At 68.0% G+C, this 51,146-nt stretch carries 57 protein-coding genes and 1 tRNA gene (1 of these 58 running past the window's edge); 25 read left to right on the top strand and 33 right to left on the bottom strand.

Translation table 11 applies throughout. The features are described 5' to 3' along the window. Nucleotides 1–327 precede the first annotated feature (327 nt). The 3 genes from FHS98_RS14930 to FHS98_RS14920 are packed head-to-tail and all read left to right on the top strand — an operon-like array spanning nucleotide 328 to nucleotide 2,599. Nucleotides 328–999, top strand: a complete 672-nt coding sequence (locus FHS98_RS14930; RefSeq protein WP_167106768.1) for a pyrimidine 5'-nucleotidase — start codon at nucleotides 328–330, stop codon at nucleotides 997–999. Further along, nucleotides 996–1,835, top strand: coding sequence for a 2,3,4,5-tetrahydropyridine-2,6-dicarboxylate N-succinyltransferase (gene dapD, locus FHS98_RS14925; protein ID WP_167106765.1), 840 nt, complete (start codon nucleotides 996–998; stop codon nucleotides 1,833–1,835). The genes FHS98_RS14930 and dapD overlap by 4 nt, the downstream gene beginning before the upstream one ends. Then, entirely contained in the window at nucleotides 1,835–2,599 is a 765-nt protein-coding gene (locus FHS98_RS14920; protein WP_167106763.1) for a glutaminyl-peptide cyclotransferase, read from the top strand. Before dapD ends, FHS98_RS14920 begins: the two co-directional genes overlap by 1 nt. A 4-nt stretch (nucleotides 2,600–2,603) precedes the next feature. Here FHS98_RS14920 and FHS98_RS14915 read toward each other — a convergent pair whose 3' ends face one another. Both FHS98_RS14915 and FHS98_RS14910 read right to left on the bottom strand, forming a co-directional pair. Further along, nucleotides 2,604–3,098, bottom strand: a complete 495-nt coding sequence (locus FHS98_RS14915) for a hypothetical protein (protein WP_167106760.1) — start codon at nucleotides 3,096–3,098, stop codon at nucleotides 2,604–2,606. A gap of 68 nt (nucleotides 3,099–3,166) precedes the next feature. Beyond that, the gene (locus FHS98_RS14910) at nucleotides 3,167–3,715 is read right to left on the bottom strand and encodes a TlpA family protein disulfide reductase (RefSeq protein WP_243848040.1); all 549 of its coding nucleotides are present in this window, start codon (nucleotides 3,713–3,715) and stop codon (nucleotides 3,167–3,169) included. A gap of 61 nt (nucleotides 3,716–3,776) precedes the next feature. Here FHS98_RS14910 and argH point away from each other — a divergent pair, with 61 nt between their 5' ends. The 7 genes from argH (at nucleotide 3,777) to FHS98_RS14875 (ending at nucleotide 11,100) form a co-directional block, all read left to right on the top strand. Further along, nucleotides 3,777–5,153, top strand: coding sequence for an argininosuccinate lyase (gene argH / locus FHS98_RS14905; RefSeq protein ID WP_167106832.1), 1,377 nt, complete (start codon nucleotides 3,777–3,779; stop codon nucleotides 5,151–5,153). Continuing rightward, nucleotides 5,150–5,395 (top strand): hypothetical protein, encoded by a 246-nt coding sequence (locus FHS98_RS14900; protein WP_167106754.1) that lies wholly within the window; start codon nucleotides 5,150–5,152, stop codon nucleotides 5,393–5,395. Before argH ends, FHS98_RS14900 begins: the two co-directional genes overlap by 4 nt. A gap of 11 nt (nucleotides 5,396–5,406) precedes the next feature. Beyond that, on the top strand, nucleotides 5,407–6,699 hold the full coding sequence (gene lysA, locus FHS98_RS14895) for a diaminopimelate decarboxylase (protein ID WP_167106751.1): 1,293 nt from the start codon (nucleotides 5,407–5,409) through the stop codon (nucleotides 6,697–6,699). Then, entirely contained in the window at nucleotides 6,699–7,559 is an 861-nt protein-coding gene (gene galU / locus FHS98_RS14890; protein ID WP_425057348.1) for a UTP--glucose-1-phosphate uridylyltransferase GalU, read from the top strand. The genes lysA and galU overlap by 1 nt, the downstream gene beginning before the upstream one ends. A gap of 62 nt (nucleotides 7,560–7,621) precedes the next feature. Next, nucleotides 7,622–8,389 carry a precorrin-2 dehydrogenase/sirohydrochlorin ferrochelatase family protein gene (locus FHS98_RS14885; RefSeq protein ID WP_167106746.1) on the top strand — a complete coding sequence of 256 codons (768 nt, stop codon included), beginning with the start codon at nucleotides 7,622–7,624 and terminating at the stop codon, nucleotides 8,387–8,389. Nucleotides 8,390–8,438: 49 nt separating this feature from the next. Further along, nucleotides 8,439–8,840 carry a peptide-methionine (R)-S-oxide reductase MsrB gene (gene msrB, locus FHS98_RS14880; protein ID WP_167106743.1) on the top strand — a complete coding sequence of 134 codons (402 nt, stop codon included), beginning with the start codon at nucleotides 8,439–8,441 and terminating at the stop codon, nucleotides 8,838–8,840. A gap of 52 nt (nucleotides 8,841–8,892) precedes the next feature. Further along, nucleotides 8,893–11,100 carry a transglycosylase domain-containing protein gene (locus FHS98_RS14875; protein ID WP_425057347.1) on the top strand — a complete coding sequence of 736 codons (2,208 nt, stop codon included), beginning with the start codon at nucleotides 8,893–8,895 and terminating at the stop codon, nucleotides 11,098–11,100. Here the strand turns inward: FHS98_RS14875 and FHS98_RS14870 are convergent. Genes FHS98_RS14870 through FHS98_RS14860 form a run of 3 tightly spaced genes read right to left on the bottom strand, consistent with a single transcriptional unit; the run spans nucleotide 11,076 to nucleotide 12,825 of the window. Next, a complete protein-coding gene (locus FHS98_RS14870; RefSeq protein WP_167106740.1) occupies nucleotides 11,076–11,783 on the bottom strand; it encodes a YgjP-like metallopeptidase domain-containing protein in 708 nt (235 codons plus the stop codon). The two genes, FHS98_RS14875 and FHS98_RS14870, sit on opposite strands and share 25 nt — an antisense overlap. Further along, nucleotides 11,773–12,216 carry a YcgN family cysteine cluster protein gene (locus FHS98_RS14865; RefSeq protein ID WP_167106737.1) on the bottom strand — a complete coding sequence of 148 codons (444 nt, stop codon included), beginning with the start codon at nucleotides 12,214–12,216 and terminating at the stop codon, nucleotides 11,773–11,775. Before FHS98_RS14865 ends, FHS98_RS14870 begins: the two co-directional genes overlap by 11 nt. Before the next feature lie 3 nt (nucleotides 12,217–12,219). Beyond that, a complete protein-coding gene (locus tag FHS98_RS14860) occupies nucleotides 12,220–12,825 on the bottom strand; it encodes an SCO family protein (protein WP_167106734.1) in 606 nt (201 codons plus the stop codon). Nucleotides 12,826–12,902: 77 nt separating this feature from the next. Here FHS98_RS14860 and FHS98_RS14855 point away from each other — a divergent pair, with 77 nt between their 5' ends. Then, a complete protein-coding gene (locus tag FHS98_RS14855; RefSeq protein WP_167106731.1) occupies nucleotides 12,903–13,523 on the top strand; it encodes an ankyrin repeat domain-containing protein in 621 nt (206 codons plus the stop codon). Nucleotides 13,524–13,542: 19 nt separating this feature from the next. On the opposite strand, the gene FHS98_RS14850 is transcribed toward FHS98_RS14855, so the two are convergent. The 11 genes from FHS98_RS14850 to FHS98_RS14800 all read right to left on the bottom strand — a co-directional run bounded on the left by FHS98_RS14850 (nucleotide 13,543) and on the right by FHS98_RS14800 (nucleotide 20,424). Then, a complete protein-coding gene (locus tag FHS98_RS14850) occupies nucleotides 13,543–14,034 on the bottom strand; it encodes an MmcB family DNA repair protein (RefSeq protein WP_167106728.1) in 492 nt (163 codons plus the stop codon). A 41-nt stretch (nucleotides 14,035–14,075) separates the two neighbouring features. After that, nucleotides 14,076–14,636, bottom strand: a complete 561-nt coding sequence (locus tag FHS98_RS14845; protein WP_167106724.1) for a cell wall hydrolase — start codon at nucleotides 14,634–14,636, stop codon at nucleotides 14,076–14,078. Nucleotides 14,637–14,912: 276 nt separating this feature from the next. Then, nucleotides 14,913–15,254: a DUF1491 family protein gene (locus tag FHS98_RS14840; protein ID WP_167106721.1), complete on the bottom strand. Its 342-nt coding sequence runs from the start codon at nucleotides 15,252–15,254 to the stop codon at nucleotides 14,913–14,915. Further along, nucleotides 15,251–15,733, bottom strand: a complete 483-nt coding sequence (locus tag FHS98_RS14835) for a hotdog domain-containing protein (RefSeq protein WP_167106718.1) — start codon at nucleotides 15,731–15,733, stop codon at nucleotides 15,251–15,253. Before FHS98_RS14835 ends, FHS98_RS14840 begins: the two co-directional genes overlap by 4 nt. Beyond that, nucleotides 15,730–16,197, bottom strand: coding sequence for a PTS sugar transporter subunit IIA (locus tag FHS98_RS14830; protein ID WP_167106715.1), 468 nt, complete (start codon nucleotides 16,195–16,197; stop codon nucleotides 15,730–15,732). The genes FHS98_RS14835 and FHS98_RS14830 overlap by 4 nt, the downstream gene beginning before the upstream one ends. Before the next feature lie 17 nt (nucleotides 16,198–16,214). Then, nucleotides 16,215–16,796, bottom strand: coding sequence for a ribosome hibernation-promoting factor, HPF/YfiA family (hpf, locus tag FHS98_RS14825; RefSeq protein WP_167106713.1), 582 nt, complete (start codon nucleotides 16,794–16,796; stop codon nucleotides 16,215–16,217). A gap of 29 nt (nucleotides 16,797–16,825) precedes the next feature. Beyond that, entirely contained in the window at nucleotides 16,826–17,557 is a 732-nt protein-coding gene (gene dnaQ / locus FHS98_RS14820; protein ID WP_167106710.1) for a DNA polymerase III subunit epsilon, read from the bottom strand. Further along, nucleotides 17,545–18,159 (bottom strand): dephospho-CoA kinase, encoded by a 615-nt coding sequence (gene coaE / locus FHS98_RS14815; protein WP_167106707.1) that lies wholly within the window; start codon nucleotides 18,157–18,159, stop codon nucleotides 17,545–17,547. The genes dnaQ and coaE overlap by 13 nt, the downstream gene beginning before the upstream one ends. Continuing rightward, the gene (locus tag FHS98_RS14810; RefSeq protein ID WP_167106704.1) at nucleotides 18,156–19,010 is read right to left on the bottom strand and encodes a shikimate dehydrogenase family protein; all 855 of its coding nucleotides are present in this window, start codon (nucleotides 19,008–19,010) and stop codon (nucleotides 18,156–18,158) included. Before FHS98_RS14810 ends, coaE begins: the two co-directional genes overlap by 4 nt. Continuing rightward, nucleotides 19,007–19,603 (bottom strand): Maf family protein, encoded by a 597-nt coding sequence (locus FHS98_RS14805; RefSeq protein ID WP_167106701.1) that lies wholly within the window; start codon nucleotides 19,601–19,603, stop codon nucleotides 19,007–19,009. The genes FHS98_RS14810 and FHS98_RS14805 overlap by 4 nt, the downstream gene beginning before the upstream one ends. Further along, the gene (locus FHS98_RS14800; RefSeq protein ID WP_167106698.1) at nucleotides 19,600–20,424 is read right to left on the bottom strand and encodes a pyruvate, water dikinase regulatory protein; all 825 of its coding nucleotides are present in this window, start codon (nucleotides 20,422–20,424) and stop codon (nucleotides 19,600–19,602) included. Before FHS98_RS14800 ends, FHS98_RS14805 begins: the two co-directional genes overlap by 4 nt. A 319-nt stretch (nucleotides 20,425–20,743) precedes the next feature. Here FHS98_RS14800 and hemE point away from each other — a divergent pair, with 319 nt between their 5' ends. From hemE to FHS98_RS14780, 4 genes are all read left to right on the top strand, one after another. Continuing rightward, nucleotides 20,744–21,784, top strand: coding sequence for a uroporphyrinogen decarboxylase (gene hemE / locus FHS98_RS14795; protein WP_167106695.1), 1,041 nt, complete (start codon nucleotides 20,744–20,746; stop codon nucleotides 21,782–21,784). Continuing rightward, nucleotides 21,784–22,230: a CopD family protein gene (locus FHS98_RS14790; protein ID WP_425057351.1), complete on the top strand. Its 447-nt coding sequence runs from the start codon at nucleotides 21,784–21,786 to the stop codon at nucleotides 22,228–22,230. The genes hemE and FHS98_RS14790 overlap by 1 nt, the downstream gene beginning before the upstream one ends. A gap of 191 nt (nucleotides 22,231–22,421) precedes the next feature. Then, entirely contained in the window at nucleotides 22,422–23,678 is a 1,257-nt protein-coding gene (gene rho, locus FHS98_RS14785; protein ID WP_019834204.1) for a transcription termination factor Rho, read from the top strand. A 21-nt stretch (nucleotides 23,679–23,699) separates the two neighbouring features. Next, complete coding sequence (locus FHS98_RS14780) at nucleotides 23,700–24,323, top strand: YjbE family putative metal transport protein (RefSeq protein WP_167106689.1); 624 nt, start codon at nucleotides 23,700–23,702, stop codon at nucleotides 24,321–24,323. A 3-nt stretch (nucleotides 24,324–24,326) separates the two neighbouring features. Here FHS98_RS14780 and FHS98_RS14775 read toward each other — a convergent pair whose 3' ends face one another. Then, entirely contained in the window at nucleotides 24,327–24,986 is a 660-nt protein-coding gene (locus tag FHS98_RS14775; protein WP_167106686.1) for a YggS family pyridoxal phosphate-dependent enzyme, read from the bottom strand. A 21-nt stretch (nucleotides 24,987–25,007) separates the two neighbouring features. Here FHS98_RS14775 and FHS98_RS14770 point away from each other — a divergent pair, with 21 nt between their 5' ends. Then, nucleotides 25,008–25,562: a thiamine phosphate synthase gene (locus FHS98_RS14770; protein WP_167106682.1), complete on the top strand. Its 555-nt coding sequence runs from the start codon at nucleotides 25,008–25,010 to the stop codon at nucleotides 25,560–25,562. A gap of 43 nt (nucleotides 25,563–25,605) precedes the next feature. On the opposite strand, the gene FHS98_RS14765 is transcribed toward FHS98_RS14770, so the two are convergent. Continuing rightward, nucleotides 25,606–26,313: a porin gene (locus FHS98_RS14765; protein ID WP_167106679.1), complete on the bottom strand. Its 708-nt coding sequence runs from the start codon at nucleotides 26,311–26,313 to the stop codon at nucleotides 25,606–25,608. Nucleotides 26,314–26,541: 228 nt separating this feature from the next. Between FHS98_RS14765 and FHS98_RS14760 the strand changes: the two genes are divergently transcribed. Genes FHS98_RS14760 through holA form a run of 4 tightly spaced genes read left to right on the top strand, consistent with a single transcriptional unit; the run spans nucleotide 26,542 to nucleotide 31,077 of the window. Next, entirely contained in the window at nucleotides 26,542–27,000 is a 459-nt protein-coding gene (locus FHS98_RS14760; RefSeq protein ID WP_208402281.1) for a DUF3576 domain-containing protein, read from the top strand. 38 nt (nucleotides 27,001–27,038) lie between these two features. Beyond that, a complete protein-coding gene (gene leuS, locus FHS98_RS14755) occupies nucleotides 27,039–29,546 on the top strand; it encodes a leucine--tRNA ligase (protein WP_167106675.1) in 2,508 nt (835 codons plus the stop codon). Then, nucleotides 29,543–30,052: an LPS assembly lipoprotein LptE gene (gene lptE, locus FHS98_RS14750; RefSeq protein WP_167106657.1), complete on the top strand. Its 510-nt coding sequence runs from the start codon at nucleotides 29,543–29,545 to the stop codon at nucleotides 30,050–30,052. The genes leuS and lptE overlap by 4 nt, the downstream gene beginning before the upstream one ends. 2 nt (nucleotides 30,053–30,054) lie before the next feature. Next, entirely contained in the window at nucleotides 30,055–31,077 is a 1,023-nt protein-coding gene (gene holA, locus FHS98_RS14745) for a DNA polymerase III subunit delta (protein ID WP_167106652.1), read from the top strand. On the opposite strand, the gene FHS98_RS14740 is transcribed toward holA, so the two are convergent. The 12 genes from FHS98_RS14740 to FHS98_RS14685 all read right to left on the bottom strand — a co-directional run bounded on the left by FHS98_RS14740 (nucleotide 31,074) and on the right by FHS98_RS14685 (nucleotide 43,140). Continuing rightward, the gene (locus FHS98_RS14740) at nucleotides 31,074–31,736 is read right to left on the bottom strand and encodes a GNAT family N-acetyltransferase (protein WP_167106824.1); all 663 of its coding nucleotides are present in this window, start codon (nucleotides 31,734–31,736) and stop codon (nucleotides 31,074–31,076) included. The two genes, holA and FHS98_RS14740, sit on opposite strands and share 4 nt — an antisense overlap. A 20-nt stretch (nucleotides 31,737–31,756) precedes the next feature. After that, nucleotides 31,757–32,659 (bottom strand): ParB/RepB/Spo0J family partition protein, encoded by a 903-nt coding sequence (locus FHS98_RS14735; protein WP_167106650.1) that lies wholly within the window; start codon nucleotides 32,657–32,659, stop codon nucleotides 31,757–31,759. Next, a complete protein-coding gene (locus FHS98_RS14730) occupies nucleotides 32,656–33,441 on the bottom strand; it encodes a ParA family protein (protein ID WP_167106646.1) in 786 nt (261 codons plus the stop codon). The genes FHS98_RS14735 and FHS98_RS14730 overlap by 4 nt, the downstream gene beginning before the upstream one ends. Beyond that, a complete protein-coding gene (gene rsmG, locus FHS98_RS14725; RefSeq protein ID WP_167106642.1) occupies nucleotides 33,438–34,037 on the bottom strand; it encodes a 16S rRNA (guanine(527)-N(7))-methyltransferase RsmG in 600 nt (199 codons plus the stop codon). The genes FHS98_RS14730 and rsmG overlap by 4 nt, the downstream gene beginning before the upstream one ends. After that, complete coding sequence (gene mnmG, locus FHS98_RS14720) at nucleotides 34,034–35,824, bottom strand: tRNA uridine-5-carboxymethylaminomethyl(34) synthesis enzyme MnmG (protein WP_167106624.1); 1,791 nt, start codon at nucleotides 35,822–35,824, stop codon at nucleotides 34,034–34,036. Before mnmG ends, rsmG begins: the two co-directional genes overlap by 4 nt. A 28-nt stretch (nucleotides 35,825–35,852) precedes the next feature. Then, nucleotides 35,853–37,142, bottom strand: a complete 1,290-nt coding sequence (gene mnmE, locus FHS98_RS14715) for a tRNA uridine-5-carboxymethylaminomethyl(34) synthesis GTPase MnmE (RefSeq protein WP_167106607.1) — start codon at nucleotides 37,140–37,142, stop codon at nucleotides 35,853–35,855. After that, nucleotides 37,126–37,359: a DUF6489 family protein gene (locus FHS98_RS19010; protein ID WP_167106603.1), complete on the bottom strand. Its 234-nt coding sequence runs from the start codon at nucleotides 37,357–37,359 to the stop codon at nucleotides 37,126–37,128. Before FHS98_RS19010 ends, mnmE begins: the two co-directional genes overlap by 17 nt. 60 nt (nucleotides 37,360–37,419) lie before the next feature. After that, entirely contained in the window at nucleotides 37,420–37,917 is a 498-nt protein-coding gene (locus FHS98_RS14705; RefSeq protein WP_425057350.1) for a L,D-transpeptidase family protein, read from the bottom strand. Next, complete coding sequence (ribA, locus tag FHS98_RS14700) at nucleotides 37,917–38,990, bottom strand: GTP cyclohydrolase II (protein ID WP_341786073.1); 1,074 nt, start codon at nucleotides 38,988–38,990, stop codon at nucleotides 37,917–37,919. The genes FHS98_RS14705 and ribA overlap by 1 nt, the downstream gene beginning before the upstream one ends. Then, nucleotides 38,987–39,781 carry an exodeoxyribonuclease III gene (locus FHS98_RS14695; RefSeq protein ID WP_167106593.1) on the bottom strand — a complete coding sequence of 265 codons (795 nt, stop codon included), beginning with the start codon at nucleotides 39,779–39,781 and terminating at the stop codon, nucleotides 38,987–38,989. Before FHS98_RS14695 ends, ribA begins: the two co-directional genes overlap by 4 nt. A gap of 276 nt (nucleotides 39,782–40,057) precedes the next feature. Then, nucleotides 40,058–40,693, bottom strand: coding sequence for a LolA family protein (locus FHS98_RS14690; protein ID WP_167106590.1), 636 nt, complete (start codon nucleotides 40,691–40,693; stop codon nucleotides 40,058–40,060). Between the two features lie 95 nt (nucleotides 40,694–40,788). Then, entirely contained in the window at nucleotides 40,789–43,140 is a 2,352-nt protein-coding gene (locus tag FHS98_RS14685; protein WP_208402278.1) for a DNA translocase FtsK, read from the bottom strand. 169 nt (nucleotides 43,141–43,309) lie between these two features. On the opposite strand from FHS98_RS14685, the gene FHS98_RS14680 reads away from it, so the two are divergent. Next, nucleotides 43,310–44,530: a UbiH/UbiF/VisC/COQ6 family ubiquinone biosynthesis hydroxylase gene (locus FHS98_RS14680; protein ID WP_167106587.1), complete on the top strand. Its 1,221-nt coding sequence runs from the start codon at nucleotides 43,310–43,312 to the stop codon at nucleotides 44,528–44,530. Here FHS98_RS14680 and FHS98_RS14675 read toward each other — a convergent pair. The 3 genes from FHS98_RS14675 to FHS98_RS14665 are packed head-to-tail and all read right to left on the bottom strand — an operon-like array spanning nucleotide 44,527 to nucleotide 46,239. Next, nucleotides 44,527–44,691 carry a Trm112 family protein gene (locus FHS98_RS14675; protein WP_167106584.1) on the bottom strand — a complete coding sequence of 55 codons (165 nt, stop codon included), beginning with the start codon at nucleotides 44,689–44,691 and terminating at the stop codon, nucleotides 44,527–44,529. The two genes, FHS98_RS14680 and FHS98_RS14675, sit on opposite strands and share 4 nt — an antisense overlap. Continuing rightward, the gene (locus FHS98_RS14670) at nucleotides 44,688–45,314 is read right to left on the bottom strand and encodes an LON peptidase substrate-binding domain-containing protein (protein ID WP_425057346.1); all 627 of its coding nucleotides are present in this window, start codon (nucleotides 45,312–45,314) and stop codon (nucleotides 44,688–44,690) included. Before FHS98_RS14670 ends, FHS98_RS14675 begins: the two co-directional genes overlap by 4 nt. A 10-nt stretch (nucleotides 45,315–45,324) precedes the next feature. Further along, nucleotides 45,325–46,239, bottom strand: coding sequence for a tetratricopeptide repeat protein (locus FHS98_RS14665; RefSeq protein WP_341786072.1), 915 nt, complete (start codon nucleotides 46,237–46,239; stop codon nucleotides 45,325–45,327). Nucleotides 46,240–46,420: 181 nt separating this feature from the next. On the opposite strand from FHS98_RS14665, the gene FHS98_RS14660 reads away from it, so the two are divergent. The 4 genes from FHS98_RS14660 to zwf all read left to right on the top strand — a co-directional run. Then, nucleotides 46,421–46,495, top strand: a tRNA-Gly gene (locus FHS98_RS14660). A gap of 146 nt (nucleotides 46,496–46,641) precedes the next feature. After that, the gene (locus FHS98_RS14655; RefSeq protein WP_167106581.1) at nucleotides 46,642–48,156 is read left to right on the top strand and encodes a S10 family peptidase; all 1,515 of its coding nucleotides are present in this window, start codon (nucleotides 46,642–46,644) and stop codon (nucleotides 48,154–48,156) included. Between the two features lies 1 nt (nucleotide 48,157). Next, a complete protein-coding gene (locus FHS98_RS14650; RefSeq protein WP_167106578.1) occupies nucleotides 48,158–49,810 on the top strand; it encodes a M28 family metallopeptidase in 1,653 nt (550 codons plus the stop codon). A 108-nt stretch (nucleotides 49,811–49,918) separates the two neighbouring features. Further along, on the top strand, nucleotides 49,919–51,146 hold the 5' portion of the coding sequence (zwf, locus tag FHS98_RS14645) for a glucose-6-phosphate dehydrogenase (protein WP_167106575.1). 266 nt of this gene lie beyond the right edge of the window; the window shows 1,228 of its 1,494 coding nt (coding positions 1–1,228); the start codon lies at nucleotides 49,919–49,921; its stop codon lies off the right edge, out of view.

Below are 51,146 nucleotides of genomic sequence, written 5' to 3'. Positions count from 1 at the left end.
GCCACCCGCTACGACAAGACCGCCCTGTCCTTCGCCAGCTTCCTCAATCTCGCTGCCATCCGCAGGTGGTTGCCGCACTTTGTCAACGCAACCTAGGCCGGACCACTCCCGGGCTGTGATCCAGCCGTATCATACGCCACTTGCACAAAGCCTTTACCCGCTGGCAACTATCCTAACGCCTGTTATCGGGTGGCGCCTTATGTGGATTTCGCCAAATGAGCGAAAAACCAGCATTTAAACACTATCGAGTATGTAACGCCTATACAACGATCTGTTCACGACGCTGACCAGTTGCTCTGATATCGGCCAGCGGCTACCTCCGCGCCCATGACGCCTGCGCTCTCCCATATCCGCGCCTGGATCTTCGACCTCGACAACACGCTCTATCCGGCGTCGGCCGACCTGTTCGGCCTGATGGACGTGCGGATGACCGCCTATGTCGCGAGGACGCTCGGGATCGACGATCTCGGCGAGGCGCGGCGCATCCAGAAGGGCTATTTCCAGGCGCACGGCACCACCATGGCCGGGCTGATGCTGGAACATGACGTCGATCCGCACCATTATCTCGCCGACGTCCATGACATCGATCTCGACGTGCTGGCCGAGGATGCCCGCCTCGCCCGCCTGATCGCGCGGCTGCCGGGCCGCAAGCTGATCTTCACCAATGGCGACGCGCCCTATGCGGAGCGCGTGCTGGCGAAGCTCGGCCTGTCCAAGACCTTCGAGGCGATCCACGACATCCACGCCAGCGCCTACAAGCCCAAGCCGCACGAGGCGAGCTACGCCGCGATGGTGGCCGGGCTCGGCGTCGACCCGGCGACCAGCGTCTTCGTCGAGGACATGGCGCGCAACCTCAAGCCCGCCAAGACGCTGGGCATGACCACCGTGTGGCTCGACAACGGATCGGAACAGGGCCACGACGCCGACCGGTCCTTCGTGGACCACCACATCACCGATCTCGCCGAATGGCTCCATTCACTGCTTGGGGACGACCAATGACCGCCGATCTCGCCCGCACCATCGACGAAGCCTGGGAAGCCCGCGACGGCCTCAACTTCCAGACGCAGGGCGCCGTGCGCGAGGCTGTCGAGGCCGCGATCCTCGGCCTCGACAGCGGCCATTACCGCGTCGCCGAGAAGATCGACGGAGACTGGCATGTCCACCAGTGGCTGAAGAAGGCGGTGCTGCTCTCCTTCCGTCTCAACGACAACGCGGTGATCGATGGCGGCTCGGCGGGCGCGCCGGGCTTCGACAAGGTGCCGAGCAAGTTCGCCGGCTGGGGCGAGGCCGCCTTCCGCGATGCGGGCTTCCGCGCCGTGCCGGGCGCGGTCGCGCGCCGGGGCTCGTTCATCGCCAGGGGCGTCGTGCTGATGCCGAGCTTCGTCAACATCGGCGCCCATGTCGGCGAGGGCACGATGGTCGACACCTGGGCGACGGTCGGGAGCTGCGCGCAGATCGGCCGCAACGTCCACCTGTCGGGCGGCGTCGGCATCGGCGGCGTGCTGGAGCCGCTCCAGGCCAACCCGGTGGTGATCGAGGATGGCTGTTTCGTCGGCGCCCGCGCGGAAGTCGCGGAGGGCGTGATCGTCCGCGAGGGCGCGGTGCTGTCGATGGGCGTCTATCTCGGCGCCTCGACCAAGATCGTCGACCGCGCCACCGGCGAGGTGTTCGTGGGCGAAGTACCGGCCTATTCGGTGGTCGTGCCCGGCGCGCTCCCCGGCAAGCCTCTCCCTGACGGCACGCCCGGCCCGTCGCTCTACTGCGCGGTGATCGTGAAGCGCGTCGATGCGCAGACCCGCGCCAAGACCGGCATCAACGAGCTGCTCCGCGACTGATGCGTCGCATCGGCCGGCTCGCCGCTCTGCTGTTGACGCTCGCACCGTTCGCGGCGCGGGCGGCGCTGCCGGTCGAACAGGCGGAGGTGGTCCGCACCTATCCGCACGACACACATGCCTTCACCGAGGGCCTGCTGTTCCGCGACGGCTATCTCTACGAGAGCACGGGGCGCGAGGGGCAGTCGTTCATCCGCAAGGTGGACCTCGCCACCGGCCGCACCGTCGAGAGCGTGTCGCTCGCGCCGGGTATCTTCGGCGAGGGCATCGTCGACTGGAAGGACCAGCTCTACAGCGTGATCTGGCACGGTGGCATCGGCTCGCGCTGGACGCTCAAGGGCTTCAGGCATCTCGGCACTTTCCGCTACAGCGGCGAAGGCTGGGCGATGACGCAGGATGGCAGGAACGTCATCCTGTCGGACGGCACGCCGGTGCTGCGCTTCCTCGATCCCAGGACGCTGCAAGTGGTGCGGACGCTCACCGTCACGGCCGAGGGCGTGCCGATCCGGCAGGTCAACGAACTGGAATATGTCCGTGGCGAGATCCTCGCCAACATCTGGATGACCAACGCGATCGCGCGGATCGACCCGACGACCGGCCATGTGAAGGGCTGGATCGACGTCAGCGCGCTCGCCGCCAAGGTCGGCGCGACCGACCCCGACTCCGTCCCCAACGGCATCGCCTATGACAAGGTGGGAAACCGCCTGTTCGTCACTGGCAAGAACTGGCCGTTGCTGTTCCAGATCAGGCTGCCGGCGGCGCGCTGAGCCTTCAGCGGCGGGTAAGCGTCACCGAGAGCCCGCCCTCACCCTCCAGCGTCACCGGCTTGCCCTGCGGCAGCTCGACACGGCTTTCGAGGCGGACGGTGCTGCTGGCGCTGCGACCACCGCAATCCTTGTCGTCACCATAGGGCGCGGTCCGCTCGATGCTGACCCGCGCCGCGCCTTCGGCCAGCGGATAGTCCGGGTTGATCGACACCGAGAAGGTGGTGAAGCGCGTTCCCGTCCTGCCGGCGCGCGGATCGGCGTCGGGGCAAGCCCGCGATTCGCGCAGTTGCTGGGAGAAGGAGGCGGTGCCGTCCGACGCGCGGCTGAGATCGCCGCTCCACAGCAGGCGACCGCCATGGCGAAGCTGGACCGCGATCGTCTCGGTGGTGCGCGGGGTGGAGGACCGCATGATGGGCGGGGCCACCACCGACGGCGCGAGGACGACCGGAGGCGGCGGCGCGGCCGCCACCGCCGTGAGAATCGCGAGCAACGGAATCATGGCCATCTCATCCTTCCCCGGATGCATGAACGCTCCGGGGACTGTGGCTGACGACCGTTAAGTGGCCGTTACGAGGCCTGCGCGATCAGCGCCGCCGCTTCCGGGCTCGTCCAGTCCATGCCGCCGCTGACCCGCCACACCTCCTTGCCCTTCGAATCATAGAGGATCGTGGTCGGCAGATCGGCTGCGCCGGTGGCGCTCATCAACTGGTTCCTGGCGTCGGTGTACGCCGTGAGCGCCTTCAGGCCGTGGCTCTTCCAGAAGGGCTGGACCTGCGCGTCGCCGCCCATGTCCTGGCTCACCGTCACCACGGCGAGCTTGCCGGTCTCGCGCTGCGCCAGCGCGTCGAGCGCCGGCAGCTCCTTGACGCACGGCCCGCACCAGGTCGCCCAGAGATTGACCAGCACCGGATGCCCCCGGAAGCTGGAGAGCGTCGCCGGAGAGCCGCCCGGCGCGGCGAAGGGCATCCCCGGCATCGCCTCGCCCTTGTGGGTGCTGTCGACGCGACTGGTCTCGACCGGCGGGGCCACGGGGGGCGTGGCCTGATTCGCGGTGGCCTTTGCTTGCTCCGCCGACGGCTTGGGCTTATCGCAGCCGGCGGCTGCCAAGGCGACCATGAGCGGGAGAAGAACGATTAGCGAGCGGGCCGACAACGAGCGCAAGACGGGCTCCAATCAGATGTGGGGCGGGCGCTTCGCCGAAGGGCCGGCCGCGGTGATGCGCGAAATTAACGCCTCGATCCCGTTCGACAAGCGTTTGTGGAAACAGGACGTCGCCGGTTCCAAGGCCCATGTCGCCATGCTCGGCGCTCAGGGCATCATCTCGGCCGAGGATGTCGCCGCGATCGACGCCGGTCTGGACAAGGTCGCCGCCGAATATGCCGAACATGGCGTCACCGACGATCTCGCGCTCGAAGACATCCATATGGCGACCGAAAGTCGTCTGGCCGAACTGATCGGGCCTGCGGCGGGGCGCCTGCACACCGCGCGCTCGCGCAACGATCAGGTCGCGACCGACTTCCGCCTCTGGGTGCGCGACGCGATCGATTCGGTGGACGCGGGCCTGACGGCCCTCCAGCGCGCGCTGGTCGCCCGCGCCGAGGAACATGCGGAAAGCGTGATGCCCGGCTTCACCCATCTTCAGGCCGCGCAGCCGGTGACGCTCGGCCATCATCTGATGGCCTATTACGAGATGGTCCGCCGCGACCGCTCGCGCTTCGCCGATGCGCGGGTGCGGATGAACGAGTCGCCGCTCGGCGCGGCGGCGCTGGCCGGCACCGGCTTCCCGATCGACCGGCAGGCGACGGCCAAGGCGCTCGGCTTCGACCGCCCGACCGCCAACTCGCTGGATTCCGTCTCCGATCGCGACTTCGCGCTCGATTATCTGATGGCGGCCTCGCAGGCCTCGCTCCACCTCTCGCGCTTGGCGGAAGAGATCGTGCTGTGGGCCTCGCAGCCCTTCGGCTTCGTGAGCCTGCCCGATCAGTGGTCGACCGGCTCGTCGATCATGCCGCAGAAGCGCAACCCCGACGCCGCCGAGCTGGTGCGCGGCCATTCGGGGCGGATCATGGGCTGCCTCACGTCGCTGATGGTGACGATGAAGGGCCTGCCGCTCGCCTATTCGAAGGATATGCAGGACGACAAGCCGCCCGTCTTCGAGGCGCACGACCTGCTCGCCCTCTCGATCGCGGCGATGACCGGGATGATCGAGACGCTGACCTTCCGCACCGACCGGATGCGCGCGGCGGCCGAGGCCGGCTTCTCCACCGCGACCGATCTGGCCGACCGGCTCGTCCGCGTCGCCGGCGTCCCCTTCCGCGAGGCGCACCATATCACCGGCACCGTGGTGAAGCTCGCCGAAGGCAAGGGCTGCGCCCTCTCCGACCTGACGCTCGGCGAATTGCAGGCGGTCGACGCCCGCATCGACGAGGGCGTGAAGGCGGCGCTGTCGGTCGACGCCTCCGTTGCCGCCCGCGCCAGCGAAGGCGGCACCGCGCCGGCCCGTGTCCGCGAAGCGGTGGCGAAGGCGCGCGCAATCCTGGAGGCTGAGGCATGAAACGGGCGACGATCCTCACGCTCGCGGCGCTCGCGCTGCTGGCGGGCTGCGGCAAGAAGGCGGTGCTGCGTCCCGCCGACGGCCGGACCCTGCCGCCCAAATCGGCCACCGCCGCGAGCCAGCCGAGCGTGGCCGACCTGCTCAATCCCGGCACCGAGGCCCGCCCGACCCGCGAGGACGAGCTGGTGACCAAATCCAAACCGCTCGAGCCCGACCGGTTCGACCTTCCCCCGCCCGGCTGAGACCAGAATCCATGGATCATTTCGACCTTCATAACGGCGCCCTTCACGCCGAACAGGTGCCGCTGGACGCGATCGCGGATGCGGTCGGCACCCCCGTCTATGTCTATTCGGCGGCGACCATCCGCCGCCATGTCCGCGTGTTCCGCGAGGCGCTTGCCGGGCTGGAGCATGAGGGGCAGGCCCCGCTCGTCGCCTTCGCGGTGAAGGCCAATCCCAATGCCGCCGTGCTCTCGGTGCTGGCGGGGCTCGGCTGCGGCGCCGACGTGGTGTCGGGCGGCGAACTGATGCGCGCCCGTGCGGCGGGGATCGCGGCCGAGAAGATCGTCTTCTCCGGCGTCGGCAAGACGGCGGACGAGATGGCGCTCGCGCTCCAGGAGGGCATCGGCCAGTTCAACCTCGAATCCGAGGAAGAGGCCCGCACCCTCTCCGCCGTCGCGACCGGCCTCGGCCTCACCGCCCGCGTCGCCTTCCGGGTGAACCCGGACGTCGATGCCGGCACCCACGCCAAGATCTCGACCGGCCGCTCCGAGAACAAGTTCGGCATAGGCTATGATCTGGCGCCCGATGCCTATGCGCGCGCCGCCGCCCTCCCCGGCCTCGCGATTCAGGGCGTCGCCGTCCATATCGGCAGCCAGCTCACCGACCTCGGGCCGCTGGAGACCGCCTTCGGCCGCATCGGCGCGCTGATCGCCACCCTGCGCGCGGCGGGTCACACGATCACCACCGCCGATCTCGGCGGCGGCCTTGGCGTGCCTTACGATCCGACCAAGCCCGCCCCGCCTGCCCCCTCGGCCTATGGCGAGATGGTCCGCCGCGCGACCGCCGGGTGGAATGTCCGCCTGATGTTCGAGCCGGGCCGCCTGATCGTCGGCAATGCCGGCGTGCTCTTGACCAGCGTCATCCGCGTGAAGCCGGGCGCCCAGGCCCCGTTCGTGATCGTTGACGCGGCGATGAACGACCTGATGCGCCCCGCGCTCTACGACGCCTGGCACGACATCCGCGCCGTCCACCCCTCGGGCGAGCGATTCGTGGCGAACGTCGTCGGCCCGGTCTGCGAGACCGGGGACACCTTCGCGATGCAGCGTTCCATGGATCGGGTGGATGAAGGCGAACGTGTCGTCTTCATGACGGCCGGAGCCTATGCGGCCACCATGGCGAGCACCTATAACAGCCGCGCGCTCACACCCGAGGTTCTGGTATCGGGGGATCGTTGGGCGGTGGTGAGAAAAAGACAGAATCTCGAGGCACTGATCGCCGCCGACAGCGTTCCCGCGTGGGCTCTCAACGAACCGACGGAGGATTGATGGTACGCAAGCTGCGCAAGGCCGTGTTCCCAGTGGGAGGCCTCGGCACGAGATTTCTGCCTGCGACCAAGGCCATGCCGAAGGAGATGCTGCCGGTCGTCGACAAGCCGCTCATTCAATATGCGGTGGAAGAGGCGCTGGAAGCCGGCATCGAACAGATGATCTTCGTCACCGGTCGCGGCAAGCACGCGATCGAGGACCATTTCGACATCGCCTACGAACTCGAATCGACCATGGCCGGTCGCGGCAAGTCGCTGACCGTGCTGGAAGGCACGCGTCTCACCCCCGGCAACATCGCCTATTGCCGCCAGCAGGAGCCGATGGGCCTCGGCCACGCCGTCTGGTGCGCGCGCGACATCGTCGGCGACGAGCCCTTCGCCGTGCTGCTCGCGGACGACTTCATGGTCGGCAAGCCGGGCTGCCTCAAGCAGATGGTCGAGGCTTATGAGAAGGTCGGCGGCAACATGATCTGCGCGCAGGAAGTCGCGCACGAGAACACCGACAAATACGGCATCATCACGCCCGGCACGCGCGACGGCGCGCTGACCGAGGTGAAGGGTCTGGTCGAAAAGCCCAAGCCCGAGGCCGCGCCGTCCAACCTCGCCATCGTCGGCCGCTACATCCTCCAGCCGGAGGTGATGCGCGTCCTCGAAAGCCAGGAGAAGGGCGCCGGCGGGGAAATCCAGCTCACCGACGCGATGGCGCGCATGATCGGCGAGATGCCGTTCCATGGCGTCACCTTCGACGGCGTGCGCCATGATTGCGGCGACAAGGCCGGCTTCATCCAGGCGAACATCGCGCTGGCGCTGGAGCGGTCCGACGTCGGCCCGGCGGTGAAGGCCTTCATCGACTCCCTCTGATCCGACGACGGGGGCGGCCTGCCGGCTTGGCAAGGCCGCCCTTCCCGGCGACAAGACGGGCGATGCACAGCCTGCCCGTCTTCCTCCGCCTCGAAGGCACGCCGGTGATCCTGATCGGCACCGGTGACACCGCCGACGCCAAGCGCCGCCTGCTCGAACGGGCCGGTGCGCGGGTCATCGAGGAATCCGGCAACGCCGCTCTCGCCATCGTGGCTCTCGAAGGCGATTCCGAGGCCGAATCGGCCGTGGCCCGGCTCAAGGCGCGGGGAATCCTCGTCAACGCGGTCGACCGGTCGGCGCTGTGCGACTTCACCCTCCCGGCCATCGTCGACCGCGACCCGGTGCTGATCGCGATCGGGACCGGAGGGGCCTCCGCAGGGCTCGCCAAGGCGCTCCGGCAGCGTCTGGAGGCGCTTCTCCCCTCCGGCCTCGGCACGCTGGCAGACGCGCTCCACGGTGCCCGCACGGCGATCCGCGCGCGCTTCCCCGATGCCGCCACCCGCCGCCGCGCCATCGACGCCGCGCTCGATCCGGGCGGGCCGCTCGATGCGCTGGGCGAGGTGCCGGCCTCCGCCGTGGAGCGCTGGCTCGCCGCGCCCGACGCGCCGCGATCCGCCATCACCGTCCGCATCGCGCTCCGCTCCGGCGATCCCGACGATCTGACCCTCGCCGAGGCCCGCTGGCTCGGTCGCGCGGATCGGGTCTATCATGACGTCGGCGTGCCGGCCGCGATCCTCCGCCGGGTGCGTGCCGACGCCGCCTGCATCGCCGGGCCGCCGCCCGAAGATGTGCCCGCGGGCGTGACGATCCTGCTGAAGGCGATGGCGTAGCCCCCCGCCTCGATTGACGGACAGAAGGCATCGCCCCATCTCCCCGCCCATGGAGAAGATACACCTCACCGATAACGAATGGCGCCAGCGCCTCAGCGCCGAGCAATATCATGTGCTGCGCGAGGCCGGCACCGAGCGCGCCTTCACCGGCCGCTACTGGAACAACCACGAGACCGGCGAATATCTCTGCGCCGGCTGCGGCACCCAGCTTTTCAACAGCGGCACCAAATTTGATTCCGGCTGCGGCTGGCCGAGCTTCACCGCGCCGGCCGACGAATCCCTGATCGAGGAGCGCATCGACACCAGCCACGGCATGGTCCGCACCGAAGTGCGGTGCGCGCGCTGCGGCGGGCATCTCGGCCATGTCTTCCCGGACGGTCCGGGGCCGGCGGGCTTACGCTATTGCATCAATTCGGCCTCGCTCGATTTCGACGGCGACGGCGGCAACTGACAGCAGACCGCTTGTCGTGCCGCGCAGGACGGGCTAACCGCTGCGCACAAGCATGGCTCGCCCGATACGCCCCACCAACCGACAGGCCCCGCCGCCCGAGCCCCGCCGCCGCCAACGGAGTGGCTTTGTGAAAGCGTTGCGCACGTCCCTCAAGATTTTCGCTGGTCTGGCCCTGCTCGCGCTGATCGCGCTGGGGGTGGCGATCGGCATCACCATGTCGTCGCTGCCGAGCTTCGACGCGCTCAAATCGTCGCCCAACGGGCAGATGATCCGCGTCCACGCCGCCGACGGCACGGTGCTGGTGTCGATCGGGCCGAGCTACGGCCAATGGCTGCGCGGCGACCAGATTCCGCAGGTGATGAAGGATGCGATGGTCTCGGTGGAGGACCGCCGCTTCTATGAGCATCCCGGCGTCGATCCGATCGGCATCCTGCGCTCGGTCCAGGTGCGCATCACGAGCGGACACTGGCGCCAGGGCGGATCGACCATCACCCAGCAGCTCGCCCGCAACGTCTTCCTCACCAACAACAAGACGTGGACGCGCAAGATCCACGAACAGATCCTCGCGCTGGCGATGGAGCGGAAATTCTCGAAGGACCAGATCCTCGAGCTGTATCTCAACAAGGTCTATTTCGGCGGCGGCAGCTACGGCATCGACGCCGCGAGCCGCAAATTCTTCGGCCATGGCGCGGATCAACTGAGCCTCGGCGAAGCCGCGATCATCGCCGGCCTCGTCAAGGCGCCGTCCAACTATTCGCCCACCGCCGACGTGCAGGCCGCCGTCGGCCGCGCCTCGGTCGTCCTCGATACGATGGTGGAGACGGGCAAGATCAGCCGCGCGCAGGCGCTCGCCGCCGATCCCGGCGCGGTGAAGCTCGCGCCCGACACCAAGCAGAACAGCGTCCGCTACTTCACCGACTGGGCTCTGCCGCAGCTCAGCACGCTGATCGACGACCAGACCGACCCGCTCGACGTGTGGACCACGCTCGATCTCAACATGCAGCGCTCGGCCGATCGCGCGATCCAGCAGGATACCCCGGCGGGCCTTCAGGGCGCGCTGGTGTCGATGGAGCGCGACGGCGCGGTGCGCGCGATGGTGGGCGGCCGCGATTACATCAACTCGATCTACAACCGCGCCACGCAGGCGCAGCGCCAGCCGGGTTCGGCGTGGAAGCTGTTCGTCTACCTCGCCGCGATCGAGGCCGGGCACAAGCCCGACGAGGCGATCGTCGACGAGCCCGTCACCATCGACGGCTGGAGCCCGCGCAACGACGAGCGCACCTATTCGGGCCAGATCAACATCCGCACCGCCTTCGCCTTCTCGCTCAACACGGTGGCGGCGAAGCTGGGGCAGATGGTGGGCTTCCAGACGGTCGCCGACATGGCGCGCCGCTTCGGCATCACCACGCCGATCAACACGCACCCCTCGATGGTGCTGGGCACGTCGGACGTGCGCCTGATCGACATGACCCGCGCCTTCGCCGAGATCGACAACAAGGGCGCCGCGGTGATCCCCTATGCGATCACCAAGGTGGTCGGCCCCGAGGGTCGCCTGCTCTATGAACACACTCCGCCGGAATCGCGCGTGCTGGTGGCGCCGCAGGTGGCCCAGCAGATGACCGACCTGCTCCAGACCGCCGTCAACACCGGCACGGCCCGCGCCGCGCAGATCGGCCGCCCGGTGGCGGGCAAGACGGGCACCACCTCGTCCAACAAGGATGGCTGGTTCCTCGGCTTCTCCTCCGGCCTCACGACCGGCGTGTGGATGGGCCGCGACGATGCGAAGCCCAATCCCGGCCTCTATGGCGGCCGTGCCCCGGCGCACGCCTTCGCCGACTATATGAAGCAGGCCGTCGCCAACCGTCCGGTCGAGCAGTTCGACACCGCCGTGACGCTGCCCGAATGGCAGCTCGAGCCGGACGACGAGGCCTATTATGGCCAGCCCGACAACGGCATCCCGACGATCGACGCCGATGGTCAGGTGGTCCAGCCGGGCGTGGCGCCCGACGGCACGCCCGCCCAGCCCGGCGACGGCGGCCTCCCGCAGGGGCAGCCGGCGGTGCAGGTCCATCGCGGCGCCGACACCAGCACCGAAGACGACTGGCGCGGCCCGCCGCCGCCGCCTTCGCCCGCTCCGGCGCAACAGCAGCCTCAGCAGCGGCTCGACCAGCATTGGCTGGACGGCGTCCTCGGGCGCGGCAATGGCAAGGCCACCCCGCCGCGCGGCGGGGGCGGTCAGCCTTCGCAGCCGATCCAGTAAAGCCCCGCCCCGTTCGCCCGGAGCCAGGCGCGCGCCGGCCCCGGATCGGTGCCGAGCAGCCGGGCCTCGGCGGCGCGGAAGGCGGGCGAATGGTCCATATGCAGCCGGTGCGCGACCTCATGCGCCACGGTCGAGCTGAGGACGAAGGGCGGCGCGAGGATCAGCCGCCACGCATAGCGGATATTCCCGGATGAGGAGCAGCTCCCCCAGCGCGCGCGCGGATCGCCGATCGAGACGCGCCCGACGGTGACGCAAGCCCGCGCGGCCACCTCACGGGTCTCGGCCTCGAGCTGGCGCAGCGCCTCGCGCTTCGCCCAGGCGATCACGCGCCTGGCGATGCCCTCCTCCGGGCCGCCGACGAGCAGCCGGTCGCCTTCCAGCCTCACGATGCGCGAATGGGCGGGCGACCAGTCGATCCGCGTCTCCACGCCGCGAAAGGGAATGACCCCGCCCGCGACGATCGGCCGGGGTTGCGGGAGGAGCGCGAGCTGCTGCTCGATCCAGTCGCGATGCGCCTCGACCCACTGGCGGGCGGCACGCTCCGATCCCCGGCGCGGCAGGGTGAGCCGCACGCTGCCGTCGCGCGGGTCGACCGCCAGCCGCACGCGCCGCGCACTGGCGACGCGGCGCACGATCAGCGGGCGGCTGAGCGCTCCACCGACGAAGACCGGCTCAGAGCTCACGCTCGACGATATGCAGTTCGAGATCGCCCGCCTCATCCTCGGACACCGTCCAGCCGCGCACCGAGATGCCGGCGCGATGCACCGATTCCGGGTCGCCCGAGATCAGCGGATGCCAGTCCTCCAGAGGCCGGCCCTCCGCGAGCAGGCGATAGGCGCAGGTGGTGGGCAGCCAGTCGATCGTCGCCAGCGTGCGCGGGTTCAGCCGCACGCATTCGGGGACATAGGCGTGGCGGTGCCGATAATCCTTGCAGCGCCCCGCGCGCCGGTCCAGCAGGCGGCAGGCGACGTTGGTGGGATAGATCTCCCCCGTCGCGTCATCCTCCAGCTTGTGCAGGCAGCATTTGCCGCAGCCGTCGCACAGCGACTCCCATTCGGCCCGGGTCATGTCCTCGAGACGCTTGGTTTCCCAGAAACGATCAGCCGGAACGGCCATGACTCAATGCACCCACTGCGCCAGCGTGTCGGCGACGGCCTTGGCGCCCTGATCGGTCGGGACCAGCGCGATCGGCTGGCCGTCCGGCCCGAACAGAATCACCTGGCTGCTATGATCGACAAGATAGCCGCTCGCACCCGCCGCTGTCGCCTGCTTATGATAATAGACGCCATAGGCCTTGGCAGCGGCGGCGATCGCGTCCGGCGTGCCGGTCAGCCCGACCAGCGGCTTTCCGAAGGCGGCGACATAGGATTTGAGCACCGCCGGCGTATCCCGCTCGGGATCGACGGTGATGAAGACGGGCACCAGCTTCGCGGCTTCCGCCGGCGAGGCCGAGGCGAAGGCCCGATAGCCCTGCATCAGCGCCTGCAAGGTCGTCGGGCAGACATCCGGGCAGAAGCTGTAGCCGAAATAGACCGCGCGATAGCGGCCGGCGAAGCTCCTGTCGGTGGTCGGCCGGCCATCCTGATCGACCAGCGAGAAGGCCCCGCCCAGCCGCGCGCCCGCCAGCGGCGGCGTTTGGGCGGCGGGCTGACGGGAACATCCACCGAGCACCGTCAGCGACAGGGCAAGGGCGGCGATGGCGGCGAAGGGCGTACGCACATTCATGGCAACGCCAGCCATGCTTTGCTATGGCGCGCGATGCAAGCAAGGCGGGCGTTTCCCGCGGACAGGGAGTGAGATCGATGGGGCGTTGTGCAGGGCGCGTATTCGGGGCGCTGATCTTGGCCGGCACGCTGGCGGCCTTTCCGGCGTCGCTCCAGGCCCAGGACATCGTCTCGCAGGGCTATAAGTTCATCAAGGCGGTGCGCGACCGCGACGGCGACAAGGTGCAGGGCGCGCTCGACAGGCCGGGCAACACCATGGTCCTCTCCCGCGACGAGAAGACCGGCGAGAACGCGCTGCACATCGTCGTGAAGCGCCGCGACATGGCGTGGGTGCGCTACATGCTGGCGAAGGGCGCGGCGATGGACGGGCGCGACAATCAGGGCAACACCCCCCTGCTCGACGCCGCGCAGATCGGCTTCGTCGAGGCCGAGCAACTGCTGCTCGACGTCGGCGCCTCGGTGGATCTCGCCAACAATCGCGGCGAGACGCCCCTCATCATCGCGACCCAGACGCATGATCTCGCCTCGGTCCGCGTGCTTGTCGCCCATGGCGCGGACCCGAAGGAGACCGATCATGTCGCCGGCATGTCGGCCTATGACTATGCCAAGCGCGATGGCCGCTCGGCCGCGATCCTGAAGGTGTTCGAAGAGGCCAAGCCGGTCGTGAAGAAGAAGGTCTCCGGCCCGACCCTGAACTGAGGCCGGGCGGGCGCGGGCCTCAGTCCGCGCCTTCGAGGCCGGAATCGAGCCCCGCCATCATCCGCCGCGCCGCCCGCCGGGCGAAACGCAGCGTCTCGGCCTTGCGCCGCGCCGCCGCCAGCGGCCGGCACGCCGCCTCGCGCAGGATCGCCGCATCATAGCGATCCGCCACGATCAGCCCGGCCAGATCGGGCCGGAACGCCTCCTCCTCCAGCGGAGAGAGGTCGAACCCGGTCGGCAGCGCCCAGTAGAAGCGGTCGCAATAATCGAGATAATCCGGCCATTTCATGTCGCCGAGCAGATCGGCGCGCGAGACCTTGATCTCGACGATGGTGACGAGGCCCTTGCCGTCGATCGCCATGATATCGGCGCGGCGGCCATTGCCGAGCGGCACTTCGCACAGCGCCATCCAGTCCGCCCGGTAGAAGAGACGCGAAACGCCCCGCGCGACGTCGCCCGCGATCAGCGGGGCATCGGCGAGGCAATTCGGAAGCTCAGCGGGAATCGCCATATCGCCTGATTAGAACATCAGGCGAACAGACGAAAGATCGATCAGCGGAAGAAGATGTGGTTGCCGAGCGAGGCGACCTTGATCTTGCCCCAGCCCGGCGAAACGCGGCGGGCGTGGAAGAAGAGCGCATCGGGGGCCACCTGCTTCCACAGGCCGTCACGCGCGATCTTCGCGATCGCCACGGCGCGCTTCCATGCCGTGCTCGCGCGCGGCGGGGTCGGCATCGATCCCTTGTGCAGGAAGGAGAACTGGCCCGGCTGACGCACGACACCGCACACCGAATCCGGGAAACGACCCGAGGCGGTGCGGTTCATGATCGTCTGCGCGACGGCGAGCTGGCCGTTCAGCGGCTCGCCCTTGGCTTCGAAATAGACCGAGGTGGCGAGGCAATCGCCCTGCTTGTCGCCCGTGGTGTCGGCGACACGCTCGGCCACGAGGTCTTCGAGGCTCTGGGGCGTGGGGGCCGCGGCCTGCTGGTCATCGGCCTGGGCCGGAGGCGCCAGCGGGATGTCCGTCGAGGACGAGGTGGAGAAATCGGAATTGCGGGCTTCGAGAGAGCGCACATCCACGGCGAGAAGAGGAGCCGTGACCGCTGCCAGCATCACTGTGGCGGTTCCCCGGGGGGCGGAGCCTTCGGCTGCGAAGGACGGCGCCGCGACGGTCAGGGTGCCAAGCAGGCAGAAAAGGGACGCCACCGCGAGGGCAGCGCGCGAAAACGTGCGCATTATGATCCGCGAACATGCGGCAGACCGTACGCTCCGTCCCCCAAGGATACGCTGGGACGGTGTCGATCTCCCGACTACGGGGGCTGCCCTGGAAACGCAGGCGGCCGCCGTTATCAAAATGTGAGGCCTCTTTCGCGGGGCGGAGGCCCGCCGTCAACCCGTCGAGATCATTGCAGCGGCGAACCGTTCGACTCCTGCGACATCCAGTTCCACGATCCACAGATCGCTGTCGAACCTGCGCCGACGCTCAATATAGCCGGAAAGTTCCTCATTTTCCGTCAAGTCGTGCGGCCCCGTCGGCGACCAGCGATAGTCTCCTTTTGGGTCAAGAAGCCGTTCGAGCAGCATTTTAGGGACGCCCCGCTCGGCGAGCAGCAACAGGATCGCGCCGGCTTCGGGATCGCCCCGCCGCAATACGGCGGCGTGCCCTCCCTCTCCCTCGATCCGGCGGATCAGGGCGGACACCTCCACCCGCGCGGCGAGGCGCGCGCTCATCCGTTCGGGGCGGAGGCGCTGGCGTAGCCGGGCAGCGAGGACAGCGGGAAATGCGAGCGCATGAAGGTGCCCGTGCCGCGCGACACCTCCTCGCCGGTGGAATCGAGCAGGCGCGCATCGGCGACCAGCACGCGCCGCCGGCCGCTCACCCACCGCCCTTCCGCCACCGCCGGGCCGGCCTTGATCGGGCGGGTCAGCAGCAGGTTGAACGCGGTGGTCAGCACGAAGCGATCGCTGACCAGGCTGTTCGCCGCGTAGAAGGCCGCATCGTCCAGCATCTTGAAATAGATCGTGCCGTGCGCCGCCCCGGCGGCATGATAGAAGCGCTCGTCCACGTCGAAATGGATGCGGGTGACGCCCGCTTCGGGGATCTCGAGGCGGGATGCGAACAGCCTGTTGATCGGCGCGGCCGCATAGAGCGATTCCAGCGCGGCGAAATGCGCGCGCTCGCCCGCCGGCGTATCGGAGGGCTTCGTCACGCGGCGTCGCGGGCCTGGCTGTCGGCGAACAGGGCGTAGAGCGCGTCGGCCGATCCCGCGCCGCGCAGCTTGGCGACGAAGGCACGGTCCCGGAGCCTGCGGCTCACCCGTGCCAGCGCCTTGAGATGATCGACGCCCGCGTCCGGCGGCGAGAGCAGCAGGAAGACCAGATCGACCGGCATCCCATCGATCGCCGCGAACTCGATCGGCTGGGGCAGCTTGGCGAACAGCGCCACGACATGGCCGAGATCGTCGATCTTGCCATGCGGAATGGCGACGCCGCCGCCGAAGCCGGTGGAGCCCAGCCGCTCGCGTTCGGCCAGCCGCTCGCCCACCTGGCGCGCGTCGAGGCCGAGCCTCTCCGCCGCCAGATTGGCGAGAGTCTGGAACAAAGCCTTTTTCGAGGCCGCCGCCAGATCATGGAAGACGGCCTCGGGAGGCAGGATATCGCTGAAATCGTCCACTGTGAATTAACGCGCGATCAGGCCCCCCGGTTCGGTTCGACCCACCCGATCGTCCCATCTCCCCGGCGATAGACCATGTTGAACGCTCCCGTACCCGAATTGCGGAACAGTAGCGCGTTGGTGTTACGCAGGTCGAGCATCATCACCGCGTCGGATACCGTCGTATCGGGGATATCGACGCGGGTTTCGGCGATCACCGGGGGATGATCGATCGGCTCCTCCTCGTCTACCAGCTCGAACACGGTGTAGCCGGCATTGGCATCGATGCTGCCGTCAATGTCGTCGCCTTGGCCGTTGCCGCCGCGCGCCTTCAGCCGCTTCACATAGCGGCGGAGCTGCTTCTCGATCTTGCCGGCGGCCTCGTCGAAGGCGGGGTGCGCCTCCATGCCCGAGCCGGACGCCTTCAGCACCACGCCCTGCATGACATGGGCGATGATATCGCAACTGAAGCCGTTGTCGTGCGGCCCGGAGCCGAACGTGGCCGTCGCCGAGATCGCGCGGGCGAAATATTTGTCCGCGATGGAGCCGAGTCGATCGGAGACATGCTCGCGAAGAGCCTCGCCGGTGTCGACCTGATGGCCGGAAACGCGGATGTCCATGTCTCGTCCTCCTTCTATTTGCGGGCGGGCTATGCCTGCCCACCCGACGCGTCAACCGTCTGGCCGATCGTAGCCCAGACGGGATTCACCAACGTTGCTACGAACGCCTCGTGCCGCTCCAGCTCCGCCGCGCTCGCCTGATGCGGACGCGGCGTGCGCCCCCGCGCGCCCGCCGGAGCGCCCGCCGTCGCCGCGACGATCTCCGCCATGGCGGCCGCAGGCGCCGCGTCGAGCAGGCCGAGCCCGATCTGCCGACCGCCGCTCAGCTCGACATAGAGCTGGGCGAGAAGCTGGGCGTCGAGCAGCGCGCCATGCTTGACCCGGTGGCTGCGATCGATACCGTAGCGCGAGCAGAGCGCGTCGAGGCTGTGCTTCGCGCCGGGATGCCGCGCCCGCGCCATCACCAGCGTGTCGACCATACGCGTCATCGCCACCGGCTCGCGCCCGCACATCGCCAGCTCCGCGTTGAGGAAGCCGAAGTCGAAGGCGGCGTTGTGCGCCACCAGCGGCGCGTCGCCGATGAAGGCGAGCAGCGCATCCACCGTCTCGGCGAAGCGCGGCTTGTCCGAGAGGAACGCGATCGACAGGCCGTGGACCCGCTCGGCCTCGGCCGGCATGTCGCGATCGGGATGGAAATAGGCGTGGAAGGTGCGACCGGTCTCGACCCGGTTGCTGAGCTCGATGCAGCCTATCTCGACCAGCCGGTCCCCATTCGCTGGGCTGAGCCCGGTTGTTTCGGTGTCGAAGACTATCTCACGCATGAATGACAATATCGGATTCCATGCGCCCGTAAGCAAGCGATCAGCGAAAAGAGCTTTGCGCGGGTTTGCGCGCGGGTGACGCCCGTGGACAGCACGAAATCGGCGCGGCGGCGCTTCTCCGCGTCGGGCGTCTGGCGGGCGAGAATATCGGCGAAACGAGCCTGCGTCATGCCCGGCCGTGCGAGCACGCGGCGGCGCTGCACCCAGGCGGGCGCCGAAACCACCACCACCGCATCCACCCGCCGGTCGCCGCCCGTCTCGAACAGCAGGGGCACGTCGTCGACCACGATCCGCTGCGCGCGATGGCGGCGGAGGAAGTCCGCCCGAGCCCGCGCGACGGCGGGATGGACGATCGCCTCCAGCCGCCCGAGCGCGGCGCGATTCCCGAACACGGCGCGGCCGAGCGCGGCGCGATCGACGCCTTTGAGGCCGGTCGTCCCCGGAAAGGCCGCCTCGATCGCGGGCAGCAACGCGCCGCCCGGCCCCTGCAAGCGGTGGACGGCAGCGTCGGCATCGAACACCGGAACGCCGGCCGCGCGGAACATGCCCGCCACCGTGGACTTGCCCATGCCGATCGAGCCGGTGAGCCCGATCAGGATCATGCGGTGAGCAGCGCCCGCAGCGCTCCATCCTCGTCCCGCGGCGGCTCCGCGCCGAAGAAGAGCCGGAAGGCGGCGTCCGCCTGCCCGATCAGCATTTCGAGCCCGTCGACGGTCGGCATCCCGCGCGCACGGGCGGCGGCGAGCAAAGGCGTCTCCGGCGGGGCGGTAACGATGTCGTAGACGATGCTCCCCGGCGGCGCATGGCTGAGATCGAAGGCGAGCGGCGGCTGGCCCGCCATGCCGAGCGCGGTCGCGTTGACGATGAGATCGAGGCAGCCGATGCGATCGTCGAAGGGGAAGTCGGTCGCCTCCGCGAAATGGCCGAGCGGCGCGACATGATGCTCGCCCGGCGCCAGCTCGTCGAGCAGCGCGCGCGCCTTCTCCGTGTCGCGGCCGGCGAGGACCAGCGTGAAGCCCTTCCCCGCCAGCGCCGTGACGATCGCCCGCGCGGCCCCGCCGGTGCCGAGGACGCGCGCCACGCGAAACAGGTGCTGATGCCGGAGCCACGGCCGCAACGGTTCGAGGAAACCCGATGCGTCGGTATTATGGCCGGTGAGCGTGCCGTCCGCCTCGCGCACCACGGTGTTGACCGCGCCGATCCGCCCGGCCGAGGGATCGAGCCGGTCGAGCAGCGGGATGATCGCCTGCTTGTGCGGCATGGTGACGTTGCAGCCGCGCCAGTCAGGATCGGCGCGACGGTCCGCGAGATAATCGGCCAGCCCGTCGCCATGGACGAGTTGGCGGCGATAATCGCCGGGAAGCCCCAATGCCTTCAGCCAGAAGCCATGGATGACCGGCGATTTGGACTGGGCGATCGGATCGCCGATCACCTCGGCATAGGGGCCGTTCATGCCGGCATCTCGCCGACATCACGGAGCCAGCCGAGCAACGGCATCAGCGGCATTCCGAGAATGGTGAACTGGCTCCCCTCGACCCTGGAGCAGAGCTGCACGCCCGGCCCTTCGATGCGGAAGCAGCCGACGCAGCCCGCGATCGCCGGCCATTCCGCATCGAGATAGGCTTCCAGAAAGGCCTCCGAGAAATCGCGGACATGGAGCTTCGCGACATCGACATGCCGCCACACCGGAACGCCGTCGCGTGCGCCGACCACGGCGCTCACCAGTCGATGCGTGCCGCCGCGCATCCTGCGGAGCTGTTCCGCCGCCCGCTCGCGCGTGTCGGGCTTGTCGAGCATCGTGCCGTCGGCCAGCGCCACCGTCGAATCGCTCCCGATCACGATCCGCCCCGGCATCCGCCGCGACACCGCCACCGCCTTGAGTTCCGCCAGCGCGTCAGCGAGGCCCCGCGCCTCGATCCCTTCCGCCTTCAGCGCGTCCTTGGCGGCATCCTCGTCGACCTGCGGGCGGACGATCTCGAAGCCCACGCCGGCGGCCTCCAGCATGGCGCGTCGCGACGCGCTCCCCGATGCGAGAATGATGGTCATGCCTGCGCCTGTTGTTCGCGCCGTTCGGCGACAAGGTTGATGATCGCCGCGGCCGTCTCCTCGATCGAGCGCCGGGTGACGTCGATCACCGGCCAGCCATGGTCGGAGAACATGCGCCTAGCATAAGCGATCTCACGCGCCACCCGCTCCTCGTCGACATAAGCGGTCGTCGTCGTCTCATTGAGCGAGAGCAGCCGGTTGCGGCGGATCTGGATCAGCCGATCCTGGCTGGTGGTGAGCCCCACGACCAGCGGCCGGTTGAGGTTGAACAGGATCGGCGGCGGCGGGCTCTCGATCACCAGCGGGATATTGGCGACGCGATAGCCGCGATTGGCGAGATAGATCGAGGTCGGCGTCTTGGACGAGCGCGACACGCCCGCCAGCACGATATCCGCCTCCTCCCAGTCGTCCGACGCGATGCCGTCGTCATGGGCGATGGTGTAATGAATGGCCTCGACGCGATCGAAATAGGCGGCGTCGAGCGCGTGCTGCCCGCCCGGCCGCGTGATCGTCTCCTTGCCGAGCAGGCGCGAGAGCGCATCGATCACCGGATCGAGCGCCGAGACGGCGTGAAGCCCCAGCCCATGGCAGCGGGACTCCAGCCGCTTGCGCACCGTCGAGTTGACCAATGTGTAGATCACCAGCCCCGGTTTCGAGGCGATCTCGAGGAGCACGCGGTCGAGATGCCCCTCGGAGCGCACCATCGGCCAGAAATGCTTGACCGCCTCGACGCCCTCGAACTGGGCGAGGCCCGCCTTGGCGACCGTCTCGAGCGTTTCCCCGGTCGAATCCGACAAAAGATGGAGATGCAAGCGCGTCATCGCGGCGGGTTTCGTCCTCTCGTTCGACGCCCATGGGGCAAAGGCTGTGGATAACCATGAGAGTCTTCTGGCGACAAGCCGGCCGGCGATCCGATTCCAACGATTCGCCCCCGTGACTCGAAACCGGCCGACGGATTCGCCCACAGCGTTCGAGTCTTTTCCCCCACCTGTGGATAACGGGGGGGAATCATTGCGACTCGTGACTCATTCACGAGTCGCTGAATCGGACTCATGTTGGCGAATCGAGCGAGTCGCGAATAAACCCCGATTCCGGCGGCCCCACTGCCTCCCCAGACTCAAGATTCAAAAAAGGATAGTTATGGAGTCGATCCGCGAGTCCGATCAGGAACGCCCCCTTCTCGCCGTGCTTCGGGGTGAGCGACGCGATCCCCCACCCGTCTGGCTCATGCGCCAGGCCGGCCGGTATCTCCCGGAATATCGGGAACTTCGCGCCCAAAAGGGAGGCTTCCTCGATCTCTGCTACGACCCGGACTCCGCCGCGGAGGTGACCCTCCAGCCGATCCGCCGCTTCGGGTTCGACGGGGCGATCCTGTTCTCGGACATCCTCGTCATCCCCCATGCGATGGGACAGCATCTGAGCTTCACGGCCGGCGAAGGCCCCCGCCTCGATCCCCCGCTGAGCCATGCTCCGCTATCGTCGCTGGTCCCCCGGCCGGAGCGGCTGGAGCCTGTGTATGAAACCGTGCGCCGGGTCGCGGCGGCCCTTCCCGCCCACACCACTTTCCTCGGCTTCGCGGGCGCACCGTGGACGGTCGCGACCTACATGGTGGCTGGCGAGGGTTCGAAGGATCACGCCGCCGCGCGCATCATGGCCTATCGCGAGCCAGAGGCCTTCGCCGAGCTGATCGAGCGCATCGTCGAGATCACGGTCGATTATCTGTGCGGCCAGATCGACGCGGGCGTCCACGCCGTGCAGATATTCGAAAGCTGGGCCGGCAGTCTCGCGCCCGACCAGTTCGAGCGCTGGGTGATCGAGCCGACGCGGACGATCGTGCGCGCCGTCAAAGCCCGTCGCCCCAGCGTGCCGGTGATCGGCTTTCCGAAGGGCGCCGGCGGAAAGCTCGCGGCCTATGCCGAGGGCACGATGGTGGATGCGCTTGGCATCGACGAGACGGTCGATCCGCTCTGGGCGGACAGCGTGCTGCTGCCGGGCCTCCCGGTGCAGGGCAATCTCGATCCACTTGCGTTGCTGACCGGTGGCGAGGCATTGGAGAGCGCGGTGCGACGCATCCGGCAGGCCTTCGCGGCCCGCCCGCATGTGTTCAACCTGGGCCATGGCATCCTGCCGCAGGTGCCCGTCGACCATGTCGAACGACTGCTGGAGCTGGTGAGGGCATGATGGCAGGCTTTATCGATCCGGCGCTCTATCCCTGGGTGAAGGCCGCGCACCTGATCTTCGTGATCTTCTGGATCGCCGGGCTGTTCATGCTGCCCCGTTTCCTGATCTATCAGGTCTCGACCGTGCCCGGCTCGGCGGAGGATCTCGCCTGGGTGGAGCGCATCCGCCGGCTGCGGTCGATCATCCTCAATCCGTCGATGATCCTCGTCTGGCTGCTGGGCTTGAGCCTCGCGCTCGATATCGGCGCGTTCCACATGGGCTGGTTCCACATGAAGCTGCTGCTCGTGCTGCTACTGTCGGCCTATCATGGCTGGGCGGTGGGCGCGGCCAAGAAGATCGCGCGCGGTTTCCGGCCCGAATCCGACACATCGCTCCGTCTGGCGAACGAGGTGCCGGGCATCGCCACGGCGCTGATCGTCATCCTCGTGATCGTGAAACCGTTCTGAGCCGGAATCTTGGCGGATGGGCGTGCTCGTCGCATGACTCATCCGCTGCTGCTTGACTTGAATCCGCACGCGCCGTAACCGCCGATTCAAGGCCGGTCGCCGTTCGCGCTGACCTCCATTCCCGACATCGGCGTTCTCGCCCCGTCCCAAGACCGTCGCGAAGCCTCTCCATCAGGATCCCCAAGGCACCCATGCATCTCAAAGACCTCAAGAAGACGTCCCCCGCCGAGCTGGTGAGCATGGCCGAGGAACTCGGTGTCGAGGGCGCATCGACGATGCGCAAACAGGATCTGCTGTTCGCCATCCTCAAGGAGCAGGCCGAGCAGGGCGACCAGATCATGGGCCTCGGCACGATCGAGGTGCTGCCCGACGGCTTCGGCTTCCTGCGCTCGCCGGAAGCCAATTATCTCGCCGGCCCGGACGATATCTACGTTTCGCCCAACCAGGTCCGCAAGTTCGGCCTGCGCACCGGCGACACGGTGGAAGGCGAGATCCGCGCGCCCAAGGATGGCGAGCGTTATTTCGCGCTGACCCGCCTCATCTCGATCAATTTCGATGATCCCGACGTGGTCCGCCATCGCGTCAATTTCGACAATCTCACGCCGCTCTATCCCGAGCGGAAGCTCAACCTCGACACGCTCGACCCGACCGTCAAGGATCGTTCGGCCCGCGTGATCGACATCGTCGCGCCGCAGGGCAAGGGCCAGCGCTCGCTGATCGTCGCCCCGCCGCGCGTCGGCAAGACCGTGCTTCTCCAGAACATGGCGAAGGCGATCACCGACAATCACCCGGAAGTCTTCCTGATCGTGCTGCTCATCGACGAGCGCCCCGAGGAAGTCACCGACATGCAGCGTTCGGTGAAGGGCGAGGTGATCTCCTCCACCTTCGACGAGCCGGCCCAGCGCCACGTCCAGGTCGCCGAGATGGTGATCGAGAAGGCCAAGCGCCTCGTCGAGCACAAGAAGGACGTGGTGATCCTGCTCGACTCGATCACCCGCCTCGGCCGCGCCTACAACACCGTCGTCCCCTCGTCGGGCAAGGTGCTGACCGGCGGTGTCGACGCCAACGCGCTCCAGCGCCCGAAGCGCTTCTTCGGTGCCGCCCGCAACATCGAGGAAGGCGGCTCGCTCTCGATCATCGCGACGGCGCTGATCGACACCGGCAGCCGCATGGACGAGGTGATCTTCGAAGAGTTCAAGGGCACCGGTAACTCGGAAATCGTCCTCGACCGCAAGGTGGCCGACAAGCGCATCTTCCCGGCGATGGATGTCGGCAAGTCCGGCACCCGCAAGGAAGAGCTGCTGGTCGAGAAGTCCAAGCTGTCGAAGATGTGGGTGCTGCGCCGCATCCTCATGCAGATGGGCACCACCGACGCGATGGAGTTCCTGCTCGACAAGATGAAGGACTCGAAGACCAACGAGGACTTCTTCGACTCGATGAACCAGTAACGCGGGCGGCGTTCGCCCCCCGTGGATTTCTCCGACATCCTCACCGCCGGTGGGCTCGCGGCGCTGGCTCAGGTGCTGGCGATCGACCTGATGCTCGCCGGCGACAATGTCGTCGTGCTGGGCACGCTGGTGGCGAGGCTGTCCCCGGAGCAGCGGCGCAAGGTGCTGGCGATCGGCGTCGGCATCGCGCTGGTCTGCCGGATCGCCTTCGCCCTCGTGGCGACGCAGCTCCTCAAGATCGTCGGATTGCTGTTCGCGGGCGGGCTGCTGCTGCTCTGGGTGGCGTGGAAGCTGTTCCGGGAGCTGCGCTCTTCCGGGCAGGGTGAGGCGGACAGCGAAAGCGTCAGGCCCGTCCGCAGCTTCCGCGATGCGGTTCTTCAGGTGGCGCTGGCCGATCTGTCGATGAGCCTCGACAATGTGCTGGGCGTGGCCGGCGCGGCGCGGGAGCATCCCACCGTGCTCCTGCTCGGGCTGGCGGGCTCGGTGGCGCTGATGGCGGCCGCCGCGAACATGATCGCGGGGTTCATCGAGCGCCATCGCTGGATCGCCTATCTCGGGCTGGCGGTGATCCTGTGGGTGGCCGGGCGGATGATCTGGCAGGGCATCGCCGATCCCGACATCGGCGTGCTCGGCCTGCTGCGCTGAAGCCTAGCGCCGCGCCCCGAACAGCGCGGTGCCGACGCGGATATGGGTGGCGCCGATCAGCGCCGCCGTCTCATAGTCACCCGACATGCCCATGCTGAGCTGCGACAGGCCATGCTCCCTCGCCAGCTTGGCGAGCAGCGCGAAATAGGGCGCGGGCTCGGTATCGGCCGGCGGCACCGCCATCAGCCCGACGATCGGAAGCCCCGCGGCGCGCGCCTCGTCCAGCACCGCCGGAAGCTCGGCGATGGCAACGCCGCCCTTCTGCTCCTCGTCACCGATATTGATCTGGACGAAGCAGTCCGGCCGCTTGCCCTGCGTCTCCATCGCCCTGGCGAGCGCCGCCACCAGCGAGGAACGGTCGACCGAATGGATCGTGTCGAACAGAGCGACCGCATCGGCCGCCTTGTTGGACTGAAGCTGGCCGACGAGATGAAGGCGGACATCGGGGAAGCGTGCCCGCAGTTCGGGCCACTTGGCCTGTGCTTCCTGCACGCGGTTCTCGCCATAATCGCGCTGGCCCGCTTCGAGCAGCGGAAGGATGCGCTCCGCCGGCACGGTCTTGGAGACGGCGATCAGCGTGGCCGCATCGGCCGGGCGGCCGCCCAGCTCGGCGGCATGGGCAATCTGGGCGCGGACGGTGTGGAGAGCTTCGGTTTCGGGCATGGCGCGCCTATAAGGCCGCGGATGCCGTCCCGCCAAGCCCGCTCGCTGCCGAGCCTCTTCCTGATGACCGACGAACGGATGGGAGACGCCCTGTGGCGCGCGCTCGAACGGCTGCCGCGCGGAGCGGGCGTGGTGTTCCGGCATTACCGGCTTCCGCTCGTCGAGCGACGGGCGCTGTTCGAGCGGGTGCGTGCGGTCGCCCGACGGCGTGGTCTGCGGCTGCTGCTGGGCGGCCCGGAGCGTCTGGCGCGTGCTTGGGGGGCCGACGGCGTGCATGGCCCCTCTCCTCACCGTCTTTCGACGCGGCCGCTGCTGCGCTCCACCCCTGCGCACGATCGGCCGGCGTGGATCGCAGGGCGTCGGCAGGGATGCGACCTGCTGTTCGTCTCGCCGCTCTTCCCGACCCGCTCGCATCCGTCCGCGCCTGTTCTGGGCGTGGCGCGTGTGGGGTTGATGATCGACGGAGATCGCGGTCGGGCGGTGGCGCTGGGCGGCATGACGGCCCGGCGCGCCCGTTCCTGCAAGGCGATCGGTATCAGGCGCTGGGCGGCGATCGATGCGTGGACGGCGCCTTAGCGACGCGCGGTTACGGCCGAGAAGCTGAGGGTGGCGTCAGCGATCAGAAGCGAAACGCGGTTCCGACATAGACGGCCTGGCTGTCGCGACGGTCGTCGTTCAGGTCGAGCAGGCGGTCATGCTGCATCTTGTAACGCAGGCCACCCGTCACATCGAGGCGGCTGTTGATCGAATAGGAGCCGCCCAGATCGACCGAAACGCCGCGCTCGCCATCGACCAGCCGCGAAACCTCGCCCAGGCTGCGGTCCGCGGCCACGGCCAGGCGCGTGCTCCAATGCCTGCCGGCATAGCTGACGGCGACATCGGTCGCCTCATGGCTGCCGGGAACGTTGCCGAGATCCACCTTGTTATAATCGCTGGTGACGGCGAAACGCTTCCAACCCACCGAGACGCCCAGATTATAGGCATAAGCGGTGAAGCCGCCATTGTTGCCGGTGATCCCGGCATGTTCGGCCTGCTCGGGCGTGCCGGCGCGGGTACGCACCGCGACGGTGACGCGGCGATTGCTGCCGGGAGCGACCGACGGCGTGAAGCGGAAACCCGACGAGGCGAGCCCCCCCCGCCCATAGGTCGCGCCGAAGCGCGGATCGGCGGCGGCCGGCGTGAACGACCCGATCGAGCCGGTCAGCGGCTGCGCGGCGCGCGGCGCGCGCTTCTTGTGAATCTGCTGGGTTTGCGCAGCCGGCGCGATCGACGGAATGAACGCAAGCGCGAGCGCCGCGAGAACGACCCCCTTGCTCTTGATGTTCATATTCCGACTCGCGTTCATTTGTCTGGCAAACTCCCCTTGTGTCTCGCGGTAGCATGGCAGGCTTGGCGATGTCATCGACGCCGGTGGGGTAATCGTCGGAATCAGCCAGCCTGTTGCATCCAGCCCACAATCCGGCGGTCCCTCAGCTCCGCTGGCGCTTGCCGGGAACGGCCCAGCCTCTATAGATGCCAGCTTCCGAAGGCTCTCCACGCGTCCGAAGGCACCCCGATGATGCTGTTTTCTGCCCGCTCCCTGCGTCCGATGACCGGCGCGTTCGCCGCCGCTCTCCTGCTGGGCGGCTGCGCCCACCACCATCGCCTGGCCAAGGACGTCAATGCCGACCTCGCCGCGTCCAAGATCACCCAGATCGGCGTCAACGCCTATCTGTGGCGCGCGGCGCTCGACACGGTGTCGTTCATGCCGCTGACGCAGGTCGATTCCAACGGCGGCGTGATCGTCACCGACTGGTATGCCAATCCGTCGACGCCGACCGAGCGGATGAAGCTCACCGTCACCATCCTCGATCAGGATCTCCGCGCCGACGCCGTCCGCGTCGCCGCCTCGCGCGAGGTGAACGAGAACGGCCAGTGGGTCGATGCGCCGGTGGCCGCGCAGACCGTCCAGAAGCTGGAGGACATCATCCTCCAGCACGCGCGCGATCTGCGCCGCGGCGCGATCAGCGGCTGATCGGTCTCAAGGGTATAACGCTTCCGATGTCGCATCCGATGGACCGCCGCTTCAACCCCGCCGCCGCCGACGGGCGCTGGCAACAGGCCTGGGACGAGGCGGAGGCCTTCCGCGCCGACGATGCCAGCCCCAAGCCCAAGGCCTATGTGCTGGAGATGTTCCCCTATCCGTCGGGGCGCATCCACATGGGCCATGTCCGCAACTATACGATGGGCGACGTGCTCGCCCGCTACAAGCGGATGACGGGGCATGAGGTGCTTCACCCGATGGGGTGGGACGCCTTCGGGATGCCGGCCGAGAATGCGGCGATGGAGAAGAAGGTCCATCCCGGCACCTGGACCCGCGCCAACATCGCGGCGATGAAGGCGCAATTGAAGCGCCTCGGCTTCGCGCTCGACTGGAGCCGCGAGCTGGCGACCTGCGAACCCGATTATTACGGCCATGAGCAGGCGCTGTTCCTCGACATGCTCGAGGCCGGCCTCGTCTATCGCAAGGAAAGCGACGTCAACTGGGATCCGGTCGACATGACCGTGCTCGCCAACGAGCAGGTGATCGACGGGCGTGGCTGGCGTTCGGGCGCGCTGGTCGAGCGGCGCAAGCTGTCGCAGTGGTTCCTCAAGATCACCGACTTCGCCGACGAGCTGCTGGACGGGCTGGATGGCCTCGACCATTGGCCCGAGAAGGTGAAACTGATGCAGGCCAACTGGATCGGTCGATCCAAGGGCCTGAAGATGCATTTCGCGCTCGCCGAACCGGTGGCGGATACGGCCTCGATCGAGGTCTATACGACGCGCCCCGACACGCTCTACGGCGCGAGCTTCGTGGCGATCGCGGCGGATCATCCGCTGGCGCTCGCGCTCGCAGAGAACAACGCCGCGCTGGCCGCTTTCGCCGAGGAGTGCCGCCACACCGGCACCGCGACCGCCGATATCGAGACGGCCGAGAAGAAGGGCTATGACACCGGCCTGTCGGTCGTCCACCCCTTTGATCCGGCATGGACGCTGCCCGTCTTCGTCGCGAACTTCGTGCTGATGGATTATGGCACCGGCGCCGTCTTCGGCTGCCCGGCGCACGACCAGCGCGACCTCGACTTCGCGCGTAAGTACGCTCTGCCTGTCACGCGCGTCGTCGCCCCCTCCCCTGAGGAAGCCGACGCCCCGATCCATGACGAGGCGTACACCGGCCCCGGCAAGCTCGTGCATTCGGGTTTCCTCGACGGCATGACCGTGGAGGACGGCAAGGCCGCCGCGATCGCGCGCGCCGAGGCCGAGGGCTGGGGCCAGGGTACGACCGTATGGCGCCTGCGCGACTGGGGCGTCTCGCGCCAGCGTTACTGGGGCACGCCGATCCCGGTGATCCATTGCGAGGCCTGCGGCGTCGTGCCGGTGCCCAGGGACCAGCTTCCCGTCGTGCTGCCCGAGGACGTGTCGTTCGACATTCCCGGCAACCCGCTCGATCGCCATCCGACCTGGCGCCATGTCGCCTGCCCGTCCTGCGGCGGCGAGGCGCGTCGCGAGACGGACACGCTCGACACCTTCGCGGACTCGTCCTGGTATTTCGTCCGCTTCGCCAGCCAGCCGAAGGACAAGGCCTTCGACCGTGACACCGTCGCGCAGTGGCTGCCAGTCGGCCAGTATATCGGCGGTGTCGAACATGCGATCCTGCATCTGCTCTATGCCCGTTTCTGGACGCGGGCGCTCAAGCGCATCGGCAAGCTTGACGTGGCCGAGCCCTTCGCCGGCCTGTTCACGCAGGGCATGGTGACGCACGAGACCTACAAGGCGCCCGATGGCCGCTGGATCTCGCCGGAGGAGATCAAGGACGGCGTGATCGTCGAGACGGGCGAGCCGGTGACGGTCGGCCGCGTCGAGAAGATGTCCAAGTCCAAGAAGAACACCGTCGATCCGACCGAAATCCTCGACCAGTACGGGGCGGACGCGGCGCGCTGGTTCATGCTGTCGGACAGCCCGCCCGAGCGCGATCTCGAATGGTCCGAAGCCGGCATCGAGGGCGCGTGGCGCTTCGTCCAGCGCGTATGGCGCCTCGCGATCGATCGCGAGCCGGCCGAGGGCGCGGACAAGGATCTCGATCGCAAGCTCCACAAGACCATCGCCGGCGTCGCCGAGGATATCGAGGCGCTGTCCTTCAACAAGGCCGTGGCCAAGCTCTACGAGCTGGCGAGCGCGCTGGAGAAGGCCGCTCCCTCCGCCTCGCGGACGCAGGCGATCGATACCATGCTGCTGCTCGTGGCACCGATGATCCCGCACCTTTCCGAAGAGGCATGGAGCGCGCGCGGGCATGAAGGCCTGATCGCGCAAGCCGGCTGGCCGGCGGTCGATCCGGCGCTGCTGGTCGATGACGAGGTGACGATCGCGGTGCAGATCAACGGCAAGCTCCGTGATACGCTCACCGCGCCCAAGGGCGCCGACAAGGCCACCCTCGAGGCGATGGCGCGCGGATCGGAGAAGGTGATCGCCTTCCTCGAAGGCAAGGAACCCAAGAAGGTGATCGTCGTGCCCGACCGTCTGGTGAACCTCGTCGCATGAAGCGGCTCGCCGCCCTCGCCCTGATGCCGGTCGCGTTCGGCACGCTTTCCGGCTGTGGACTGCACCCGATGTATGCGGGCGGCACGCACGGCCCGGTCGCCGAGAAGCTGGCGCAGGTCGAGGTCGGCCAGATCGGCGGACAGGCTGGCTGGCTGATGCGCAATGCGCTGGTCGACCGGCTGGGCGCGAGCGGGAATGCGGCCCCCAAATATAAGCTGGAGGTCGAACTGAGCGACCAGCTCACCGGGCTCGGCATCCGTTCCGACAACACCGTCACGCGCGAGCGACGCACGCTGCGCGCCCGCTTCCGGCTGGTGACCGCGGATGCGGAAGGCACGACGCTGCTCGACGCCAGCGCCGGCTCCAACACCGGCATCGACGTGGTCAGCTCGGACTATGCGACCGTCGCCGCCGAGCAGACCGCGCTCGAAAATCTGGTGAACGACCTCGCCGACCAGATCGTTGCTCGCGTCGCGACCTTCGCGCACCGCGATCAGGCGCGCTGACGATGGCGAAAAGCGCCGCGATCGAGCGCGCGCTGGATATCGCGGACCCCTTGGTCCGCTGCTATCTCCTCTACGGCCCCGATGAGTCCGGCTCGCGCGCGCTGGCCCAGCGGCTGGTCAAGGCGTTGGGGCCGGATGCCGAGCGCATCGACATCGAGGCCGGGCGGCTTGCCTCCGACCCGGCGATTCTCGCCGATGAAGCGGCCTCGGTCTCGTTGTTCGGCGGCGCGCGCCACATCCGCGTCGAGGGCGTGACCGACGCCTGCCTCCCCGCGATCGAGGCGCTGCTGGAGGCGCCGGCGGCGGGCAATCCGGTGGTGCTGATCGGCGGTGCGCTCAAGAAGGACGCCAAGATCGTCAAGCGCATCGACGGCGATGGCGCGGCGATGCTGTTCGCGAGCTATCCGCCGGAGGGTGGCGATGCCGATCGGCTGGCCGCGATGCTGGCGCGCGAACAGGGGCTGAAGCTCGATGCCGATCTGGCGCGCCGGCTGGCCGACGCGTCGGGTGGCGATCGCGCCGTCCTCGCCTCCGAGATCGAGAAGCTCGCCCTCTATGCCGATGCTTCGCCCGAGCATCCGCGCGAGGCCAGCCACGACATGATCGACGCGATCGGCGCCGACAATGGCGAGGCGGATCTCACCCGTTTCGTCGATGCCGTCATAGGCGGTCAGGAAGCCCTGCTGGAGCGCGAACTGGCGCGTCTGGCGGCGGAGGGGCAGGAAGGCATCCCGCTTGTCCGTGCGCTGCTCCGCAGGCTGATGTCGCTGGCTGCGGCACGGGCCGAGGTCGAGCGCGGCATCTCGCCCGCACAGGCGGCGGATCGCATCGGGCGGATGCTGTTCTGGAAGGAGAAGAATGCGATTGCGCGCGATGTCGGCCGCTGGCCGGCGGCGCGGATCGCACGCGCGATCGATCGGCTGTCGCTGCTCGATCGCGAGCTGCGGCGAAGCGCTGGCCCCGGTGCGATCGGCGCCGATGCGGAATTCTTCGCCATCGCCCGCGCGGCGTCGCGCAAGCGTTAGGCCTTCGAGGGCCTAACGGCCGTCGAATAGGGGCTGTGCAGACGCCAGCCGATCGCTTCGTACAGCGCCCTTCCCTCCGCCGTCGCCACCAGCAGGCCATGACGTGCTCCGGCTGCGTGGGCGGCCGCGCCGAGGTGCGTCATGATCCTCCGGCCGAGCCCCTGTCGACGATGGGCTTCATCGGTCTGGATTCGGTCGAAGATCGCAAAGCCGTCGACCAGCACCACCGTGCCGCAGGCGGCGAGAGCGCCGTCCCGAACGATCTCCGCCTTCAGCAGGCCGGGTTCCTCCTGCCGCAGCGACACGCCTTCGGCCCAGGTTGAGCCCAATACCGGCTGTTCCATCAGATATCCCGGCGGCCGCATCTCCCAGCCCGGCGCCAGGCACCGTGCCATCTTCTCGGCCGTAGCGCAGGCTTTCAGGAAGATATGAGGTTCCCGGATCGCCTCGGACGCCTCCGACAATCCGGTGGAGGCGGAGGCGAACACCAGCCGCGCCTTTTGCTCGGGCAGACCGACGGCAACGTGCCAGCCGCCATAAGCCGCCGTCGGGAGAGGAGCGCCCCGCGCCTTGCACCAGCCCATCAGCCAGATGCGGAGCAGCCGGGGATCGGCGGCCGGTGTGCCCCGCGGGGTTTCGGGGGAAGCGGGGGCATCCATCACGCGCGCCCCCTCGCCGTTCAGATGCGCTCGCCGCTCAGTCGCTGGCAGATCATGTCGAGCTGATCGAGCGTCGAGTAGGACAGCGTCACCGTCCCACCCGCCTCGCCATGTCCGATCTTCACCGCGAGGCCGAGCAGATCGCCCAACTGGCGTTCCAGCGCGGCGATGTCGGCATTGGGCGCGGCCTTGCCGTTCTTCGGTTCCCGCGCCTCACGTCCGGCGGGCTTGACCGAACGCGCCAGCTTCTCCGTCTCGCGGACGGACAGGCCACGCTTGATGACGTCGGCGGCGAGCTTCTCGGGGTCGGGCGCGGTGATGAGCGCCCGCGCATGGCCCATGGTGAGCGAGCCATTGGCCACATCCTGTCGCACCGGGGCGGGCAGATCGAGCAGGCGCAGCAGGTTCGCGACATGGCTGCGCGATTTCTGGACGAGTTTGCCCAGCGCCTCCTGGCTATGCCCGAAATCTCCGATAAGCCTTTGATAAGCCTCAGCTTCTTCGATGGCATTGAGATCGGCGCGCTGGATGTTCTCGATGATCGCGATTTCGAGGGTCTGGGTATCGTCCAGTTCGCGGACGAGTGCCGGGATTTCATGCAGCCTTGCCCGCTGCGACGCGCGCCAGCGGCGTTCGCCCGCCACGATCTGATATCCGGTGCCGACCTTGCGGACGACGATGGGTTGCAGCACGCCGCGCTCGGCGATGGATTGCGCCAGCTCCTCCAGCTTCTCCTCGTCGAAATGGCGACGCGGCTGGTCGGGGTGTGGGCGGATGACGGCGACCGGCAGCAGGCGGACACCCTCGCTGCGTTCGGCATCGGCGCCGACCGGCTGTTCGCGCTCCACCTCGCCCATCAGGGCCGAGAGGCCGCGGCCGAGCCCGGCGGGCCGGCGGCGCGCGGGAATGGCTCCCTCGCTCATGCGGCCGCCTGTGCGGGCGCCGGCAGACGCTGCATCAGCTCGCGCGCCAGGGCGATATAGGCTTCCGAACCGAGGCAGCGATGGTCGTAAATCAGCGCCGGCACGCCATGGCTGGGCGCCTCCGACAGGCGGACGTTGCGCGGAATGATGGTCTCGAACACGAGCTTGCCGAGACAGGCGCGCACATCCTGCGCGACCAGTTCGGACAATCGGTTGCGGCGGTCGTACATGGTCAGGGCGACACCCAGGATCTGAAGTTCGGGATTGAAGCGCGCCCTCACCCGCTCGATCGTCTGAAGCAATTGGCTCAAGCCTTCGAGCGCGAAAAACTCGCACTGGAGCGGCACGAGCAGCGACGAGGCCGCGCTCATGGCGTTGATGGTGAGCAGGCCCAGCGACGGCGGGCAATCGATGATGACGACATCCCAGCGCCCCGGCGGCGCTTCGGCCAGCGCCATGTCCAGACGATGGGCGCGCCGCTCCATATCGACCAGCTCGATCTCCGCGCCGGACAGATCCACCGTGGATGCGACGATATCCAGACGCGGCACCTTGGTGGCGATGGCGGCCTCTGCGACATCGCAATCGCCGACGAGCAGATCATAGCTCGAACGCGTACGTTCGGCACGATCGATGCCGAGACCCGTCGACGCATTGCCTTGCGGATCGAGGTCCACGATCAGCACCTTCCAGCCGCTCGCGGCCAGCGCAGTACCGATATTGATGGCGGTGGTCGTCTTGCCGACGCCCCCCTTCTGGTTCGCAACCGCGATACGAATCATCGAGCCCGTCTCCGTCGAACGCCCTCGGCTATGACGATGGCCGCCTCGGAATCCGTGATGCTTGGAACGAGGCGAAACGTACCCTGCCATGTCTGTCGCGCGGCTTCCAGTTCCGATGCTGCACTTCGGCCTTTCGGAAGCACCCAGCGTGTCGATTCATCGGCCAGATGAGCGGCCATGCCGAACAAGGCATCCAATGAGGCGACGGCGCGGGCGGTGATCGTGCGGACCGGCGGCAACGCGACTCGCTCGATCTTGCTGGCGTGGACGGTCACCCGTTGCCCGATTCCCAATGCCTGCGCGGTGGCATCGAGGAAAGTGGCCCGTTTGGCGCGAGGTTCGACGAGATGGATCGGGTCTTCCCGGCAGCAGGCGAGGACCATGCCGGGAAAGCCGCCACCCGATCCGATGTCGACGAGCACGCCGTCTTGCAGGTGCGGCAGCAACTGGAGCGAATCGAGAAGATGGCGCTCGTCGAACTGCGGAATCGTCGCGGCGGAGACCAGATTCTGCCGTTCCGACTCTGCGATCACCGCGTCCTTGAGGCGATGGAGCAGTTCGGCTGTTTCACGTGGAACACTCGTTACCCAAGTCATGCGGCGGCCCGCCGGGTGGCGATGAGAAGCGCGGTGAGCGCGGCCGGCGTGATCCCGCGAACACGCGACGCTTGCGCCACGGTATCGGGGCGGGCCACGGTCAGTCGCTCGACCATCTCGCTCGACAGTCCGGCGACACTGTCGAAGGCGAAGCCTTCGGGGATCGGCTGCGACGAGGTGGCGATGCGTGTCGCCTCCGCGCGCTGGCGGCGGACATAAGGCGCATAGCGATGATCGCTCAGCAACTCGCGAATGAGTGGATCTGGGAGTTCACCCCAGCCGGAAACATGCTCCCGCGCGAAATCGGGCGCGATATTCTCCGCGAGCAATGCCGTCCGGGTGATGGCTGGGGAGCGGTCGAGCGCGGCTTGCCCGACGCCCCGCTGGTCGAGACGGCGGTGAAGCTCCTCGGCCCTCCCGCCCCGTATCGCTCCGCTCGACAGCGCGGTTTCCCCGAGCCGGGCCTCCGCATTATCCGCGCGGAGATGAAGCCGGTGTTCGGCGCGCGAGGTCAACATGCGATAGGGCTCGGTGACGCCGTGCAGGGTGAGATCGTCAAGCAGGACGCCGATATAGCTGGTCGAGCGATCGAAGCGGACGGGCTCTCGGCCCCTCGCTCCCGCGACAGCGGAGAGGCCGGCGACGAGCCCCTGCGCGGCGGCCTCCTCATAGCCGGTGGTGCCGTTGATCTGGCCCGCCAGATACAGCCCCTTCATCGTCCCCACTTCCAGCGTCGTGGAGAGGATACGAGGATCGACATAGTCATATTCCACCGCATAACCCGGCTCGGCGATCACGGCCTGCTCGAGGCCGGGAACCGTGCGCACGAAGCGTTCCTGCACGTCGGTCGGGAGCGAGGTGGAAATGCCGTTGGGATAGATCAGCGCGCCGTCGAGCGTCTCGGGTTCGAGGAAGATCTGGTGCCCATCGCGATCGCCAAAGCGATTCACCTTGTCCTCGATCGAGGGGCAATAGCGCGGCCCTCTCCCCTCGATATCACCGCTGAACAAGGGAGAGCGATCGAGCGACGAACGGATCACGTCATGCGTCGCCAGGGTGGTGCGGGTGACACCGCAGAAGAGCTGGGGATTGGCACGCTTCCCTGCCACGGAGAGGGTCCACTCGCCTCCGTCCGAGTCCTGACGATCCATCCGCGCCCAATCGATCGTACGGCCATCGAGGCGCGGTGGCGTTCCGGTCTTGAGACGTGCGACGGGAAGACCAAGATCGCGAAGCTGCTGCGCCAGGCGGTGCGCGCCCGGCTCGCCGATCCGTCCTCCCTCGAAGCGCTCTTCTCCACGGAACAGGCGGCCGCCGAGGAAGGTGCCGGTCGCGAGAATGACATGTCCGGCGGAAAGATGTTCGCCGGTCGCCAGAGTCACACCCGCGATCCGATCCTGCTCCAGAAGCAGTCCGACCACCTCTCCTTCCAGGATAGTGAGGGTCTGGAGCGATGCCAGTCGGCGCTGAATCGACGCCCGGAAAAGGCCGCGATCCGCCTGGACGCGAGGGCCATGGACGGCACTTCCCTTGCTCGCATTGAGCATCCGATAATGGATCGCGGCATCGTCGGCGGCTGGAGCAATGAGGCCTTCGAACACATCGATCTCACGAACGAGATGGCCCTTGCCGACCCCCCCGATGGCCGGATTGCACGACATGGCCCCGATGCCCCGACGATCGATTGCGAGCAGCAGGACCGAGCAGCCGGCGCGCGCGGCCGCAGCGGCGGCCTCGCAGCCGGCATGGCCTCCGCCCACCACGATGATGTCAAATCGAGCGGCCACTCTCATTCGTCCTGTTCCACGTGAAACATCATTTGCCGAGGCAAAACCGTCCGAACAGGGCATCCAGCATATCCTCGATTCCCGCCCCTCCGGTCAGGCTATCGATCCGTTCGCGGGCGATACGGATATGCTCGGCGCGTAACAGCGGATCGCTCGTTGCGAGGGCTGCGTCCAGTTCGGCGCGCACCTCATATAGCCGCTCCCGATAGCGGCGGTCGAGAGCCACTTCGCCTTCCCGGGGCAGCAAACGTGAGCCGATATCGGCGAGACGCGCATGGAGCGTTGCAAGCCCCTCCCCCGTCACGGCGGACAGGGCGAGCGCGTCCTCACGGGGAGGCCTGACGTCGGCCTTGGTCGACACGGAAATAATGGGTTGGTCTCCGGCCGCCATGTCTCCTGTGAGGTCAATGATGATGTCGGCCAGGGCGCGCTGGTTGTGCGCGCGCTCGACGCCGATGCGCTCGATCGGATCATCCGTCTCTCGCAGGCCCGCTGTATCGACCAGCACGAAGGGCATTCCGGCGATGGAAAGCGGACGCTCGATCGCATCACGCGTCGTACCGGGAATGTCGGAGACGATTGCCGCCTCGCGGCCGACGAGTGCGTTGAACAAGGTGGACTTGCCGGCATTGGGCGGGCCGACGATCGCCACCCGCAGGCCGTCGCGAAGCCGCTCCGCCGGTGGCACGGCCAGCGCCTTGTCGATGTCGGCGGAGAGCGCGGAGATCGGAGATGCCGTGGAGTCGGAGCCGAGTTCGACTTCGCCGTCATAATCGATTTCCGCCTCGATCCTCGCCGCGATGGCGAGGAGCGAGCGGGTCCAATCGCCGAGGCGGCGTGTAAGAGCACCATCGGCCCGGCGCAGCGCTTCCTTGCGCTGGCGCTCGGTTTCCGCCGTCAGAAGGTCGGCCAGCCCCTCCACCGCGCTGAGATCCATTTGGCCGTTGAGCAGCGCGCGGCGGGTGAACTCCCCCGGCTCGGCGAGGCGCAGTCCGTGGCCCAGAGCCGGAAGCGCAGACAGCACGGCGTCCACCACCGCCCGGCCGCCGTGGAGATGCAATTCCGCGAGATCTTCTCCGGTGGCTGTCGCCGGGCCGGGAAACCACAGGGTCAGGGCATGGTCGAGAATGTCGCCGGACCCGTCGCGCAACATGCGCAGACTGGCGCGACGAGGTTCGGGGCGGACGTCGGTCAGCCTTTCCAGAACAAGGCCGGCTTCCGGGCCGCTGATTCGGATGATGGCAATGGCGGCGGGCGGCTGCCCGCTCGAGAGCGCGTAGATCGTGTCGCTGGACGCGGACTTATTTCTTGTTGCCACCCATATGATCCAGAACTTGGCGCCAGATAGCGAGCCCCGCCTCCCCCATCGGCCCCCAGCTCTGCGTCATGGCTTGCAGCATGTCGGGCGTAATGCCCTGATCGATCGCCGTGCGCATCTTGGAGAGATAGGCTTCGTGGACGGAGGAGAGATCCGGCAGGCCCATGAAGCGACGGGCTTCTTCCGGCGTGCAGTCAACGTCGACGGTAATCTTCACCGGGGCGCTCCTTCGCCGAAAACAGGATTCTGTGTAGCCGAGGAACGGTGACAAGCCAACTCAACGGATCGTGAGGATCGATCCGGGCACGAGCAGGGCGAGAAGCGCCGACATTGTTTCACGTGGAACAGCGACGCAGCCTTCGGTCGAGTCGCCCTCACGGAGATGCAGGAAGATGGCGCTTCCCATTCCAGCCACCGGCGGATCGTCATTATGGCCGAGGAGCAGGATGGCGTCGTACAGGCCGTCCTCCCTCCACAATCGCTCGGCCGAGTAGCCGTGGGGATGCCGGACGGGCCGGTTATAGGCGGGATCGCGCGGATCGTCGCTCCAGCCATCCTCCCTGCGCAGCCAGCGCCAGGGGAGATGCGCCGGTGGGACGAGCCCGCGATCCGGGCGGAGCAGGGCGGCGCGGATCGGCCATCGTCCGAGCGGCGTGGCGCCGTCTCCCTCGCGCTTGTCGGCCGCGTCACGCGCGCCGCCGCGGCCGATGGCGCAGGCGACGACAGCGTTGCCGATCTGGAGGGTGCGCGCCGAGCTATCGACGACGAGTTCGATCACAGGACGTGCCCGGTCCGGTCGCGCTTGGTCGCGAGATAGGCTTCATTGTGAGGATTGGCCGCGATCTGGTGGGCGACGCGTTCCACCACTTCGATGCCGGCCGCCGAGAGACCGGCGACCTTGGCCGGGTTGTTGGTCAGCAGGCGAACCCGGTCCTGGCCGAGCAGCTCCAGCATCTTCGCCGCCACGCCAAAGTCGCGGGCGTCGATCGCGAAGCCGAGCCGCAGATTGGCGTCGACCGTATCGAAGCCCTGATCCTGCAAGGCATAAGCCCGCAATTTGTTGACGAGCCCGATGCCCCTCCCCTCCTGCCGAAGATAGAGCAGCACGCCCCAGCCTTCATGCGCGATGCGGTGTAGCGCCGCGTCGAGCTGTGGACCGCAATCGCATTTGAGGGAGCCGAATACGTCTCCCGTCAGGCATTCGCTGTGGAGGCGGACGAGCGGCGGCTTGCCGTTGGGTGCGCCGATCACCAGCGCGACATGCTCCACGGCTTCCTCCGCGGATCGGAAGGCGACGATCTCGGTCCCTTCATTCGCCTCGACCGGAAGGCGCGCGCGCGACGCGATCCGCAGATGCGAGGGAGAGTCATAATCCGTGACGTCGGCAGCCCGGAGCGTCGCCGTGCCTTCGTGAGGAATGCCCTCCCGCACGAAGAAAGCCGGTAGCAGGCCGGCGAGGCGTGCGAGCTTCAGGGCCGCGGCGGACAGCGCGGGATTGCCGGCGTCGAGGGTGCGGAATGGCCCCTTGAGCGGCGTCGACAGATCCTGAGCCGGATCGGCGAGCGCCGTGGCGGTATCGAGATCGAGCCACGGCACATGCGCCACACGCACGGCACCCGAGGAGCCGGCGTCGGCAGCGGGGCGCTGGTTGGTGAGGGTCAGCGTCGCCGCGCGCTCGGGCGACAGCAGGACATCGAAGCGGCCATCGGGAGCGAAGGCGGCCAACCGGTCGGCATCGGCGGTTTCGATCGGCAGCAAGGTGAGGTGATCGGCGCCGTCGTGCAGGATGACCGGCCAGCCCCGCCGGAGCGCATCGATGCCACGCGCGACCTCCCGAGGGCCGCTCACCAGTTGAACTCGGTGACGAGCGGCACATGATCGGACGGCTTGAGCCAGCTCCGGCAATCCTCATGGACGCGATGGGCCGTCGCCGTCTTCGCAACCTCGGGGCTTGCCCACATATGGTCGAGACGGCGGCCGCGATCGGAGGCGGCCCAATCCTTGGCGCGATAGCTCCACCAGGTGTAAAGTCGTTGCGGAGCCGGCACGAAATGGCGACCGAGATCGACCCAGCCATGCGCAGCCTGAAGCCGGCCCAGCGCCTCCACCTCGACGGGCGTATGGCTGACCACGTCGAGGAGTTGCCTGTGGCTCCATACGTCGGATTCGAGCGGGGCGATGTTGAAGTCCCCCACGATCAGCGTCGGCTCCCGCAGGTCTTCGGACCAGCGGGTCATGCGCTCGACGAAGGCGAGCTTCTGCCCGAACTTCGGGTTCAGCGCGGGATCGGGGATATCGCCGCCCGCCGGGACATAGACATTCTCCAGCCGGATGCCGTTGGGCAGCCGCGCGCCGACGTGCCGCGCCTCGCCATTGTCCTGCCAGTCGTGCCGGCCATGCTCGCCGAGCGGCAGCTTCGAGAGGATGGCCACGCCGTGATGCATCGGCTGGCCGGCTAGCACGCGGTGGACATAGCCCAGTCTCTCGAACGGCGCGTGCGGGAAGATCGGGTCAGCGACCTTCGTTTCCTGAAGGCACAGCACATCGGGCTGCTCCTCGGTCAGGAAACGTTGGACGATGTCGATCCGCGCGCGGACGGAGTTGATGTTCCAGGATGCGATCTTGATCGTGGCAGACATTGTCGGCGATGTAATGAGTCGTATCCCGCTTCGCCAGTCGAACCGTGCGACAAATGGAAAGGCCCCCGTTCCGGGGGCATGGAACGGGGGCCGACCTGGCGTTCGTCACGCAGGCGGGACAGGAGGCGTATCCGTCCGGGCAACAGGGGGAATCCCGGAAAGGCCTCATGACCGCGTCTGACGATCTAGGCCTTTTTAGCTGTCGCTTCGATGAACGGGGGGCAGGCCGCAAACCTGTCCCGTTTCGGTGCATCGTTGTCGACGCACCATTCATCCTCAGTGGCGTGGGCCGACAGGGCGAGGATCGTTCCAGCGGAAGGCCGAGTCGTCCACCGGGCCGTTGAAGCGCTGATTGGAGAGCCGGACCGTCGTGCGGTTGTTCTGGGCGTCGAGAACCGTCCAGCCATCGAGCTGGAGCCCGCCGGGCGCGCCCGCCGAGCGGCGGAAGGCGACGGTGATGCTGCCATATTCGCGATGCTTGGCATCCTGTCCGGCGACGAGCAGCGTCTCGGGATCGCCCGAGGGCACGATCCGGGCGTAGCGCGCGATATTTTTGTTGGGATCGAGCAGCAGCGCGAGCGGCGTGTTGCCGATCGGCCAGCGCGACACCTGTTTCACCTGATAGTCGATCATGATGAGCGCCTTGCCGTCGCCGACGACGAGCAGGGGCACGCCTTTCTGATACTGGAAGCGGACGCGGCCGGGCTTCTTGATCTGGAGCGTGCCGGTGAGCGTGGCGCCGTTGCGGTCGGTTTGAGTGAAGTCGGCCGTCATGGTGGTCACGGCGCGAAGATGCGCCTGCACCATCGCGAGTTCGGGCGAAAGCGCCGCGGCGGCGGGCGAAGGGGCCGCAGCCTGAACGATGGCGGGCGCGGTCAGGGCGAAGGCGGCCAGCAGAGGCAGGACACGCATGGGAAGGCTCCGGGTCATGATGGCGCGACTAGCGCGGCGGGTTTGAACGCGCACTGAACTTGCGCGGGAGTGAAACGATCCGTGCGCGCGGTCGCTCAGGCCGGCTGGCCGTCGCGATCGATCAGCACCTCGCGGCGGCCGACATGATCGGGTGCGCCGACCTTGCCCTCCTTCTCCATCCGCTCGATCAGGCGCGCGGCCGAGTTGTAGCCGATGCGGAGCTGGCGCTGGACATAGCTGGTCGAGGCCTTTTGCGATTCCGCCACCACCTGCACGGCCTTGCGATAGAGCGCGGCATCGGGGGAATCGTCGTCGGCCGGCGCGCCGTCGAGGGCGAAGCCGCCATCCTCGGGCTCCTCGGTGACGGCCTGGATATAATCGGGCGTCCCCTGCCCGCGCCAATGGTCGGCGATGGCGCGCACCTCTTCGTCGGACACGAACGGGCCGTGGACACGGGCGATCTGCTTGCCGCCGGGCATGTAGAGCATGTCGCCCTTGCCCAGGAGCTGCTCGGCGCCCTGCTCGCCCAGGATGGTGCGGCTGTCGATCTTGGAGGTGACCGAGAAGCTGATGCGCGTCGGCAGATTGGCCTTGATGACGCCGGTGATGACGTCGACCGAGGGGCGCTGCGTCGCCATGATGAGGTGGATGCCCGCCGCGCGTGCCTTCTGGGCGAGGCGCTGGATGAGGAATTCGACTTCCTTGCCGGCGGTCATCATCAGGTCGGCCAGCTCGTCGACGATGACGACGATCTGGGGCAGCGTCTCGAAGTCGAGTTCTTCCTCCTCATAGACCGGATGGCCGGAATCGGCGTCGTAGCCGGTCTGGACGCGGCGGCCGAGGCGCTGATTCTTGGACTTGGCGACCTTCACCTTCTCGTTGAACGAGGCGAGGCTGCGCACGCCTACGGACGCCATCATGCGATAGCGCTCCTCCATCGTCTCCACCGCCCATTTGAGCGCGCGCACCGCCTTGGCGGGCTCGGTGACCACGGGCGAGAGGAGATGGGGGATATCGTCGTAGATGCTGAGTTCGAGCATCTTGGGATCGATCATAATCATCCGGCACTGCTTCGGATTCAGCCGATACAGCAGCGAGGCGATCATGGCGTTGAGGCCGACCGACTTGCCCGAGCCGGTGGTGCCGGCGACGAGCAGGTGCGGCATCGGCGCGAGATCGGCGACCACCGGATCGCCGAAGATGTTCTTGCCCAGCACGATCGGGAGCTGGGCGGCGCCGTCTTCGAACGCCTGTGACGAAATCAGCTCGGACAGCATCACCGATTCCCGCTTGGCGTTGGGAAGTTCGATGCCGATCACGGTGCGGCCGGGGATGGTGGCGACACGGGCCGAGAGCGCCGACATGTTGCGCGCGATATCGTCGGCCAGCGCGATCACGCGCGAGGCCTTGATGCCGGGCGCGGGCTCCAGCTCGTACATGGTGACGACCGGGCCGGGGCGGACCTGGATGATCCGGCCCTTGACGTGGAAATCCTCGAGCACGGTCGCGAGCAACTGGGCGTTGCGCTCCAGCGAAGCCTTGTCGACGGTCTGGCCGCTGTTCTGCGGGACCGGCGCGAGCAGATCGAGCGAAGGCAGCACATAGTCGTCGCGCAGGTCGAGCGAGGCCTGGCGGCCATTCTCGACGCGCCGGGCGGCCGCCGCCTGCCGATCCGCGATGATCGGGCGGGCCGGCGCGCGCTGCGGCTCCGAGATCACCGGCGGCGTATCATAAACGTCGTAATCCGCCTCCTCGTCCTCATCCTCGTCGTAGAAGGCGTCGTCCTGCCGCCCCTTCCCGCGCGAACGGGCGACGCGCGCGGCCGGACGGGCACCGGCACGACCCGCTTTGATGAACCAGGCGCGCTCGTCGGCTTCGAGACCGATCGCGACGAACCACAGCCACAGGCCCGCGATCACGCCGATGCCCATCATGCTATAGCGCAGCGGCGTGAGGAGGCCTGGTGCCGGGATCAGGCCGAGGCCCGCATCGACGAGCTTGGCGCCGACCAGCCCGGCGATGCCGCCCCATCCTGCCGGCAGCGCGAGGCTGGCGCCCTCGCGGAACAGCGATGCGGCGGTGCCGGCCAGGAACAGGCCGAGGATGGTGAACAGCGCCGCGCGTCCCCAGCGGCCGGAATCGCGCCCCCGCACCAGCCGCACGCCGGCGAGCAGGATGATCGGCACCCATGCGCCGCCGAGCGGCCCGAAGGCGGAGAGGATGAGGTCGGCGGCCCAGGCGCCCGGCTGGCCCAGCCAGTTCATCGCCGGGCCGCCCGCGTCGGTGTTGATCGCGGGGTCGCTGCGCCGGTAGCTGACGAGCGCCAGCACGATCAGTATGGCGACGGCGATCAGCGCGACGCCGGCGGCCACCCCTCCGCTCCGCGCGAGGCCCCGCGCCAGCCTGTCGCGCCAGGGCGCCCCCCGCGCCGCCACGTTGCTCGCCATGTCCGTCTTGCTCCCCGGAGGCTGTCCGTGCCCCAAATGTTCCGGTTGGGGCACCATGTCAGGGGGAGGGGGCAGAGGTCAAGCCGAGCGCGGCGGGCCGTTGGATGCGCGCCGACGGTGGCGGTGCGCGCGCCGGATCGCTAGAGCGGCCGACGAGAAAGGGTTCATCATGTCGGATATCATGCGCAGCGACGTCATCATTCTCGGCGCGGGGCTGGTCGGCTCGGCGCTGGCGGTGGCGCTGGCGCGGGGTGGCGTGAGCAGCATCGTCGTCGATCCGGCCCAGCCCGACGCGATCCGCGACACGCGGGCGGACGGGCGCGCCTCGGCGGTCTCCAGCTCGTCCTGGCGGATGATGAAGGCGATCGGCGTGCTCGATCATTTCGCGGCGGAGGCGAGCCCGATCGAGCAGATCCAGGTCGGCGAGCAGGGCGCGCATGGCCTCCTCGCCTTCACCCCCGATCTCGACGCGGATGGCCCGCTCGGCATGATGGTGGAGAATCGCTATCTCCGCATCGGCCTGCGCGAGGCCGCGGCGGCTGCGGACGGCGTGACCCTGCTGATGCCCGCCCGCGCGGCGCAGGTGGAGCGCGATGCCTCGGGCGTCCGCGTGACGCTGGCGGACGGTCGCCGCCTCGCCGGCAGCCTGCTGATCGGGGCCGAGGGGCGCCGTTCACCGACCCGCGACGAGGCCGGGATCGCCGTCGCGCGCTGGGAATATCATCATGTCGCGATCGTCGGGATGCTCGACCATGAGGCCGATCACGGCAATGTCGCGCACGAGCTGTTCTACACCGCCGGGCCGTTCGCGCTGCTGCCGATGAAGGGCGGGCATCGTTCGGCGCTGGTGTGGACGGTGTCGGAGCAGGATGCGCCGGCGATGCTGTCGCTCTCCGAGCGCGCCTTCCTTGCCGAGGCCGGCAAGCGCATCGGCGGGATGCTGGGCGCGCTGAAGCTGGCGGCGCCGCTGTCGAGCTATCCGCTCGGCTTCCACCATGCCGCGCGGATCACCGGCGAGCGCCTCGCGCTGGCGGGGGATGCGGGGCATGGCATCCACCCGATCGCGGGACAGGGGCTCAATCTCGGCTTCCGCGACGTGGCGGCTTTGGCCGAAGTGCTGATCGAGGGCGCACGGCTCGGGCTCGATCCGGGCGATCATCAGCTTCTTCAGCGCTACGAGCGCTGGCGCGGACTCGACACCTTCATGGTGGCGGCGGCGACCGACGGCCTGACCCGCCTGTTCGGCGTCCCCGGCCGCACCGCCAGCCGCGTCCGCCGCTTCGGCATCGGCATGGTGAACCATATCCCGCCGCTCAAGGACTTCTTCATGGCCGAGGCGCGCGGCGAGAGCGGCGCCCTCCCCCGCCTGCTCAGCGGCCAGCAGATTTAGAGCCGGCGCGCTTCCTCGACCAGCATCACCGGCACGCCGTCGCGGATCGGGTAGGCGAGGCCGGCCTCTTCGGACACCAGCTCCTGCCGCTCCGCATCGAGGCGCAGCGGCGTGCGGGTGAGCGGGCAGACAAGCACGGCGAGCAGTTCGGGGTCGATCATTGCAGAGTGGCTCCGTGGCCGTCGTCTTCCTCGCCGAGGCGGAAGAAGCGGAGAAACTGGATGGTGAGATCGGCGCGCGCCGCCATGTCGGGGGCTTCGAGCAGCGCCTGCTTGGAGGCGACGTCGAACGGCGCGACCTGCGCCACGCCGTTGACCAGCGATTCGTCGTCGAGGCGACCCACTGCGTCCCAGTCGATCGCATAGCCCTTGGCTTCGGCGTAGCGCTTGGCCTCGCGCTCGAGATCGGCGCGGATCACCAGCGCCAGCGGATCGGGGACTGCCGCGTCGTTGGCGAAGCTCGTGCAGTCGGCCTCGACTTGCCGGAACGGCGTCGACACCTCCAGCTCCTTCACGAGGCGGAAGCGGCTCACTCCCTCCAGCACGATATTGAAGCGCCCGTCATCGAGCGCCTCGATATCGCTGATGCGGCCGACGCAGCCCACGTCGAACAGGGTCGGCCGATGGGATTGGCCGTCGCGCGGCTGGATCAAGCCGATCCGCCGATCCCGCGCCATCGCGTCGGTGACGAGCGCCCGATAGCGCGGCTCGAAGATATGCAGCGGCAGATGGGCACGCGGAAAGAGCAGGGCGCCCGCCAGCGGAAAGATGGAGAGGCGCGCCACCTCTGCGATCTCAGGTGAACAGCACGGCGGACAGGCGACGGCGCTGCGCCGCCACCCACGGATCTTCGAGCCCGACGGCGGCGAACAGCTTGAGCAGACGATCGCGCGCCGCGCCGCCGTTCCAGGCGCGATCCTGCGCGATGCTGGCGAGAAGCTGGTCCACCGCGCCGTCGCGGTCGCCGATCGCCATCAGGCCGCCGGCAAGCTCGTAACGCTTCTCCAGATCGTCGGGCGCGGCCTCGACCTGACGCGCGAGGCCGGCGAGATCGGCGACGGGCGTGGCATCCTTCGTCAGCGCGAGGCCGGCGCGGACCTGCGCGAGCGTCGCGTCCTTCGCCTTGTCGGCGGGCACGGCGGCGAGGAGGGCCTCGGCCTCGTCCACGCGGCCGAGCTGGAGCAGCGCCTGCGCATGGCCCGCGATGGCGGGCAGATGGTCGGGCGCGATCTCCGCCACCTGCTGGAAGATCGAGAGCGCCCGCTCGACATCGCCGTCGGCGAGCACCGCCTGCCCCATCGCCACGAACTGCTCGATGTCGGCCGCCATCGGATCGGCATCGCCCGGCTGGACCGGAAGCTGGGCGAGAAGCTGGTCGAGCATCCGCGAAAGCTGCGATTCGGTGCGCGCGTTGGTGAGATCGGCGACCGGCTGGCCCTGGAAGAGCGCGTAGACGGTCGGGATCGACTGGACGCGGAACTGGGCCGCGATGAACTTGTCCTTGTCGACGTCGATCTTCACCAGCTTCACGCCGCGTGGCGCATAGTCCTTGGCGACCTTCTCGATCACCGGGCCGAGCTGCTTGCAGGGGCCGCACCATTCCGCCCAGAAGTCGACGATGACGAGCTCAGTCATCGACGGCTCGACCACGTTGCGACGGAACGCCTCCACCGCTTCGCGTTCCGCCGCACTCAGTCCCAACGTCGCCACGCTCGATCACTCCATCTTGTGTCCGGCGTCTTATGTGGTCGCGCAGGGCGGGCTGCCAAGCCCCGGACGGGTTTCGAACGGCTTCGGGCAAAAAAGTTGTCCGAATGGGGTTGCCGACCCCAAAGGCCGGTGCTAGTGGCCCCCTCCACCGGCGGGGCACGCCCCGAACGGTAACGCCAGAGCGGGCGTAGCTCAGGGGTAGAGCACAACCTTGCCAAGGTTGGGGTCGAGGGTTCGAATCCCTTCGCCCGCTCCAGTTTTCCAAGACATTTCGGTTGAGAGAAAAATCCCCTCGCGGGGTTCCCGATATCGTCTTGCCGCCCTTGCGGCCCTTTCCATCGCATGATTTAACGCCTGCCCTTCCCGGCACTTCCGGTGCTGTCTTCAAGGGGCCTCCTTCCCATGCGAATCATCTCGCTCGCCTCGTGCGTTTCCCTCCTCGTGGCGCTGGGTGCGCCTGCTCTCGCCGCCGACAAGGCGCCCAAGGCCGATGCGAAGGAGGCCTCCAAGGACGCGGCGAAGCCTGATTCCGATCTCACGCCTTTCCCGGCAGCGAAATCGATCAAGCAGTCGGCGGTGATCGGCGGCAAGCGCCTCGATTACACCGCCACGGTCGGCTCGATCCCGGTCAAGGACGAGAAGGGCAAGACGATCGGCGAGGTGGTCTATACCGCCTACACCGTGCCCGGCCGCGGCGCCTCGCGCCCCGTCACCTTCGCGTTCAACGGCGGCCCCGGCGCGGCGTCCGTCTATCTGAACCTCGGCGCGATCGGGCCGAAGCGCGTGCAGTTCGGCGCGCAGGGCGACGCGCCTTCCGACCCCGCCATCCTGCGCGACAATCCGGCGAGCTGGCTCGACTTCACCGACCTCGTCTTCATCGATCCGATCGGCACCGGCTTCTCGCGCACCCGCGTCGACGACGAGCAGACCAAGAAGGCCTTCTACAACGCCGAGGCCGACATCCATTATCTGAGCCGCGTCGTGTATGACTGGCTGCTCACCAACGACCGCATGACGAGCCGCAAATATCTCGTCGGCGAAAGCTATGGCGGCTATCGCGTGCCGCGTCTGGCCTATTATCTCCAGACCCAGCTCGGCGTCGGCATCTCCGGCATGACGATGGTGTCGCCCTATCTCGATCCGCCCGCGATCGGCGAGGACGACGCGCTCTCGCCGCTGCCGTGGATGATTAACCTGCCGGCGATGGCGGCGGGCAATTTCGAACGCCAGGGCAAGCCGCTCAACGACGAGACGATGGGTCCGGTCGAGCTTTATGACCGCACCCAGTTCGTGCAGGATTTCCTCGCCGGCCCCGAGGACAAGGCGGCGACCGATCGCCTCTCGGCCAAGGTGGCGGAGCTGACCGGCCTCGATCCGACGCTGGTGCGCCGCATGAACGGCCGCGTCGACATCGCCACCTATCTGCGCGAGATCCGTCGCGGCGAGGGCAAGATCGGCTCGGTCTACGACTCGAACTTCACCGCCTACGATCCTTTCCCGGCGAGCGCCGACGCGAAGTATAGCGATCCGCTGCTCACCACGCTGATCGCGCCGACCACCTCGGCGATGGTCGATTTCGTGACCAATCAGGTCGGCTGGAAGGTGGATGCGCGCTACAACGCGCTCTCCTTCGACGTGAACAACAAGTGGGATCGCGACAACAGCGACAACCCCGTCACCGATCTGCGCAAGGCGATCGCGATCGATCCCAAGATGGCGGTGACGATCGTCCATGGCTGGGACGATCTTTCCTGCCCTTATTACGGCTCGCGCCTGATCGTGGCGCAGATGCCGACCTATGGCGTGCCGAACCGGGTGAAGCTGCATATGTATCCGGGTGGGCACATGTTCTATGCGCGCCCCGACAGTGGCGCCGCGCTGCGCCATGACATCATGGCCGCCTACGGAGCGCTGTAAGATGAAGACGCCCGCCGCCCTGCTGCTCGCAACGCCGCTGCTCTGGGCGGCGGCGCCTGCTCCCACCATCACCCCGGCCGAGCTGTCGGCCACGGTGAAGACCATCTCGTCGGATGCCTATCAGGGCCGCGCGCCCGGCACCGAGGGGGAAAAGAAGACGATCGACTATCTGGTCGGCCGCTTCCGCGCGCTGGGCCTCCAGCCGGGCGGTCCGGGCGGCCAGTGGACGCAGGCGGTGCCGATGATCCACAACATCGCCGGCACGCCCTCCACGCTGAAGGTCGAGGTGGGCGGCGCATCGCTGCCCATCGCGACGGGCAGCGACATCGCGCCCGCCACCACCCGCGCCACCGATCGCGTCGCCATCGAGAATGCGCCGATGGTGTTCGTCGGCTATGGCGTCTCCGCCCCGGAACGCGGCTGGGACGACTTCAAGGGCGTCGATCTGCACGGCAAGGTCGCGGTCTTCCTCGTCAACGACCCCGATTTCGAAGCGCAGCCCGGCGAGCCGGCGGCCGGCAAGTTCGGCGGCAAGGCGATGACCTATTATGGCCGCTGGACCTACAAATATGAGGAAGCGGCACGCCAGGGCGCGATCGGCGCGCTGCTGATCCACGAGGACGGCCCGGCCGGCTATGGCTGGAACGTCGCGGGCAACACGGTGGGCGGCACCTATGCGCTGCCGCCCGCGCCCGGCGCGCCGACGCCGGTGGCGTTGCAGGCGTGGATCAGCCACGGCTTCGCGACAAAGCTTTTCGCCAAGGCCGGGCTCGATCTCGCGCAGCTCAAGGTGAAGGCCCGTTCGGCGGACTTCCGCCCGGTGCCGCTCGACGGGGCGCGTTTCTCGATCGACATGCCGGTCCAGTCGACCCGGATCGAGAGCCACAATGTGCTGGCCAAGATTCCCGGCAAGGCCCACCCCGACGAATCGATCCTCTATGGCGCGCACTGGGATGCCTATGGCGTCGGCGCGCCCGACGCGCAGGGACGGACGATCCGCCCCGGCGCCAATGACGACGGCCTCGGCGTCGCCGGCGTGCTGGCGCTCGCGAAGGCGTTCAAGGCGGGGCCGCAGCCGGATCGCACCATCGTCTTCGGCCTGTGGACCGCCGAGGAGCGCGGCCTGCTCGGCTCCGAATATTATGCGCAGAACCCGGTCTATCCGCTGGCGAAGACGGTCGGCGCGCTGACCATCGACATCCTCCAGACCGCCGGCCCCGCGCGCGACGTGGTGCTGATCGGCGCCGGGCAGGACAGCCTCGAGAAGGATCTCGCCGAAGCCGCCGCGAAGCAGGGCCGCACCGTCACGCCCGACGCCAAGCCCGAGCGCGGACTCTTCTATCGCGCCGACCATTTCTCGCTCGCCAAGCGCGGCGTGCCGACGCTGCTGCTGATGGGGGCCGGCGGTGGCGCCGATCTCGTGAAGGGCGGCCGGGAGGCTGGGGACAAGTGGGTGAGCGATTACACTGCGCACTGCTATCACCAGACCTGCGACACCTGGAGCGCGGACTGGGATCTGCGCGGCGCGGCGCAGGATGTCACCCTGTTCTACACCATCGGCCGCCGCCTCGCGGACTCGCGCGAATGGCCTGTGTGGAACACCGGATCGGAGTTTGCCGCCATCCGTGGGAAAACGGCGTCGGAACGCCGCTAGGAGAGTGACGGAGACCGGAAAAGACAACGCTGCCATCTAGCCTTTCCGGCCCCGTTGAGCCAAAGAAGCCCGGAGGCTCGCCAGAGCCCGCCATCGAGAGATGCCTGCATGACCGATAGTTTCGCACGGACGCCCTCCACCGCCACCCTGCCCGCCAGCCGGCTGCTGCTGTTCGGCGCGACCGGCGACCTGTCGCAGCGGATGCTGCTGCCCTCGCTCTTCTCGCTCCATGCCGAGGGGCTGATCGCGGCGGACGTCAAGATCATCGGCACCGCGCGATCGGACCTCGACGACGAGGGCTTCCGCAAGGTGGCGGCCGAGGCGCTGGAGAAGTTCCTCGCGGCCGAGGCGCGCAAGCCCGAGGCGATCCCCTCCTTCCTCGATCGCCTGCATTATGTGCCGCTCGACGCGTCGAAGCCCGAGAGCTTCACGGCGCTCAAGGATGTGATGGGCACCGATCGCAACCAGCACACCGCGATCTATCTCTCCACCGCGCCGTCGCTGTTCGGATCGACCATCGCGGGCCTGAAGCTGGCGGGGCTCGACGGCCCGAACGTGCGCGTCGGGCTGGAGAAGCCGCTCGGCCACGATCTCGCCTCCTCGGCGGTCATCAACGACGCGGTGGCGGATGCCTATACCGAGGCGCAGACCTTCCGCATCGACCATTATCTCGGCAAGGAGACCGTCCAGAACCTGCTGGCTCTGCGCTTCGGCAACCGCATGTTTGAGCCGCTGTGGAACGCCGAGAATATCGAGCATGTCCAGATCACCGTTGGCGAGACGGTCGGGCTCGAAGGCCGCGTTTCCTATTATGACGGCGTCGGCGCTCTCCGCGACATGGTGCAGAACCACATGCTCCAGTTGCTCGCGCTGGTGGCGATGGAGCCGCCGGCTCGTTTCGGCCCGCGTTCGGTCCGCGACGAGAAGGTGAAGGTGCTCCGCTCGCTCCGCCGCATCGACCGCGCGACGGTGGCGACGCACACCGTCACCGGCCAGTACACCGAGGGCGCCGTCGGCGGGAAATCGGTGCCGGGCTATATCGACGAGCTGGGCAAGCCCTCCAACACCGAAACCTTCGTCGCGGTGAAGGCGCATGTCGACAATTGGCGCTGGCACGGCGTGCCTTTCTATCTGCGCACCGGCAAGCGCCTGCCCAACCGCCATTCGGAGATCGTGATCCAGTTCCGCGAGGTGCCGCACTCGATCTTCGCCGGTCGCGGCGCGGTGCTGCAATCGAACAAGCTGCTGATCCGCCTCCAGCCGGAGGAAAGCATCCGCCTGATGGTGATGGCGAAGGAGCCGGGCCTCGATCGCGACGGCATTCGTTTGAGGGAAG

Origin of the sequence: Sphingomonas oligoaromativorans (assembly GCF_011762195.1) — a bacterium.
Classification (GTDB): domain Bacteria; phylum Pseudomonadota; class Alphaproteobacteria; order Sphingomonadales; family Sphingomonadaceae; genus Solisphingomonas; species Solisphingomonas oligoaromativorans.
Note: the sequence above shows the minus strand (reverse complement) of the source record. Positions and strands in the feature narration are given on the sequence as shown.

Coding starts and splice junctions, on each gene's coding strand:
- FHS98_RS14930 (WP_167106768.1), top strand. CDS start 328: ATGACGCCTGCGCTCTCCCATATCCGCGCCTGGATCTTCGACCTCGAC.
- dapD (WP_167106765.1), top strand. CDS start 996: ATGACCGCCGATCTCGCCCGCACCATCGACGAAGCCTGGGAAGCCCGC.
- FHS98_RS14920 (WP_167106763.1), top strand. CDS start 1,835: ATGCGTCGCATCGGCCGGCTCGCCGCTCTGCTGTTGACGCTCGCACCG.
- FHS98_RS14915 (WP_167106760.1), bottom strand. CDS start 3,098: ATGATTCCGTTGCTCGCGATTCTCACGGCGGTGGCGGCCGCGCCGCCG.
- FHS98_RS14910 (WP_243848040.1), bottom strand. CDS start 3,715: ATGGTCGCCTTGGCAGCCGCCGGCTGCGATAAGCCCAAGCCGTCGGCG.
- argH (WP_167106832.1), top strand. CDS start 3,777: ATGTGGGGCGGGCGCTTCGCCGAAGGGCCGGCCGCGGTGATGCGCGAA.
- FHS98_RS14900 (WP_167106754.1), top strand. CDS start 5,150: ATGAAACGGGCGACGATCCTCACGCTCGCGGCGCTCGCGCTGCTGGCG.
- lysA (WP_167106751.1), top strand. CDS start 5,407: ATGGATCATTTCGACCTTCATAACGGCGCCCTTCACGCCGAACAGGTG.
- galU (WP_425057348.1), top strand. CDS start 6,699: ATGGTACGCAAGCTGCGCAAGGCCGTGTTCCCAGTGGGAGGCCTCGGC.
- FHS98_RS14885 (WP_167106746.1), top strand. CDS start 7,622: ATGCACAGCCTGCCCGTCTTCCTCCGCCTCGAAGGCACGCCGGTGATC.
- msrB (WP_167106743.1), top strand. CDS start 8,439: ATGGAGAAGATACACCTCACCGATAACGAATGGCGCCAGCGCCTCAGC.
- FHS98_RS14875 (WP_425057347.1), top strand. CDS start 8,893: ATGGCTCGCCCGATACGCCCCACCAACCGACAGGCCCCGCCGCCCGAG.
- FHS98_RS14865 (WP_167106737.1), bottom strand. CDS start 12,216: ATGGCCGTTCCGGCTGATCGTTTCTGGGAAACCAAGCGTCTCGAGGAC.
- FHS98_RS14860 (WP_167106734.1), bottom strand. CDS start 12,825: ATGAATGTGCGTACGCCCTTCGCCGCCATCGCCGCCCTTGCCCTGTCG.
- FHS98_RS14855 (WP_167106731.1), top strand. CDS start 12,903: ATGGGGCGTTGTGCAGGGCGCGTATTCGGGGCGCTGATCTTGGCCGGC.
- FHS98_RS14850 (WP_167106728.1), bottom strand. CDS start 14,034: ATGGCGATTCCCGCTGAGCTTCCGAATTGCCTCGCCGATGCCCCGCTG.
- FHS98_RS14845 (WP_167106724.1), bottom strand. CDS start 14,636: ATGCTGGCAGCGGTCACGGCTCCTCTTCTCGCCGTGGATGTGCGCTCT.
- FHS98_RS14840 (WP_167106721.1), bottom strand. CDS start 15,254: ATGAGCGCGCGCCTCGCCGCGCGGGTGGAGGTGTCCGCCCTGATCCGC.
- hpf (WP_167106713.1), bottom strand. CDS start 16,796: ATGGACATCCGCGTTTCCGGCCATCAGGTCGACACCGGCGAGGCTCTT.
- dnaQ (WP_167106710.1), bottom strand. CDS start 17,557: ATGCGTGAGATAGTCTTCGACACCGAAACAACCGGGCTCAGCCCAGCG.
- coaE (WP_167106707.1), bottom strand. CDS start 18,159: ATGATCCTGATCGGGCTCACCGGCTCGATCGGCATGGGCAAGTCCACG.
- FHS98_RS14810 (WP_167106704.1), bottom strand. CDS start 19,010: ATGAACGGCCCCTATGCCGAGGTGATCGGCGATCCGATCGCCCAGTCC.
- FHS98_RS14805 (WP_167106701.1), bottom strand. CDS start 19,603: ATGACCATCATTCTCGCATCGGGGAGCGCGTCGCGACGCGCCATGCTG.
- FHS98_RS14800 (WP_167106698.1), bottom strand. CDS start 20,424: ATGACGCGCTTGCATCTCCATCTTTTGTCGGATTCGACCGGGGAAACG.
- hemE (WP_167106695.1), top strand. CDS start 20,744: ATGGAGTCGATCCGCGAGTCCGATCAGGAACGCCCCCTTCTCGCCGTG.
- FHS98_RS14790 (WP_425057351.1), top strand. CDS start 21,784: ATGGCAGGCTTTATCGATCCGGCGCTCTATCCCTGGGTGAAGGCCGCG.
- rho (WP_019834204.1), top strand. CDS start 22,422: ATGCATCTCAAAGACCTCAAGAAGACGTCCCCCGCCGAGCTGGTGAGC.
- FHS98_RS14775 (WP_167106686.1), bottom strand. CDS start 24,986: ATGCCCGAAACCGAAGCTCTCCACACCGTCCGCGCCCAGATTGCCCAT.
- FHS98_RS14770 (WP_167106682.1), top strand. CDS start 25,008: ATGCCGTCCCGCCAAGCCCGCTCGCTGCCGAGCCTCTTCCTGATGACC.
- FHS98_RS14765 (WP_167106679.1), bottom strand. CDS start 26,313: ATGAACATCAAGAGCAAGGGGGTCGTTCTCGCGGCGCTCGCGCTTGCG.
- FHS98_RS14760 (WP_208402281.1), top strand. CDS start 26,542: ATGATGCTGTTTTCTGCCCGCTCCCTGCGTCCGATGACCGGCGCGTTC.
- leuS (WP_167106675.1), top strand. CDS start 27,039: ATGGACCGCCGCTTCAACCCCGCCGCCGCCGACGGGCGCTGGCAACAG.
- lptE (WP_167106657.1), top strand. CDS start 29,543: ATGAAGCGGCTCGCCGCCCTCGCCCTGATGCCGGTCGCGTTCGGCACG.
- holA (WP_167106652.1), top strand. CDS start 30,055: ATGGCGAAAAGCGCCGCGATCGAGCGCGCGCTGGATATCGCGGACCCC.
- FHS98_RS14740 (WP_167106824.1), bottom strand. CDS start 31,736: ATGGATGCCCCCGCTTCCCCCGAAACCCCGCGGGGCACACCGGCCGCC.
- FHS98_RS14735 (WP_167106650.1), bottom strand. CDS start 32,659: ATGAGCGAGGGAGCCATTCCCGCGCGCCGCCGGCCCGCCGGGCTCGGC.
- FHS98_RS14730 (WP_167106646.1), bottom strand. CDS start 33,441: ATGATTCGTATCGCGGTTGCGAACCAGAAGGGGGGCGTCGGCAAGACG.
- rsmG (WP_167106642.1), bottom strand. CDS start 34,037: ATGACTTGGGTAACGAGTGTTCCACGTGAAACAGCCGAACTGCTCCAT.
- FHS98_RS14695 (WP_167106593.1), bottom strand. CDS start 39,781: ATGTCTGCCACGATCAAGATCGCATCCTGGAACATCAACTCCGTCCGC.
- FHS98_RS14690 (WP_167106590.1), bottom strand. CDS start 40,693: ATGCGTGTCCTGCCTCTGCTGGCCGCCTTCGCCCTGACCGCGCCCGCC.
- FHS98_RS14685 (WP_208402278.1), bottom strand. CDS start 43,140: ATGGCGAGCAACGTGGCGGCGCGGGGGGCGCCCTGGCGCGACAGGCTG.
- FHS98_RS14680 (WP_167106587.1), top strand. CDS start 43,310: ATGTCGGATATCATGCGCAGCGACGTCATCATTCTCGGCGCGGGGCTG.
- FHS98_RS14675 (WP_167106584.1), bottom strand. CDS start 44,691: ATGATCGACCCCGAACTGCTCGCCGTGCTTGTCTGCCCGCTCACCCGC.
- FHS98_RS14655 (WP_167106581.1), top strand. CDS start 46,642: ATGCGAATCATCTCGCTCGCCTCGTGCGTTTCCCTCCTCGTGGCGCTG.
- FHS98_RS14650 (WP_167106578.1), top strand. CDS start 48,158: ATGAAGACGCCCGCCGCCCTGCTGCTCGCAACGCCGCTGCTCTGGGCG.